Raw genomic sequence first — 57,671 nt, 5'->3', positions numbered from 1 at the left:
TCGAGTAATAAGATCGAGCCTACTGCAAAACTCAAAAAAATCAGCTTAAGTCGTCAATTTTCAAACGCTAATGAGAAAGCAAGAGATGCGCAAATAACACGGAGCAACGTCTTATGAGTATATTAGTCGATTTTAATAATGTCTCACAGCGTGTTTCAGACTTCGAGTCTCCCGCATACCAAGAGCGTTATTCTTCTTCCCCTCTTATTCGTGGAATTGCATATCTTTTGGTTTCTGTACAGTGGGAAGGTACCGCCAATATATTGAGCGACGCTTTTGTCCCTGATGTTGATGATGCAGTCAGCTTTCAAGCAACACTCGAACGAATTGGCTATCAATGTGAAACAATTAAATACGACTCCACCCATCATCTACTCAATCACTCAGAGATCTGTTTTGTACAAATAGAAAAGCTGTGTTCGTTATTTCTGGGCAGTAACAACGGTAAAATTGTACTATTTGACTACGTAAACAACACGACGTTTGAAATAGATGCCGATAAAACTCCTTGCACCGCGATATCGATTAGTGAGTACTCAAAGCTTTTTAGAGAGCCTCCACCTGAATCTCAAGACAAATCAAACTGGATAAAATATTCTTTCTATCGCTATAACAGTGAATTAAAAAGTCTCATTATATTAAGCTTTGTGATTAGTGTATTAGGCGCTTTACAACCCTTCTTTATAATGAGTGTCTATAACTTTGCACTCACATCAAGCTCAGAAGCGACGCTGTACTGGTTGACTTTATTTGCAATTATTGTTGCTTTTTCTGAATACACATTCAAAAAGCTAAGAGTCAAAATAATAAGTACCTCAGGTAAAGATCTAGCAATACACATATCTAAAAATGTAGTATCAAAACTACTTTGGTTACCCTACTCAATGACTTCAACTGCTGGAGTTTCGAGCCAGTTAGCACGACTTAAAGACATTGATAATTTTAGAAGACTTGTCACTGCTGAATCGACGTTGAGCTACTTTGATATGCCGTTTGTCATCGTATTTATTATTGCTATAGCCATTATGTCCGGCACCGCAGCTTTAGTTGTGTTTGCTGGCTTGCTGCTCATGCTCGTATTTTGCGTCTATTCGCGATATCAATACACTCAAGCAACTTCTAAGAGCTCTAGAGCAAACGCCATGGTCTCTTATCAATGGAATGAAATTCTTAGAGGTATCCGCACTATACAAGGGCTCCCACTACTTCGAGTCATTCAATCAAGATTTCGAGCCTGTCACTATCAAAGCTCTGAAGATGCAGAGCGTGTTGCGGTAACGAACAGCAAAGTACAAGCCGCCGGCGGTGGCTTGATCCAAGTAATAGGAACAGCAAGTATTGTCGTTGCGGTTATAGGTGTAATGGATGGTACGTCCGACGCGGGCGCAATGCTGGCTACAGTTATCTTAGTGTGGAAAGCACTAGGCCCGATTATGGGGATATACAATTCAATCTCGAAATTTCAATCGTTAAAAGCTTCTGCCGCGCAAATCAACAATCTAATGTCGCTCAGTGATGACAAACTCACATTACACAAAAGCCCACCAATCAGAGAGTTCGATGGGCTCATTACTGGCAGCGGGATATCTCATCGATATCAAGGAGCCACAATCGGTTTAACCAATCTGGGTTTTAAAATACAACCCGGTTCAAAAACTGTTTTATCTGGCGCTTCTGGTAGTGGCAAAACTACCCTTTTAAACATTCTATCTGGCATGGAGGAGCGCTACCAGGGTGCTGTCTACATCGATGGTTATAATATTAAACAGTTCAATAGTTTTAGATTCAGAAAATCCATTTGCCACATACCATTCGATTTGCATATTTTTGATGGCAGTATTGAGTCCAACTTTATATTCCACAATGGGCTTATGCCACAAAATATCATGCAAGAATGGCTAAGTTTTTTCGACTTAGATAGTTGGTTCCCTGAGGGATTAGCCACCACTATTTCTATAGACAGCGTTCAAAGTTTACCAAATAGTGTTCAGCAAAAACTACGACTAGCACTGGGGTTGGGGGCACTGGAACAGAAAGTATTTATCATTGATGAACCATTTTGTGGCTCAGAATCAGAAAACTCCCATTACTTCAAAAAACTATTTAGTGATAAGTTGATGACAAAGACAGTAGTATTTTCTTCAAATGACACTAGTTTAATATCAACAAGCAGTTTTAGTTTAGTTTTGGAGCCAGATGGAAATAGTAAGTACTTTGGCCTGACTGACAAATATCTTGCAAGTTTAGGTTAGTCATTAATTAAAGTATATCGCTCGCATAAATATGGCCATTTATTTGACGCTAATGGAAATAAACTATACATTGGGGGCTAGCATTAAGTCTGTGGAGGTATAATGCACAGCGATTACTATAATCAAGTAAGCAGCAGAAAATCTTGCTTGGATGACAGTTCTACTAGCAATGATGAAATTCGAGAGTTGACCAATATTTGGTTTCAGGAAGGGTTTCAGAGGCTAAAAAGACAGGAAAATAAAAATAGCATAGAGCAAAAAGTTCGCTATGAAAGCACAATACTATTTTTGTTGAAGTGCCCAGACTATCGCAAAGCCTTTTCTCAAGTAATCTCCATCTGGCCTCATTGTGATGTCAGCAAATCAGAGCTTAATCGCTTGCTGTTGCTGTCTGATCCTGAACTAGAGCGTAACTAACTCCAAATATTAAAAAGTACAGAGAAGCTAAGTTGCTTCTCTGTAACAAATATCAGTATTAACCCCAACCATTTTGAGCTAATCGATTTTGTACCTTATCAATCGCCTCTATCTGTAACTGCCTTACTCGTTCATTCGAAATACTCATCATCGAGCCGAGTTCAGCTAGAGTTTTGGACGGATGACCAAATAGACCATACCGATAAATCAAAATCATCTTTAGCTTCTCTGGTAGAGTGTCAATCACATGTTCCAATGACTGTGTAAACTCTTCATCCTGAAATGAGGCCTGTGGGTCAATACAACTCTCGCTTTCACACTCATCAAGACTGAGAGGGCGCGACAGCACATCTGCTGTTGTTGACGTTTCAATAAAGCCGCTAAGTTTTACTAAATTGCTTACTTTATCTATAGAAAGTTCAGACTGTTCGGCCAGCTCTGACATTGAGGAGGCGTGCGCGTTATCTTTAGTAATGTTGCTACTTTTAGAGGCCAAACGATTGATCTCTTTAACAACATGAACCGGAATACGTACCGTTCTGCTCGTATTCATCAATGCAGAATCTATGCTCTCTCTGATCCACCACACCGCATAAGTGGAAAAACGAAAACCCAAATCCGGGTCAAATTTGGTGATTGCTTTCATTAAACCGATGTTGCCTTCTTCAATCAAATCAAGAAGGTTCAAGTTTCCAAGATTTCTCTTGGTATAACTTTTTGCGATTTTCACAACTAAACGTAAGTTGCACTCAATTAGCTTGTTCCTAGCCTTCAGGTCACCTTCTTTATTGAGCTTGGCATAGTGAAACTCTTCTTCAGGCGACAAAAGTTCAATGCCTACAATGTCTGAAATGTAATGCGAATAAGGGTCGCTTGAGCGTGCTTCTGTTTTGCTTGATTGCCCTTCCACTGCTAATGCTCTCTCTGGTTCCGATGCTGTTTGGCATCTCAAACTTTTTTCCATGTATAACCCCCGAGCTGACGTTTCTTTTAGGTTTTAGTTTTGCTCCTGTCTCTCCATCCTATTGGAATTGACAAGGCACTGTTTTAGTACATCTAAAGGCAAAATGGGCTAGTTCATTAACTTAATAATAATTCGCATGTTTTGCATAGTCTGCCTCCCTCTAATCGGGGAATATCATCGAGTATAAACGTTGCATATGAACAAAACTTGAATCAACTTATCATTTATTTAACAATTGAATCACTAATGATTCACTGCATTGTCTCACTTTTACAACTATAGCAAACGATGACAGGATTTTAAGTTTTTTTCTAAACATTGAGATTTTCTATCCTAGACTCTCAAAGTAAGACCCCGAACAATGGACTGTAAATAGGTGTAATCTATGGCTTTTTGGCATAATTTATCAGTGCGCTACAAGCTGGTCGGACTAGTGCTTTTCCCGATCATTCTCTTAATAGGCCTAGCTTTCCAACAAGCTCTTTCACAAAATCAACGAGTATCAGACCTTAAAAGTATTGCTTCTGCCACCCACCTCATAGACCACCTATCGGCTTCTATTGTTACAAACAACGCGACTTCTTCTTTAGACGCGACCCTCTCCGCTCTTAGAGACCGCCACAAAATTAAGATCGAGTTAATGCGGCAACTTTTTGGAGACAACTCTGAATTGATGGAAAGACTACCTGAGATGGCGGAGGCGCAGTCTGCGTTATATGAATCAGAAGACCCGTTTGACAAATACGATGCTATCGAATCGCAACTCGATGTTATTAAAGAGATATTATTCTCGATTGAATCTTTGTCCTACGGCGCCGCTCCTCAAGACATCAAGGATGACTTGAATGCACTAATTAAGATTGAGTGGTTGATGTTGTGGGGAGTACAAGAGAATGCATTAAGTCATTTGATTTACGATAGCTTTCTATCCGAAGGAGAGTATGACCCTGATATCGCTGAAGAGATTCAGGCACTCGTACAAAATCAACAATTATCACTTGAGCGTTTCATCGCACTTAACGCAGATGAACAACAAATTGAAATAATGCTGGCAGTGTTTGGCAATGAAATATTTGAGAATAGCCGTAATTTTCAACAACAACTGCTCTCACTAGAGACAATAAGTGAACTTACTGAACAAGACACACAACAAGGATTTTCTGTGTTGGCGCAGCGCAGAGCATTACTCAATGCTGTAGCTGACAGTATAGAGACTCAAATTCGCGCTGAAGTAGATAGCAAAATCTCCGAAAATCTACAGCAGATCAGCGTGTTTATCTTGTTTATATCAGTGCTTGTTTTATCTGTTATTTTCATTACTATCCGTTTTTCTCGTCATATGACTAAGAACCTTCATCTAGTGTTGGATTTCCTCACTAATGAGCGAACACCTGACGGGCAAGCGCTGTCGTCTCATATCCAAGGAAAAGATGAGCTGAATACGTTTGCGACGGAAGTAGAGAGGCTGACCATAGAGCGAAAGTACGCTCAAGATAAGCTTGTTCATGCGATTGAAGAAGCTGAAACTGCAAAAGACCAAGCGATTATGGCTAGCAAGGCAAAAAGTAGTTTCTTAGCAAACATGTCGCATGAAATACGTACTCCATTAAATGGGGTCATCGGTATCTCTGAGGTGTTATCAGATACTGAGCTTACCGCAACTCAAAGAGAGTATGTCGACACGATCGAAACCTCTTCTCACCTACTCCTTACTCTAATAAATGACATTCTAGACTTTTCCAAGATTGAGTCTGGGATGTTAATCGTGAGTCCACATGCAAGTTGCGTTAGAGAGACGGTTTATGACCTCGCCTCTATCGTGATGCCAAAAGTCAAAGAGAAAGAAATCGGTCTTAACATCAATATCAGCCCTGACCTACCTTATAGTTTGATGGTTGATGATCATCGCCTAAGTCAAGTGATCATGAACTTTATGTCTAACGCCGTTAAGTTTACCTCCGATGGTGCTGTTGACCTGAATGTTATCTGTAAGCAGGTCGTTGACAACATAGTGACCGTTGAGTTTTCAGTCAAAGATTCTGGCATTGGCATTGAGCCTGAGCAACAACGCAAGATCTTCGAACCATTTTCGCAAGAAGATGATTCCACAACACGTCAGTTTGGCGGCACCGGTTTGGGCTTGACGATCAGTACACAACTCGTCGAGTTAATGGGCGGCAAGATACAGCTTGAGTCGGAAAAAGGTAAAGGCAGTCGTTTCTTCTTCACGCTCGATCTCCCTATCGAAAAACAAGATTACACTCCAAAGCGCACTATCACTGCACCAATATTACTTGTTACTCAATCTAAGCTAATACAAGAAGAGCTTATTGCTCAAGCCAACACATACAAGTTCAATATTGCGCAACATTTCCAAACCATTGGTAGCCTACCCGAAGACCTCAGTGGCCATATTGTTATGTTTGCTGAAACAGAAATGGGTGAGGCAAGCCAGTGTGTAGAACAATTCAACTCGATACAAAGGCGCCAAGGTAAAGTGTGTGTCATGCAACACTTCACGAGTGGCAACTTTGACTTCGGTAAAAGCATTTCTGCGCTGCTTACTGCACCGCTACTTGGTTTACGTCTAGTCAAAGCTCTAGACATCTGTGAAAAAGCTACTCTAGAGAGCGTTAATCAAAGCACTCCAGAACAACAAGAAGCAAGAAAAATACTCATCGTTGAAGACAATAAGGTTAACCAGAAAATTGCCACGCTTCATGTAGGCCGACTTGGTTTTGACTATGAGATAGCCAATAACGGTCAAGAAGCGGTCGATCTTGTCGTGTCTGGCAAGCAATATGACCTGCTTCTCATGGACTGTATGATGCCAGTTAAAGATGGTTTTGAAGCCGTAACTGAAATTCGACAATGGGAGCAAGCGACGAACACGCCACGCGTGCCGATCATCGCCCTGACTGCCAGTGTCGTTGATGATGATATCCAGCGTTGCTTTGACGTAGGTATGGACAGCTATGTCCAAAAACCATTCAAGGGCAACCAACTTAAAGAGAAGATCTTCGATGCTTTAGCAACACTCGTCCCACAAGCGTCGGATGTTATTCCCTCCCCTGCCATATCCGTCGATGCTGGTATAAACGGGGCTGAATTAAAACCAGATAACAATGACTCTAAGGCGGAGGAAAAATCACCTGAACCCGTCATCACTAAGAATGAACGTGTCATGCTGGTTGAGGACAATCGAGTTAACCAGATGGTAGCAAGCTTATTGCTGCAAAAAGCCGGATACCAATATCAAATAGCAAACAATGGCCAAGAAGCGATTAATACCTTCATGAATGAGGGCAACTTCGACATTATTCTCATGGATTGCATGATGCCGATTAAAGATGGTTTCGAAGCAACCAGAGAGATACGTGCTTATGAACAGGAGCAAGGCATGGACAGAACGCCAATTATCGCCCTCACTGCAAGTGTGGTCGATGATGATATACAAAAATGTTTCGACTCTGGTATGGATGCTTATGTTCCAAAGCCGATAAAGAAAGAAAACCTGCTACAGCAGATGCTCAGTGTTGTATAGGAAGGTGAAAACTAATGAAAAATAATACAGCCAAAAAACTATGTAAACAGGCCACCAGCTTTATCGCACTGTTAGTAGTGAGTTCAGTATCCTCGTCGTATGCACTATCGGCATCCGACCAGTATGCCATTATCTCTTTTAACCCAGACTTAGAGCCACTCTCTGTAAGCAAAGCAAAGAAACTCTATCGAGGGAAAACGAAAAAACTTCAAGGAAATAAAATCGAGTTATCCGATTGGCCCGAAGGTGCCGCCGTGAGGAAGGACTTTTATCAAGAGTTGCTCGGCAAAACTGTGGCGCAGATGAATGCCCACTGGGCAAGCTTATCTTTTTCTGGTAAAGCGCGTCCTCCTAAGGTGGTTGGAAACAATGCAATTAGCGTTATTGAGTGGCTAGACGATGACAAAAGTCGCATCGGCTATGTCCCGCTTGAAGAAGTGCCTTCTAATGCAAATGTAATCTACGTCGTTGGCTCGGAGAAATAATATGAATAAGAAAATCATCTCATTAGCTTTGTGCATTGCCCCATTGCAAACCTACGCCGCGATAGAAATTACAGATAATCTCTCTTTGAGTGGCTTCGGTAGCACATCATGGGCAACTTCAGACAATTCTGCACCACTGCTCGTTAATCGCTATATTGACGATAGTAATTGTTTCGACTGTGATACCACTTTTGGCGTCCAACTAGATTTTTACTATGACGCTTTTAAGGCCTCCGCACAGGTTGTTAAACGGCCTCAAGATGACTGGAGTAGTCCTGAGCTTGAGTGGGCATATTTAGGTTACGAATGGGATAATTTTGAGTTCAGAGCTGGGCGTCTCCGATTACCTTTGTTCTTAGCTTCAGAGTACTACTATGTCGGACATGCTTATACAACTGCACGTCCACCAACTGAAATATATAACAGCGTTCTCGGGATTACCGCATTCAACGGTCTCAGCTTTACGTGGAACACTGATGTTACAGACGAAACCAGTTTGTCACTGACGCCTTTCTACGGATTTAGTGACAAAAACGAAGTCGATTTTACACCTGACTTTACGTTGGAATTTGAAACGCAGAAAGTGTTCGGTTTGAACGCTGTGTTCAGCGGAGACAATTACAGAGTAAATCTAACCTATTTGGACTCTACATATGATGTGACCGCTGTCATCCGTAACTTGCCTCCTCAACCTCCATTTTTCCCAGGTGGCACTGTTAGAGACAAGCAAACAGACCAAAACGTTAAGTTATATAGTGCGGGATTTGAGTATGAATGGGAGCAAGCCACGTTTACCATGGAAGCTCAACAAAATGAAGAGAGGGCGTCTTGGTATACCGGCTTAGAGTACAACCTTAATAAATTCACACCCTACACCTTGTTTGGTCAACAGTATTACGAAGACGATAAAAAAGCGGGTAACAGCTTTACTTTAGGCGTTCGATATGACCTTCTCTACAACGTTTCGTTAAATGCAGAGTGGCAAAGTTTCAAAGCATACAATACCAGTACCGGTGCATTTTCCGGAACCGAGCAGCCGGAGGATAACTCGGCAAACATGTATACGATCATGGTTAACTTTGTATTCTAAATTGAACCAGGCTAAGGGGGACAAAGTTTCCCCCTCGGCTTTATACGTGAGGTAATACCAATGATCTGACATCAACTTTTGCATTTAACCGACTAGCAAGCAAGTAAAGCCCTCCAATTTTACGGTGTAAGAATAACGCATCCGCAGGTGGCGTATGCCAATAGTCCTCTTCCATACTCAAAACCGTTCCGGCCTCTCTCAACCTTTGAGCAAGGTTACTCTGCTCAAAATCGTAACACCCATCCTGCAGCATAGGCTCACATGCCATTGAAACGAGATTTAAGACCGATTGCCTCTGCTCAGGGTTTATCTCTTCACTGAAGAAGCCAATTTGCTCTAAAGCGTGATTTAAGCCGTCGTTGTCCTGGTTTACTACTGATGAGAAAGCGTTTCTATACCCATCGCTGATTACTGAGTTGTAGTCTCGGCAAGCACCAAAATCTAACAGACCGATCTGATTCGTTTCTGGTAAGAAGAGGTAATTTGCGAAATTGGGGTCAGTCTGCACCACACGAAACTCAAATATCTCACGAAACAAAAGGCCCAGTAACTTGGTCATCACAAAATCTCTGGTGTCTTGATCCACACTGGCTAACGTTTCAATTTCAACACCGTTTAAAAACTCCATCGTTAATACAGTGTCACAGGTCGCTTCAGTGATAATCTGAGGCACGACGAAGTCTCTATCATTCTCGAGGTAGTTTCGATATCGCACTGCATACTCAGCCTCACGCCCATAGTCCGCTTCGTCATGGAGTTGTTTCTTAGCCTCTTCTAACAGCCCGGATAAATCGATTCCTTTAGGAACCAACCCAACAACGCTGAGCAGAGTGCCTACATTGTCCACGTCACTGTCTATGCTCTTACGTATGCCAGGGTATTGAACTTTCACTGCAAGCTCATCCCCAGAATCCGAGTGCGCATGGTGTACTTGGCCAATAGATGCACTAGCAATAGGTTTGAAGTTAAAAGCGAGGTAGTGTTGCTTCCAGTTTTCCCCTAGCCCATCAACCATAGCTTTTGCTAGCTGCTTTGAGGGCATAGGATCGGCACTTGCTCTTAAACGCGCCAATATATCCGCCAGTTCAGGTTCTATAATGTCACCAGCATCCATCGATAGCATTTGACCAAGCTTCATGGCTGCACCTCTTAGGTGCGCTAACTGTTCCGTCAGTTGGCTGATATTTTTCGGTGTCAGCAACAAGTCTCTCGTTTGAGGACGTTCACCTTTGAACCACTGTTTGGACCCTTCTGCGATTACATTACCAGCAACTTTCGTTGCTAATGAAGCAAACTTGCCAAATCTCGCAGCTCGATGTGTGGGTAAGGCTCGCTCTCTCATAATAATCACCAGTATTAAACCAAAGGCCAAGATTAAATTTTAGATAAAGGTCAAAGTAAATCTGATGACCACCAGTCATTTTCAATTATTCATAGGTCAGACGAATCTCATCAGTTATCATCTACGTACTTTCCTGTTTGTAAAAAAGATCATGATTCATAAGTACAAAGGTGACCTAATCATCTTTTTCACCACAATCCTTGCGGCTGCGGGGTGGGTGTTCTCCAAAGAAGCAATACAAGGCTTGCCGCCGTTCCTATTTATCGGCTCGCGATTCATTATCGCTGCGCTGTTCCTATTGCCTTTTTGCTACAAAAACTTACGACAAACACCAAAGCAGAACATAAATTCCGCGTTAAAAGTAGGTGTGGTTCTTGCGAGTGCTATCTTCTGTTGGATCTATGCGATATCTATCAGTGATACACTAGGTGAAGGAGCCTTCATCATGAGCTTATCCATGCTTTTTGTACCAATCGTGTCATGGACAATGTTTGGAAGTCGCCCAAGCCGCTTGTTTTGGTTATCACTGCCGATTGCCGTACTTGGTCTGTTCTTAATGTCCTATGACGGCAGTTTTAACTTCGAGCCTAGCCAACTACTATTTTTGATGGCCGCGGTGTTTCTTGCAGTCCATTTCAATCTCAATAGTAAGTTTGCCTCGGCGATACCTCCACTCACTCTCACTACAATTCAGCTTTTTTCAGCTGGGGTAATTGGTGTGGTCCTATCTGCATTCGTCGAGACATGGCCAACCACTATGAGCGGTGAAACATTTAAGTGGTTTGGGTTAAGTGTTTTATTGGCAACCAGTATACGTTACGTCATGCAGACTACGGGGCAAAAGCACGCTCAGCCAACGTCTGCAGCCATTCTGATGCTTTTAGAGCCGGTGTTTACCGTTGTGTTGAGTGTCTGGCTTTATGCTGAAGAGATGCCACCGATGAAAGTCGCAGGGTGTAGCATTCTCATGTTTGCCCTGCTGCTTTATCGTCTCGGTGGTCACTGGAGAAAAGTGTTCAGAGCAAGGAGTTAATCTTTGTGAACATCGACTCTGAGTCTTGGTAATCTACCGGGATCTCAACTACCCCTTCACTCGTTTCAATAAACAGTGAAGGGAAACTGTTCCCGCCGATCCCTCGTGCGAATTTAAGCTCCTCAAGCAGCGCCTCATCAACAGTGGTAGACTCTAGATCCGATAGGAATAAATCAAAATCGAATCCGATCTCTTGTGCCAAAGTGGCTAGCACAATATGCTCACTTGGATTCTTGGCTTCTAGGTAATACGCCTCCTGAACCCTACTGAGCATCTGTTTTTCCAATCCCTTCTCTCTGGCCAGTAACATGGCACGACAAGACGGATATGTGGATCGCCTAGGTTCATTATTCTTCCAGAAATCGTGATTGAACTGAGTACCCAATAAACCTTCGATTTTATGCCAGTACGAAGCGATCTGTTCTCTCATCAGTACAGGCATTGGGTCTTGTGTGTCAGGTGCTAAACCACCTACAACATACTGTATCTCAACATGATTCTGCAGTTTTTGTTCTAGCTGTTTCCAAGTTGGTTTAAAGCCCCAACACCAAGAGCACATTGGGTCATAGACGTAATATAGTTTTCTCTTCTCACTCATCGAGACTTTACCTTTTATTGCTCTATCAGACGAATAACGCGACAAGGGTTACCGGCAGCCAGAACATTGGCAGGTACATCTTTTGTGACCACGCTACCTGCGCCAATGACCGCATTATCACCAATCGTGACACCCGGACATACAATAACGCCACCACCCAACCAAACGTTATCGCCTATGCGAATGGTGTGACCAAACTCGACACCCTCTTCGACTCTTCCCTTCACATCCAAAGGGTGACCTGCAGTATAAATTTGTACGTTCGGCGCAAACAGAACATTATCGCCAATATGCACCTCGCCCACATCTAATACAACACAGTTAAAATTGGCGTAGAAGTTTTTGCCTAGCTTAATGTTGTAGCCATAATCACATCTAAATGGGGGCTCTAGATAAGCGCCCTCTGAGCTTGGGATCAGAGTGTCTATTGCCTCTCGCCATTCTGGCGTGTCAGGAATAGAGTTGTTGAGTTTTTGAAGTATTTTACGACACGCGATTCGCTCTCCGTATAAGGTTTCATCCCACGCATCATAAGGCTCACCAGCCAGCATCTTTTGTTTTTCTGTCATCATTACAAGGTAACCATCTCTGACATTTTGATTGAGGTTGGCAGTTTGAAACGATCGCTCATACAGCACAATATGCTGAGACACTATTTTTCAGAAAATGAAAACCGATCACAATCTGAGTAAATGTTGTGAACCTTTCAAAAACTGATGTCAGCTAAACCATCCGAAAAAATTTTGACACTACTCTGTCAATTTATTGTTCTTGCTCAAACATTCACCACGTAATCTTTCTTTCAATTTTAAAGAAAAAGACGATTACGATGACTACACTATCCATTGAAGCAAACCTTGATCCTTTGACTCACCAGCAAGGGCTAAAAATGGACTCGGATAAATTTTCTCAACTGATTTCCCACATAAAGCGTCTTAGTTCCGACCAAATGTCGCAACTTAAGCGTGAAATAGCACGACACGAACAACAGAAAAAACCTCTGCTTTCAGAAGAGGAAAGAGAAGCGATTCAGTCGCTATTCTCCAACAAACATTAGATACTGAATACTTTTTTTGTGTGCCAATTTTTGACGAACTCAATGAAATGATTCAACAGTGGCGTACGATACTTCTGCTTGTGAAGGACAATAGAATACTGTCGGAGCAGCGGTTCTCTCAAATATACCTTCCCTATATTGTCCGTTACTCTGCTCGAATCAAGAGCATGATTAGACATACATGAATAGCCTAGGCCAGCACTCACCCCGTTGATAATGGCGGACGTTGAGCTAAATTGATACGCTTCCTGCCAATGGGTTAATGACGGTGCAAGATGGTTGAGGAAGTAGTCGCGACTTCCCGATCCAGTCTCTCTCAGTATCCAACGTTGACCTGACAGCTGTGCTAAGTCGATATTACGCTTCCCTGAATGCAATGATTGCTTTGGACAAATGACCAACATTTCATCTTGAGCAAATGGCAGCGTCACCAAGTCTGGATGCTTCACTTCCCCCTCAGTAAGACCTACGTCTACTTTGTACTCTAATACCTGACGACAAAGCGTCTCGTTGTTAGTGATCCGGATATCAGAATCCACAAATAACTGTGATTCCTCTTTCTGTGTACTGAAGTTTCCTGTCTGTTGTGAAAACGAAGCCAGCATATAGGGAAGTAGATGGTTACCAATCGTCTGACTGGCACCTAGCTTGATGGAGCCACTAAACGGATTACTTCTTTGCCCTAAGCTCTCTATCTCAGCGTGCCGTGCAATGATTTCATCAGCTAAGGGTAAGAGTTGGATACCTTGTTGATTGATGACTAGTCGATTATTAATTCTATCAAACACTGAATGACCCAGTTGTTTCTCCAAATCAGACAGGGCTATGCTCACTGCCGCCTTTGAAATAAAAAGACATTTTGCTGCTTCACTCAAAGTGCCGTGTTGTGAAACCTGGGTAAACACTCTCAACTGCTTAATCGTAATAGTAGAGGCCATCGTTTAAATTTCCTTAACCTTGATTCAATAAGTTTAAATATATTTAAACTTATTTTCCATGTAGTATTTATGCACATAGGCAGTCCCACACATTTTGGTGACTGTAAACGAAATGCATGACACGGAAAGGTTATTCAGAAGCAGGTTAGGACGCTTCAGTAAGTAGACACAATGAACAAGAAAATACTCTTTATTGCATCAACACTCATCTGCTTAACACCTTGGATAAGTTCGCCACTCGCTCTTATTTTGGGCTTCGCTCTTTCCTGCTTTGGGCTTGTTCCTGAAGAAATGAATCTTGGCAAGTGGACCAAAAAGCTCCTTGCCTACTCCATCGTTGGCTTAGGCTTTGGAATACACTTTCAAGAAGCGTTAACCGTGACCAGCAATGGTCTTGGACTGATCGTTACGAGCATTGTATGTACTTTCATTGTGGGCATGCTCATCGCCAAACTACTGAAACTCGACACGACACTCAGTTACCTTATCTCTGCAGGTACTGCGATCTGTGGCGGCAGCGCAATTGCTGCGGTCGCACCCGCGATTCGAGCAAAAGATGAACCTATCGGCTTGGCGTTGGCGACAATCTTTGTTCTCAACTCGGTTGCTCTCTTCGTTTTTCCAGTGATTGGGCATGCTCTCAACCTCGACCAAACGACCTTCGGTACGTGGGCCGCCATCGCTATTCATGATACATCATCGGTAGTAGGTGCTGCATCTGCTTATGGTGAAGAAGCACTCGTCACAGCGACGACTTTGAAACTCTCGCGTGCTTTGTGGATTGTGCCTGTCGCGTTTATCAGTGCACTTTTGTTTAAGAACGATAATGGAAAAATTACGATTCCTTACTTCATTCTCTTCTATTGTGCCGCAATATTGGTGAGTGATTGGTTGCCTCAGTTTGAGGTGGTGTACCAAGGGATTTTTGCTATTGCTAAGCAAACCCTAGTTGTGTGCTTATTCTTCATCGGTAGCGCTATTTCGATAGAAAAGCTTAAAGCAGCAGGCGCAAAACCTATGATCCTTGGTGTTTCACTTTGGGTATTTATTTCAACTGGCTCACTCCTTTGGTTACTCTCGTAGAGTTAAAACATAGCCTCGCATGTACAACAAATGAACAAAATCGTGCTTGAGATCATACATCTCGTGAAAGGCGGATTAATGCCCATATGCTGAAAAGCAATTTCGATTTTGTCATCTATACTCAGAGTATTAGCGCTTTTAAACCGCAGTTACCGAAAGGAGACACTATGCTAGGCGAAGTACATTCTCTTACCAACGATTTTCCAGAGCACGAAGCCGCAATCAACAAACTGAAAGAGACGGACTCAGCGTTCTTGGATAGCATGAAGGAATATGATGCCCTTGATAAAAAAATTCGTACTTTAGAACTCAATGGAGCTCCAATCGGTGATGATGAAATGCACCAATTAAAGCATGATCGTGCAGTAATGAAAGACGCGCTCTACAAACGTGTTGTCGCTGGGTAGAGCCAATTATTAACTGTGAATAGAGCCGAGCTATGTTGCTTGGCTCTATTTTTTATTGCAAGCTGATTGTGATGATTGAGAAGCCAAACACTCCAACCATTTCTGATGATAGCGTCGAATGTTTCTTGGGGTATATATCTGCGTAAACCAGGTCATGCCGCCACGCTGTGTGGCTTCCGTAATAACTTTACAGCCAGACTCAGTCTCCTTTATCAACCAAGCATGATACATCTCTGCTTCGCCTATCCTTCCTTTCCAGGCAATCCTACGATTGTGCTCATATTCGACCACTGTACACTTATAACGTAATAATCCCGCTTTCCACAAGAACACACTACCGCGTTCCAGATGCTCGGCATCTCCAGATATCATCTGAATAGACGTTCTGCTATGTCGCCAACTAGGCCAACACGCTGCGTTAACGATACTACGCCAGATTGTTTCAGGCGAGCTGTCGCTCATCATGTGGCTTTTCACATGGATTCTTGAATTCTTTGGGTGGTAGTAATCCGGCCATTGAATTTGAGTTTGCTGCACGATGCTAAAGCCTACTTAAATAACACTCTTAAAGCGTATGCCAAGAGTTATCGTTTTTCCAATTAATGAAAACGATGAACTTCTTTAGTCATTGATTAAAACAGTAAAATTTACTTTGGTTGCATGGAAGAGCACATTAGGTAGTCCTACACTGATCATTGTTCCCAACAAATAGGAGTACGCCATGCAAAAATTATTAACCCTGTGTTTAGCCCTACTCACATTCAACCTATATGCATTTGAATTGACACTGATTGACAAGGAAGGGAACAAACATTCGTTTACTCAAGAACAGCTGCTTTCAATCGAACAGCACACTTTTTCTACTGAGTTACCTTGGATAGAGGGCAGTTCTGAGTTTTCAGGAATTTATGTCACAGATTTACTTAATACCGCAAAACTGGACATGCCGGAGCAACTTACCTTTATCGCTCTCAATGACTATAAGGTCACAGTCCCTTCACAAGATTTTGTCGATTTCAAGCCCATCATCTCGATACATAAAGATGGTTCAACAATGTCAGTCCGAGATAAGGGCCCTTACTGGCTTGTCTACCCTCTTTCGGATATGCCGGAGCTCAATGAACCCGATACTCATTCAAAAATGATATGGCAAATTAAAGAAATTCATTTTTAGGCAAACTCTATGATTCAAGGTTCAACGCTCAATATAACCAAGATCGTGCTTTCCGTTTTGATTACGGCTGTGCTCGTTGTCAATTTGAAAACAGTTGACCGTATTGATCGTGTTAATACCGCTTTCACCAGCCGTCACAACGAAGCGACCTGGTTCGTTTTTCAGTTGGTGAAAGAATATTCAAACTTTTTAATGTTGGCTCGAACTGAACCGATCGACTTCCAACCACTATGGCTCTCTTATGACATTACTTGGAGTCGTTTTGACATTCTTCTAAACAGTCAAGAGTCTGCAAACTTTATCAAAGCTGCAAACTTTCAAGCCTATTTCGACCAAGAATTTTCCAACTTAAAGGCATTAGAGTCATCAATTAAGCTCGTCGAAAGTGGTCAGATTTCATCCGACCTACTTGCTAGAAAGATCCAGCTCACCTATCAAGGCCTTATTAGCTTTATTAATGAAAACTTCCGGCTCCAAAGCCCTATTATTGAACGTAAGACAAAAGAGATGGATAGACTGTTGTTGATACACCGGCTTTCATTGGTGGCTCTTTCAGTGCTGTTTATCTTTGTCATCGTTGTATTCATTTTAGAGTCTCGATTTAGACGTCAAGTTCAGGTCAGTGACACACTGACTAAACTGCTTGACCGCTCTGCTTTGATGCGATTCGCAAAGAACACAAATCATGAGGACGAAAGCTACAATCTCATGTCTCTGCAAGTTCGTAACCTAGATGAAATCAATCAGAAATATGGATTGGATTATGGGGATATTGTACTAGTGAACCTGGCTAAAAAACTCATCAAGCTTGTCCCCAAAGGTTGCCAAAGCTATAGATTCAGCGGTAGACAGTTTATTATCGTTGGGCACTGCACGGACCCAGCTCAAGAGAAACAGATAGTGCATAAAATTAGAAAGGAGATGGAGAAACCCATCGAAGTAGGCAGCTTAACCTTTATTTCAGATATAGCAATTAAAGTAGAACAAGTACCTAAACGTCTGATTCTCGACCATTTAACTTCTCTGTCTCGCGAAAGCGCCACCTCTTAGCCTATCTCGCTCACTAATTTCAGCTCAAGCAATCATACTAACCAGTTACCCCCTGAGTACTTGAGTTATTTATCCTGCCTCAGGCTGTATACCGTGGCATGGCTTGGGAGTTTGTCTAGTGTTGAACTCGGTGAATACGTTTTTACAAATTCGATGAAATCATCGGCTTCAAGTGGCATGCACAAAAAGTAGCCCTGAAGCAAATCACAGTTGTGATTAATAAGGTATTCACACTGCTCTGCCGTTTCAATGCCTTCACCAACCACCAGAGACCCGCATGAGTGCCCAAGCGCTATCATTGAATTGACCATCTCCTTGTCATTGCCTGGTTCAATGATTTTATCGACAAAGCTCTTATCTATCTTCAACTCATCAACGGGGTAATGTAATAGCTGATTAAACGCGGTATATCCTGTACCAAAGTCATCAAGAGAGACTTTAAAACCCAATTCACGCAGTTGTCCAAGTACCTCAATCGTCAATTTAGAACTCTTCACATAGCTTGTTTCCGTTATCTCAATAACGATGTTTTCTGGTGCAATTTCCAGTCGCTCAATCACACTCTTCACACTCCAAACAAACTTCCGGTTGTACAGCTCAAGTGCTGAAACGTTGATGGAGATGGATCCACGATAACTCGTTTGCTCCAGTAAGTTCTTATAGTAATTGAGTGCTTGATCAATCACCCAATAGTCTATTTGAGTTATTAGATTATTTTGCTCTGCAATCGGAATGAACTCATCCGGGCCTACTCCGAGGTCTCTGAGGGTTGGACAAAATATGAGGGTTTCAAACCCATCAATATTTAAGTGAGTACCACAAAAGATCGGCATATACCTCAATTTGAAGTCACCCTTGTCACAACAATCCACCAGTACTTTTGTTATCATGTCGCGACGCTCAAGCTTATTGACGAGATCCTGATCATAGATACATAAGCTAACATCACTGGTATCCGCTTTGGCTTCACGCATCGCCTCACTGATACCTTTGTGCCACAAGTCGTCATTCCCTACTGTTTCCAAAGGAAAGACGGCGGTTGCCATTCGCGCCCGAAAGTTAAAATAGTCAACAGAGAGATTATTGGAAAGTGACTTATTGAACTCTTTTATCTGTGCAACAAGCTGGTTGGGCTTATCGATCTCAACAATCGCTATGAACTGATTACCCCCAAAACGGGCAATCGAGTAGTCGTTACAGCCAAAACCAGACGCCATCTGGTGATCACTGATCATAGATCTAAGGTGGGAGGCAAACTTCACCAATACTCTATCGCCAACATCCGTACCATAGAGGTCATTGATTTTTCGGAATTCCTTGATATCCCAACAAACAATAAAACAGTTTTTATTGGAATAGCTGTCTAGCCTCAGGTCAAGGTAGTTAAAGAAGGATCTTCTGTTAGCCAATTTCGTAACCTGATCGAATTCCGCCTCAAACTTGAGCTCAGTGAGTGAATCAATATAAGCATTTTTCAGTTTATCAACTTCGGTTCGTCCGTTTGAGCGCTTGAAGTAACGGAGCTGCATCCCCCCCTTTGATACATCGTCAACTAACGACTTTAAGGGAGATATCAGCTGGGTTCTCACCACGACATACACGACGAGAATAATCGCACAGAATATAGTGCCAAAATATAGCGCTGTTTGGGCTGCAACGTGTGCTTCTATTTCAGTGAATTCTTGGTCCTGGATCTCCATTTCAGCATGAAAGTGGCTGCTGGTCATTGTGAGTAACATCCGCGACTCCACCTCAGTCATGCTCTTAACGACCATCTGCTGTGAAGACCCATTTTGAACATCTGAAAGAGGCTCAATCTTTAGTGAAATGGAGTCACTGTCTCTGAAGTCGCCAATGAGAGAGGATAACTGGTCCAAGGGACCATCAATGAGGAGTAAAAATCGAGCACTATTTTGTCTAGCCCTTGTGTCCCTTAACACAAGGGAAGGATCGACAGCGACAGTATACAAATAACGCAACTCACCCGTTAGTGATACATATACCTGTCCATTATCAATAAAGTCACCGTTATTGAGTAGGTTGGTATAGGTGTCAAAAGCCATGTTGTAAATCTTGTCTGGGATAATTAAGTCTTCAAAAGGGTTGGTTCGATAAGTAGACAACATGAGCCCAAAAGACGGGTCAATAATAAAGACATGTCTCACGCCAAAGCGCTCACTTTTACTTTTTGTCAAAGACTTAATGACGGAATGCTCTAGTGTAGAAAGAAGGCTTGCGCCACCAGGGTTTTGTATATAACGCAAAAACTGAGGCGAAGTAGCGATATCGTTCGCATGTGTCACTAGACTCAACTGCTCGTATTCAGAAGCCCCGAGAGCACTATTCACGCGTCCAATGAGGCCTTCTATCTTAGCTTCTTTCAGGTGGAGTACTTGATGATCGTATACCGCGACTCCTACACCTGAAAAAACCACGATTAAGGCAGGAATGAGAAATATATATAGCTTTTTGTATAAAGACATCTATTTCCTCAAGCTTTCAGTCATTCGATTTCTTATTCTTAGTGCGTCTTCTGTCATTCGTTTATAGATAAAACTACGCTCCATCACAGATTGAGGCGGAAATAACTCTCGATCTTGAGAATATTCCTCAGAAGCAAGCTCTCGAGCTTTGGTTACCGGTGTTGAGAACCAAGAGTCTTCCGCATTGACTGCAGCGTTTTCGGGCTGTGATAGAAACTCTACGAACTCGATTGCTCCTGGGTTAATCTCTTTCTTTTGTATAATCGCAAGACACTCAAGCCAAAGCGTCGTGCCTTCTTTTGGCACAGCATAGCTCCATGGTGCACCTTCTGTTACATCATTAAGAGCATAGCTATCTCCTCCATAACCAAACGCGACATCAATTTCTTCGAGCTGATTTGGTTTAGAGATGTATTCAACAACATATCTATTCGAGTAAAGGTGTTTTGCTTGGTGCTCTAGTATCGGGTACACCGACTTCAACGCTTCGATGTCATCAGTAAAGGGATCGTGCTGCGAGTATAGTAAAGCGCTTCCCACTAGGTCCGTTGGTTCATAATACATAGATACGCGACCTGATAAACTCTCCTTAGGTTCGTAGAGCGTGGCCCACGATGTTGGCTTTTCAAGTCGATCAGTTCGATACAAAATTCCTGTCGTGCCCCAAGCATAAGGAATACCGTAGTCCCCACATGCATTAAGCCAGCGTTTGTCAAAGTTGCCTTTTAGCTTGTCTCGTAAATCGCTAATATTATGAAACAGCCCTTGCTCGGCCAAAATAGATAAGCGCACACTCTCAATCACCACGATGTCGAATGCCGAACCACGCTCACTTAATATCACTTCGTCACGAATGGACTCATCTGAGAAAAACTGCTGAAAGATAACAACGTCATTCGCTGCCTGAAAACGTTCAATCACACCTTGTGACATGAACTCCTCCCAGTTGTAGAGATGTATACCCTCTGCAGAGGCACTAACTTGTACACTAGACAACCATACTCCGCCAATCAATAAACTCATCGTCCTAGTCATCCATCTGCCTCTTGAGCAAAATCATACTTTTAGCCTAGTTAAAGAACTTACCATTGTGCAACTAAATGAGCAGATCCAACAGGATATCTCTGCGTACTATATTCGTGAAGCCGATGCTATTAAGAAGATAAAGATGAAAGAGCTCACGTTATACTTTGACGGTCTGTGCCCACTTTGTAGCAAAGAAATGGCGCACCTAGCTAAACACGACGTTAATTCTCTTCTAGAGCTAGTAGATGTGCATACAGAACGATTTAGTGAACAAACTTTAGTGACTAAAGACAAAGCGATGGATTTGCTCCACGCCGTAGATGCAGAGGGAAATATGTACGTTGGCCTCGATGCCGCGTATCAAGCTTGGAGATTGGTAGGAAAAGGTTGGTTATACCGCCCACTGCGCTCGCCGCTTATCAAGCCTATCGCTGACAGGGCCTACTATTGGTTTGTCCGAAACCGCTACAGTATCTCCGCCAAATTGCTTGGCACTTCGGCTTGCAAAGATGGGCAATGTAAACGTTAAAGATGTGAAAAAGGGCTCCACCCGGAGCCCTTTTTTTGACGTGAAATATACTAACTCGGAAAGGTCGAGAATTGGTTAGGTACGGTATCCACTTAAAACATCACCGAGCTCAGAAGAAGCTCTAGATACCTCTTGAACGTCTTGGTTGTTCCTCTCGGCCACCATTTTGATTTCGTTTGCTTGAGTACGAACATCACTCAACTGCGTTGCAATATCGTTAGCCACTGCACTCTGCTCTTGCGCCGAGCCCGATATTTGGACACTCATCGAAATTAAAGAGCGCGCTGATTGTGCAATACGGTCAACATCAGAGCCAATTTCTGTGACCAATTCACTGCTTGATTGTGCTTGTTGTACGGTCTGCTCGGTAATTGTTGTGATACTTTGGCTTTCTGTCTGTAGCTTTTCAATCATTGCCTGAATTTCAACGGTCGCTTGTTGAGTGCGGCCTGCCAACGTTCTCACTTCGTCAGCAACAACAGCAAATCCGCGACCTTGTTCTCCCGCGCGAGCCGCCTCGATAGCAGCGTTAAGTGCCAGTAGGTTGGTCTGTTCAGAAATTGCATTGATTGTTGTAATCACTTCATTGATCTGAGTCGTGCCATCGTTCAAGCTTTCTACTGAAACAGACGTTTGCTCAATAAGTTGAGTAAGGTGCGCAATCTCTTGTACTGCTGATTCAACGCGGCGGTGACTGCTCTCAACATAATCTGCATCACTCTCAGTTTGCGCTGTTGCTTGGTTTGCAACTGTCGACACTTCTTGTGCTGAGGCTGTCATCTCTTCCATGGCTGTCGCTACAGAGTCTAGTGAAGCGTATTGCTGGTTGATTTGTGATTCGCTGTGCTTAAGCTCTTCACCAAAACTTTGTGAAATTGTTCCAAGCTTCTCTGAGTTGCCTTTGACCACATTCACTAAGGTCGCGAGTTTATCCATTGCTGCGTCTAACGCACATCCAATCGTACCAAACTCATCACGGCCAGCATGAAAACCAAGGCGTGACGTCAAATCGCCTTCCGCAATTTTTTGGGTCGTCGTGTAAAGAACCCAAAGTGCGCCCCCAATAAAAGTAGCCACCCAGTAGCTGAAGATGCCAAACGGAACTATCCATAGCAGGCTCAGCAAGAGTGTCTTAAGCGCAGCCGATTTAACTTGCGCATAATCGGATGTCAGATTGTTCGATAACTGTAGGTACTCACCCGATGCAGAACGTGCTGAAGCGACAGCAACACCGTCTTTAAAAGATGCATCATTTAACGTGCGGACTTGCTGCACATTGCTCACTCTTACGCCATTCGCATCCTGTGTTACTGCGGCTATACCCTCAATTTTCGCTTGGGTGATGGCAATAGCTTGATGCTCAAACTGCTTTATAGAGTCATTGTATCGTCCTACCGATACGGTTAGCAGCGCGGCTAGAAACAGGCCAAGAATGACCCACATCTTATCGTTGATTGACATTTTGATGAATAAGGCATCAATTTTTCGAAACTGAACTTCTTTCATAGTTTGTTTTTTCCTTCGGCTCCATCCGGATAAATAGACAAAATTCCGATGTACATTCATTTATTAATGATTCGAAACACGACTGTTATTTTGTATCGGCGTATTCAATCAAATATTTAGAGGAACAACACTATTTGTTATGAGTATTTTCAAACAATTACATAACTATGTGACTTAGATCTACAAAAAAGAGACATCAATTCAGTCACATAGTTAAGTCTTAGCAATTATTTTTGGTGCGAGCGGGATCATGCAGATCCTCTAACCATCAACTATAGTTTCAAGGTTAAGTACCTCTATGGTTGGAAGAATATGAGTAAATTTGACATCAGCAACATTGAATATCGTGGTGAAAGTAATGGCGTACATAGCTGGAGCTCACCACATGGGCAGCCCTACTACTGGCATCCGGACTGGTTACACATAGCAGAAGATGCAACAGGTTCACATCCGAAACAAAAGATTGAGATAGAAGAAGGTTTAAAGCCGACAAAGGAGCACGCAATCTCAGCAATATTGTCACACTTAAACAGCTGGGCTAGCGAAAAGTTATCTGAACACCCCGATATCGAAACAGAAGCTCACGAACAGGAATTCAACTTAAAAAAATAACGACGATATAAAGAGAACAACTAACCATAATCCAATAAAAAATATCCCGCTGCTCAGCGGGATATTTTTTTACTTTTTAATAAGCGGTTGTGACGAGAACTCAACGCCTTTCCAACCGGTAATCATGAAATTACGGATGTTTGCGTGGTCGGTGCCCTGAGGGTTTTCTAATACATCACTGCGATAGAATGCGCCGAAACACGCGAGAGTCTCTTCCACCGTGAACCCTTGATCTTGACCAAAGGCAAAAATCTTACAAGAGCCATTGTTTGTACCCGCTTCATTCACCGTATCACCATTCGTGAACTTAGACGGTGTGAAGTCATACAATGCGTCAATCACCGCCATTGTGTCAGTAAACTCGATAGTAGTTGGCTCACTTGTTAGTTGCTTAAGAAATTGATTTAATTCCACTTGATCATCCATTGAATTGAAAACTGAGTACTAGATACTGCAAAGTTTGTCATCCAGAGTCAAACCCATGATCTAAAATAGTTACAGTTCACTTTTGCTAGAGAGCCCGATGAGCGACCAATTCATCATTCAAGATGTATTTAAAAAACTAGAAGAACACTATGGCTATTTTGATTGGTGGCCAAGCCATAATCCTTTCGAAGTCATGGTGGGTGCGATTTTAGTGCAAAATACGAACTGGAAAAATGTTGACAAGGCACTTGGTAACTTGCCTCAGCCGCTCAACGCGGAAGCCATTGAATCCATCGACCAAGAACAGCTTGCTGCGCTTATCCGGCCTAGCGGCTATTACAACCAAAAAGCCATCAAGCTCAAAGCGCTACTCGCTTGGTTCAAACAATACGATTATGACGATTCTCGACTCATTCCTTTTTCAGTCGACGCCCTAAGAAAAGAGTTGCTTGAAATTAAGGGAGTTGGAAATGAAACTGCCGATGTCATTCTGACTTATTCATTGAATAAACCCTCTTTTGTGATTGATGCCTATGCACGCCGAATATTTGAACGCTATGGATTGGATGTTCCCAAAAGCTACGATCAATTTAGAATGCTTGCAGATAATGCAATGAAGCATGAAAAGCACAAGTATGACTACTTTCACGGTGTTCTGGTGGAGCATGGTCAGCAGTTTTGCAACAAGAAGCCAAAGTGCGACGGTTGCCCTTTGTCCGATAGATGCCGACGAATTGGTGTGTAAGAGAGGATATAGGGCTACCGCAACAAAAAATGCGATAGCCCATATAGGGTTTGATCAGTAACCTTTCCAAGGAACGAGTTTTTTCTCTAGATAACGCATAAACAAATCAAAAGCGTACGCAATCACGCCAATAATGATGATACCTGCGATAACAACATCGGTAACTAAGAACTCAGCGGCATTGAGCACCATGAAACCGATCCCTGCCTCAGCTGCCACCATTTCACTTGCCACTAAGGTTGTCCAACCAAAACCGATCCCTATTCTCAGACCTGTTAAAATCTCTGGCAACGCACTCTTTATAATGACGTGATAAAGCACCTGTGATTTTGTCGCTCCCATCGAGTAAGCCGCTTGAATTTGCTCACTACGTGCAGAAGTTACTCCCGCTCTCGCACTCAGCGCAATCGGCGCAAACATGGCAAGGTAAATCAGTGTTACTTTACTCGTTTCGTCAATACCCAACCAAATAATCACCAATGGTAGATAAGCGAGTGGTGGTAAAGGGCGATAGAACTCGATAAGAGGGTCAAATACACCACGCACCCAAACATTCGAACCAATGAGAATTCCGATTGGCACCGCAGTGACTACCGCTAAAAAGAACGCGCCAAATACTCGCCCTAAACTTGCGGCTAAGTGTTCGGTTAAAGAGACACCAGAGAAACCGTGAACAACTAGGTCACCAAATCTCTCGATGACTGCGCTTGGCGTAGGCAAAAATAGCGGTTTTACCCAACCCATCTCGGTCACTAGTGCCCACAGCGCAATGAAGAAGATACTTGCAATAACTGAGATAATTCTTGAATCACCCTGCCCTGGTTCCCCGTAGTAGTTTGCGGGTGTCAAAGTGCGGCGTTTAATACCTTGAATAAGCAGATAGAATGGTGGTGTTTTATGGACAACACTGTCTTGCTTCTCAGGACTCACCTTTTCGTCATTTGACGGCATGACTTCTTGAGGTTCAAATTCTTGCTCTTGTGCAATTACAGCTTGGTTCATTATGCTACCTCCGGTACTTCATCTTGGTGTATGATGGATAGGATTTTCTCTCGCATCTCGATGAAATCAGGCATGGACTTGACGGCTCGGGCGTCACGACACTCTAAGAATCGCTTATTGAAATCGAGTTCGAAGCTATGTGTAATTCTCCCGGGTCTTGGTGACATAACGATAAGTCGTGATGCCATAAATAACGCTTCTTCAACACTGTGGGTAATAAAGAACATCATTTTGTTGGTCGTTTGCCACGCATCCAGCAATAACTCTTGAAGTGTTTCTCGCGTTAATGCGTCCAATGCTCCCAGAGGTTCATCGAGCAGTAAGATACTTGGGTCGTTGGTCAGTGCTCGCGCAATACCGACACGTTGCTGCATACCTCCAGATAGTTGGTAGATTTTGTGTTGGTGAAAGTCTTCTAATCCAACCAGCTTCAAGTACTTGGCTGCTCTTTCCAAACGCTCTTGCTTATCCACGCCCTGTAGCTTTAAGCCAAAGGCCGTGTTTTCTATCACGTTTAGCCAAGGAAACAACGCATGCTTTTGAAACACTACACCACGATCAGCACTTGGCCCTGTAATTTCATCACCGATGTCTTTGCCCATTGCTACCCTAGGAAACCCCTCGATTTCAGAGTCCCCTAACGTTAAGTAACCTTCTGTCGGTGTAATAAAGCCCGCCATTAGATTAAGCAATGTGGTCTTTCCGCAACCTGAAGCCCCAAGCGCAACAACGAGATCACCTTGTGAGATTTCTAGATTCACACCTGACAGTGCACGAACGGGTTCCCCACCTTGACGGTCTTCATAGATTACAGAGACATCTTCAATTTTTAGTGTTTTTTCTGTCGACATACGTCACTTCCTTGTCTTGTTCTTGAGTTAACCTGCGAATCTACTGTGCTTGCAATGCTTCAGCGTAGCTAGGGTTAACGAACACACTGTAGTCAGGCTGCAGAGCAGAGATCTTTTTCTCCTTTAACAAGAACTCTGAAGTCGCTTGCAGTGCTTGTGTTGCACCGCCCTCGACACCACAACCGAGCCACTGACAAGACAGTTGTGTATCCACATCTAAGAACTCGTACAAGCTCATTGCTTCTACAACACCTTCTGCTTCTCCACCAGCAAGCTTCGCTACGGATACTGCCATTGGGTCTGTCGGAGAGAATGTCTCTTTGTTATCTCGATACTGTGCATCAACATCGGCAATAACAGAGATAAACTCCGTCACAAACGCTGAATTTTCGCTAGCAAACGTTTTGCTTGAAATCAGCCCATCGAATGTTGGCTTACCCCAAGCACTCAGCTGTTTAGAAGTAATTAGGACACTACCATCTTGTTTAATACTTCCCAGAGCCGGATCCCAAATGAATGCACCATCTATATCACCACGCTGCCACGCTGCCATTATTGCATTTGGCTGCATATTGATGAGTTTGACGTCTTTTTCTCCTAGCCCAAACTGTTCCAACGCAAAGAGCATATGAAAGTGAGTTGTCGAAACAAAAGGTACCGCGATACGTTTTCCTTTCAAGTCCGCCGGTGAGCTAATTCCACTACCATTTTTGACGACCAGAGCTTCAGCGTCAGCAATGTTTTCCATTACCCACACCAACTCCATATCAACACCGTTACTCGCAGCACTGGCGATTGGACTTGAACCCGCAACCGTCATATCAACAGCGCCGGCTGCCATTGCTGTAATCGCTCTCGCTCCTGAATCAAACTTACGCCACTTAATTTCGTAACCCGTTTTCTCTTCCACCATTTTCTGGTCAATCGCGTATTTCATCGGGTTAAACATTCCTTGATAACCGATAGTGACTTCTTTAGCTGCCAACACATTTGTCGAGCAAAGCAGTGTACTCAATACTGCTGCAGTGGTGGCTAACTTGTTTTTCAGTAACTTATTCATGCCTAAATCCTTTTATGATGAGAGACAGTACCAAATTAAGGTCTATAGGTCTTTTTAGGTAGTACCAGACTATTTCTTTATTGGTCCAGATCTGCACCAAACTGACGCACCAAGACAGTGCAATTAGATCCGTTTGGCTCACAAACGAAAACGCCCTGGCGGTGATTGCCAGGGCGTAAAAATGAGAGCGCTTAGTTGGCCATTATACTGTCGTACTCACGGGCTCTTCTACTTGCATATCAGCAAATACTTCACTCAACGTATCGATTAACTGATCGGCCTGCTCTACAGATAGAGTGAGAGGCGGGCTTAAACAAAGGGTATTGTTAAACCGCTCAAATGAGCGATTAGTACGACCAATAATCACGCCTCGCTGCATACATTTTGCGACAACTTCAGCCGCAACTTGCTCAGATACTGGTTGCTTTGATTCTTTATCTACAACCAACTCAATACCCAACAGAAGCCCTTTACCACGCACATCCCCAATCATTGGTGTGGTTGCCATCATTGCTTCGAGTTTTTTCTTGAGGTAGCTACCCACACTCGCAGCATTTGCTACTAGCCCCTCTTCTTCAATAATTCTGAAGTTTTCTAACGCCGCAGCAGGTCCGATGGTGCATGCACCAAACGTACTAATGTCTCTAAAGTAGTCAAAAGGATCATCTGGGTTTTCTTGAAATAGCTTGAAGACTTCTTCTGTGGTCACGGTGCAAGAAATAGCAGCGTAAGCAGACGCAACACCCTTGGCCATTGTCACGATGTCTGGCTTAAGGCCATACTGCTGATATCCAAACCACTCCCCTGTTCGACCCACACCGCACACCACTTCATCAACATGAATCAAAATATCGTACTTGTCACAAATACGTTGGACTTCTTGATAGTAGCCCTCCGGTGGAGTAATGACGCCTCCTCCTGCCGTAATGGGCTCAACAACAATTGCTCCCACTGTCTCTGGTCCTTCACGTAATATGACTTTTTCCAATTCTTGAGCCGATTTAAGACCATAATCCGCGGAATCATCGAACTGACTGCGATATTCACAACAGTGTGGAAACTCTACAAAACCTGGGGTAAACGGTCCGTACTGCTCTCTGCGTTGCTCTTGCCCCGTAGAGCTTAGACAACTAATCGTTGTGCCGTGATAATCTCTTTCACGATAAAGAATCTTGTACTTCTTGCCACCATACTTTTTGTGAGCGATTTGACGCACCATCTTATAGGCTTTTTCATTGGCCTCTGAACCAGAGTTTGAGAAGTAGACACGTTTCATTCCCGGCATTTTCTCAATCAGCTTGTTGGCAAACTCTGCCATGACAGGCGATCCCGCCGTTCCAGCAAAATAATTGAGTTTTAAGGCTTGCTGTTTAATCACTTCAGCCATCGATTCACGACCATAGCCAATGTTGACGCACCAGACACCGCCAGAACTGGCATCCAAATAGCGGTTTCCTTTGATATCCCAAACGTACTCACCTTTACCATGCGACATAATTAAAGGCGCTTTATCGACAAATCCAGCATGTTGGGTAATGTGATGCCAAACATGCTCTTTGTCCCAAGATTCCACTTCCTGTACGTTTTTAGGTTCTATTAATCTTGATTGTCCGTAATCCATAAGCCCTCCTGCTGTTTACAACAACAATAGGCAAAGCCACCGAGCAAGCTATAGAACCAGATGCAGTTATTTATGGGGACAGACTCTTTGTCGCGACCTTCCAACTCCTTTGTTAGCGGTTGGCACACTTGCTGCTTAATCACACATAAAAACAAAGGTTAAGGCTAGGTGATGAAAAGCGACTATTTGATGCATATTCAGTTTACGCCCGAGAGAAGTTTGCAAGAACAGATTCGAGAGCACTTGTTAGAAGCAATGAAAAAGGGCGTATTTCAAGACAAAGCCTTACCCTCTTGCCGTAAGCTGGCGTCAATGCTTAGGGTATCACGCAATACTGTTGTTTTAGTCTATGACAAACTGGTGGATGAAGGTTATTTAAAAGCACAAGAGCGAAGCGGGTATTACCCAAACATTGAGGCGCTTAATGACACGTTATCCACTCATATTGAGTCGGAGAAAGCCTCAACAATGGGTAATTATGGTGCAAAACCTGCCCATTTTTGGTCCAAAAGGATCAATGATAAGCTCAGTCACCAACGAAACATCACCAAAGCAAAGAACTGGCAAGACTATCCCTATCCATTTCTTTTTGGACAGCCAGACCACTCACTTTTTCCTCTAAACCACTGGCGAGAATGCTGTCGACTTTCTCAACGCGCGGGTGTGGTAAAAGACTGGATATCAGACTCCATTGATAGTGACGACCCTGCACTCATCAAACAATTACAGACCAACGTGCTCACTAAGCGAGGTATTCAAGTACAAAGTGAGCAAATTCTAATCACCATCGGCACGCAAAATTCGTTATTTATTCTCGCACAGCTGCTAGGCGGCTCAGGTACGACATTGGGCGTTGAGGAGCCTGGCTACCCTGATGTTAGAAACATATTTGCCTCTCAAGACACCAATATTGTTCCCTTGTCCATTGACCCACAAGGCGTCGAGATTTCAGATAATCTGCAAAAGTGCGACTATGTCTATGTCACCCCAAGCCATCAAGTCCCATCGAACGTCACGATGTCTATGGATAGAAGACGAGCATTATTAGCAGCTGCTGAAAAGTATGACTTTGTCATCATTGAAGACGATTATGAGAGTGAAGTGAATGTATTACACCAAGCTAGCCCATCTTTAAAAAGCTTGGATACCAATGGACGGGTCATTTATATAGGCAGTTTATCAAAATCGCTTTCACCAGGATTACGGCTCGGCTACATGGTGGCGGAAGTCCCCCTTATCACTGCAGCCCGGGGACTCAGACGCCTGATGTATCGTCACCCACCAGCGAATAACCAACGCACCTGTGCGCTGTTTATTTCACTTGGGCATTACGACACTTACCTCAGAAAACTGAAGAACTGCTATCAAGAACGGTGGTCCGCAATGAGAGAAGCCTTAGAAAAACATCTACCCGAGTGTATGACAACCGAAACGATGGGCGGAAGCGCCTTTTGGCTAAAACTACCGGCACATATTGATTGTGAGTATTTTTCACAGCAAGCCAAGCAAATTGGCGTACTTGTTGAGCCTGGCACTGTGCATTTTGCACGTTTTAATTTGGATAGCCGTCGATATGTCAGGCTCGGGTTCTCTGCGATCGATATCGATAAGATAGAGCCCGGTATTAGAAAACTATCTACGCTTCTTTAATATTGTGCCAACCCATACTGGGTTGGCTCTTTTCGCTCTTTCGTTGTACTTGTCACCATAAATAACGCTAACTGGTACTAACTCTATCTATTACTCCAACGTACATTGGCCTCATACACTCAATCAAAGCCAATGTTGGAGGCTGACATGACTGAATTATTCATTGCCTTCTCGCTGTTACTGGCTGGCTTTGTTCGCGGTTATACTGGGTTTGGCTTTTCAGCGATTGTGATTCTGGTTTTATCCGCTTTCTACCCAGTGGCAGAGATGGTGCCCGCAGTACTGCTTCTTGACCTTATTATTTCTGTACCGCTCGTCGTTCAAAGCTGGAATAGAACCGACTTTACCCTACTCTCTCCAATATTATGGGCAACAATAGCAGGTGTTCCATTTGGCTATGTGATGTTGATATATCTTCCCGATCAACTACTGAAAGTCATCGTACCGGCCACCATCTTATCGCTCGCGTTAATCAATAACACTCGATCTCGTGTGCTGACCCAGCTTTCACGCTCACCACTGCTATGTGGTTTTATGTCAGGTTGGACAACCAGTGCTGTTTCCGCCGGCGGAGCACCGATGGTTATCTATATGCGCTACAGTAACTACTCCATCCAACAACAACGTGACAGTTTAATTAGTTACTTTTTCATTACTTCCTGTTTTGTTGTCGGTATCAGCTATGTACTGAACAAACAGTGGTACCTCATGCCAGAGTACCCTATTGGGTACCCCGTTATTGCAATTCTCGGATTGTTAACAGGCAAGTTAGCCTTCCACAAAAAAAACATCCAAGCGATTCACCAAGGCGCGTTCTATCTCATGCTCAGCTTATCAGGCATCACATTAAGCTTCGCCTTATGGGCACTCTAGTGAAAAGGATAATCAAAAGGAAATCGATTATGAGTCATCAAAAGTTACCAACCGTTTTTATTACTGGCGCCACATCAGGTTTCGGCCAAGCAGCAGCGAGAAAATTTGGTCAAGCGGGATACCAATTGGTTTTGACTGGTCGTCGCATAGAAAGGCTCAACGCTTTAGCTGATGAACTCAGCCCACGCTGTGAGGTTCATGTAGCGCAATTAGATGTCAGAGATGCAACACAAGTCAGCAATGTCGTAGATATACTACCGGAGCAGTTTCAAAACGTCGAAGTGTTGGTGAACAATGCAGGTCTAGCTTTAGGTGCAAGCCCCGCAGACCAAGCCTCTTTGGATGACTGGCATACAATGATTGACACCAATGTGACTGGGCTAGTTAATGTCACACACGCATTGATTCCACTGTTGTTGGCTCAACCTAAAGCTAGCATCATCAACCTAGCGAGTATCGCTTCCAACTGGTGCTATCCAGGCGCTCATGTATACGGCGCGAGTAAAGCCTTTGTCGCTCAATTCTCACGCAACTTACGCTCAGATTTTGCAGGAACTGGCGTGCGCGTTACCAGCTTAGAGCCTGGGCTTTCAGAGAGTGAGTTTAGCCTTGTACGCTTTAACGGTGACCAAGATAAGTACAACCAGATCTACGACAACACCAACCCATTGCAGCCTGAAGATATCGCAGACATCATGTTTTGGATCGCGGAGCAGCCAAGTCATATCAATATCAACAGCTTAGAAGTCATGCCAACGAGCCAAGCATGGGACAACTTTAAAGTCGTTAAACGTAAATAGAAACACTGTCGTATTTATATCAAGTGAAATACAAAAGGCTCCAACAGGAGCCCTTTGTATCTAAAAAGATGCAGTATCAGTTAGTCTCTCAGATAAATAACCCAATACCAGATGCCAACAAAGAGCCCACCGCCAATGATGTTGCCTAACGTAACTGGAATTAGGTTGTTCATAATAAAGTTGCTCACTGTCAAATCTGCAAAATCCGCGATATTAGCTCCCGACATTAGCCAAAATGCTTCAGGTGCAAAGGTCTTAATAGCAATCGCCATTGGCACTTGGAACATATTGGCAATGCAGTGTTCAAACCCAGCAGAGACAAACATCGCGACAGGAAGAATCATTACCGCAATCTTATCTGTCAGCGTGCGTCCACTAAACGTCATCCATACGGCTACACAGACAAGGACATTACACATAATCCCCAGCGCAACCGCTTGGAAAAAATTATGATGTAATTTATGTTGGGCAATCGCCATTGTATTCAGGCCTACAGCACCATTGTCGAGCATGAACTGCTGAGTCATAAGCATACAACCCACTAAAGAAATAGCTCCGACTAAGTTGCCTAGATACACTATGCCCCAGTTTCTTAGAAGCGTAGTCCATCGGATTTTACCACTTGCGCGAGCAACCAGAGTTAACACCGAACTTGTGAATAGTTCACCGCCTGTCACCACGACAAGAATCAAGCCCAAGCTAAACGCTAAACCGCCAATAAGACGCATTAAACCCCAAGGCATGTCACCGGCCCCAGTAGTCACCGTCGTATAAAAAACAAACGCTATACCAATGTGTAGACCTGCTGAAATCGCAAGTAAAAAAGATTTAACCGGATCTTTAGTTGCTTTGCCAACCCCAACTTCAGCCGCACGTTCTGCCGCTTGAGGTGGTAAAAGAGAGTCAAATTGATTGAAATCCATCGCCATAGTTACAATTGCTAACAATTAAGAAGTGGTCGAATTTTGCGCCTATTTTTTGGCGTTAGCAAGCACTAAATATTGTCACTTTCGAGGTGATTTTAACGTATTACAACAAATCTATGTTTTTTTAGTATCAAAACCGTCATAGGGTACTGATTAATAGCAATATACTGTCACCTGTACGCTGAATTTATTTGGTAGTTTCTCATTGAAATTAACTATTTTTCTTTTAAATTTATACAGTTAAAAGCTGATTGGTAATGATATTGGATTGACAAAGTTTTTTAAGGCAAATCTGACAAGTGTTGCCTCTCAACGGGCTTTAAAAAGGATATATCACTCGCCCTCCTCAGCCCCTACACAGGAGTAAACTTACAGTAACCGTCCAGAAATATTTCATTAACTCGCCCTAAAATTGGCTATCTCGACAAACCACTCGTCACAGATACTTAATGATATATCTCATTTACCACGCTTATACTTCTCGCCCACGAATCCCAATACCTATGAATGACTCCATGTTTTCTCTATTTAAAAAGCCCCAGCAAGCAGACTATGAGCCCACAGAAAATGATTTAATTGTCTCTACGTTAAAACAAACAACTGGATGGGCACAGCTTTCTCCTGATGGGTACTTTCTTGATGCTAACCACATTTTTCTCAATTCTTTTGGCTATCAATTAGACGAACTCATCAGTAAGCACTATTCCCATATCCTATGTATGTCCGAAAAGAAGTTAGATCAACTTTGGCGTGCCTTAGAGACAGAAATGTTTACCGGGGGCAACTTTGAATGTAAAAACGCCCATGGTGAACGCGTCGTATTGGGTGCAACTATATCCATAATTAAACATGCCGACGATTCGGTACATTCGGTATTGATTAATTGCTTAGACATAACTCAATTTACAATTGAGCAAGAACTCGCGAGTCACAAGTTGCAAGCCGTAGATCTCACCCTATGCCGAGGCGAATTTGATACCGATGGCTCTCTCACCGCTTGCAATGACAAACTAGCCTCTATGCTTAACGTATCTACACATAGAATTTCTCAAGCCAACTTCAGTCTATACTTCGAGAATGAGCAAGCAGTTGAAATGCAGAACTTTTGGCAAGATCTACGTAACGGGTTATATAAGCAAGGACGTTATAGACTGGAGAGCCCATTAACCCCTCATTACTATATCGAAGCGACATTTAGCCCGATCAAAAACCAGCAAGGAGAAGTCATCGGCACCACACTCTTTGCCACAGACATCTCTGAACAAGTATTAAATGACAAACAGATTTACGACGCTGCAACTGTTGCATTAGATACGTCTATCTCCACGGCTTCTATTACCAAACAGAGCTTTGTTGAGCTCGAAACAAGTTCTAATCTTGCCGAGAATGTATCCGACAACCTAGAGAAGATATCTGAGCTTGTCGAATGTCTTAACGAACAATCAGAAAGTATTCAATCTATCGTCAAAATGATCAATGACGTCGCCGATCAGACCAACCTTTTAGCGCTAAATGCGGCTATTGAAGCAGCGCGCGCTGGTAATGCAGGCAGAGGGTTTGCTGTCGTTGCCGATGAAGTACGTGCTTTAGCGAAAAAGACAACAGAGTCGACAACAAGCATACAAAGTGTTGTATCAAGTAATAAACAGTTGACTGACTCTGTTACTCAGCTAATTGGCGATACGTCTGAAACAGCAAAAGACTCTGCACAGAAGGTAAACCTAGTAGCTACTTTAATGAACGAAATTGAGAAAAGCGCTGAAGCGGTCACGCACAGTATTAGCAGCCTTCAAGCCGCTTCTGATCACTGATTAACTACTTCTATCGTCCACTATAAAGAAACAAAGGGCCTCATTTGAGGCCCTTTGTTTTCAATTTCTTTATGCGATTACTTCTTTGAACGGAAGAAATCGACCAAAGAATTTGAGCTCTGTTTCTTTGAGTCTTGAAAAGCCCCAAAAAGATCATCCTCGCGCCCTGCAGCACTAAGGCCACCATGAACAACAGCAAAGAAGAGGAAGAACACCGCACCTAGCATGGCCAATAACGCCAAAATGTCGAGTTTCACCAACACTAGACACACGATACAACCGACAATCGAAACTAATGTAATTTTTTTGCTTTTCATAACTGAGCCTTATACTCACTTAAGTGCATAAAATTATACTGTATTACAAGTTACACATACTTTGAGCTAGGTCATGTTTAGCGTGAACACGGTGCCGTAGTTTCATACAGCCTTGACTAGCACTCTAGTTTCTATCTTCTATGCTAAATGTAGTAAATGCAGCATGGGTAATGGCAATGAAAACGACTTTAGCAGCTCTATTAGTCACTCTTATGACATCGGGTACCACTATTGCGTCTGACGAAGCGCCCTCAGACAAAGTAAATTCGCTTGTTGACTACAACTGGAAGAACCGTATTTTCTTGATTCAAGAGCCTGCATCTAGTGCCAAAGTCATACAAGCACTAACAGATGATAGTAAAGCCGTAAATGAAAGGGATGTGATTTGGTTTGTCGTTGGTAAAGACTCGATTGCGTCCAACCAAGCGGGTCCACTCTCAGACTCATTAAAGAGCCAAGTTAAAAGCTCTTTTACGAACCGAAGTCGCCAAACCATATTAATCGGCAAAGATGGTGGTATTAAATCTAGAACCGATGAATTCGATTTAGATCAGCTTTATAAGCAAATCGATGCCATGCCGATGAGAAAACGGGAAATTGAAAAAGAGAGACGCCATTAGATAAGCTTGCGCCCCATGACGGATCTTGGGGCGCTCTAAGGTGTTATTTTCTAAGAGAATTCAATTTCGCCTGGGCAATACCAAATACCGTATCAATCGGGTAACTTCCCATCTCAGAAGCTTCACCAGCCTCTTTCCCGGTGAAGATCTTAATCGCTTCGGTCACATGTTCAATGGCCCAAATATGGAACTCTCCTTTCTCTACCGCTTTAACAACATCAGGCCTTAGCATCAAGTTGTGAACATTTGAGCGAGGGATAATAACCCCTTGCTCTGGTGTTCTGCCTTTAATGCCACAAACATCGAAGAAACCTTCAATTTTCTCGTTTACACCGCCAATCGGCTGAGACTCTCCAAATTGGTTCATGGAACCCGTTATTGCAATATCTTGCCTGACTGGTTGACGCGAGAACGCTGAAACCACGGCACAGAATTCCGCCATACTTGCACTATCACCATCGACGCCACCGTAGGATTGCTCAAACGTAATAGTTGTCGTCAGTGGCACTTTAGCCGTTTTACCAAAAACCGATGACATGTAAGCCGACAAGATCATGACACCTTTCGAGTGAATACTGCCACCTAAGTCAACGCTTCGCTCAATATCAATCACTTCTCCTTCACCGTAACTGGTCGTGGCTGTGATTCGATTAGGCGCTCCAAACATATGGTCGGAGGTGGACAAGACGGAAAGTGCATTGACCTGCCCAACCGCTTCACCGTCAGTTTTAATCAAGGTTGTTCCATTGATAAAGCTTTCCATCACATTCTGTTGAAGGCGATTCACCCGCAACTCTTGGTTATTCAGTGCTTCTTCAACGTGACTAGAGCGAATCATGTTGGAATTGGCTTGTCGCGCTACGTAATTTGACTCTCTTAGCAAGTTAGCAATCTTAGCTGAATGGAGAGAGAGCTTAGTTTGATCTCCAGCCATACGTGAACTGTACTCGACGATACGCCCTATTGCCTTTCTGTCACAGTGTAACATCTTGTTGTCATGAACGATGCTTGAGATAAACCTTGCGTAGTGCAATTCAGAAGAGTCATTGCGAGGCATCTCATCTTCAAAGTCTGCTGTCACACGGAACAGCTCACTAAACTCCGGATCATAATGTTGCAGCAGTTGATAGGTTCGGTAGTCACCAAATAGAATGATTTTAACATCAAGTGGGATTGGCTCCGGGTCAAGTGAGACAGCACCCGTCAATGTCACCTCTTTTTCTAGCGAAGTCAGGCTTAACTGACGTGAACGCAGCGCTCTCTTCAAACCATCCCATACATAAGGTTGTTCCAATACCTTTTGTGCATCGATTAACAACACTCCGCCATTGGCTTTGTGGAGACTACCTGCTCGAATTAGCGAGAAGTCAGTGAATACCGTTCCTTTGAACGTCGCGGTTTCTGTGTAACCAAACAAACGGTGATAGTTTGGGTTTTCTTCAACCACGATAGGGAACTCACATCCTTCACGGCTTACCAGAACGTTAACTTTATATCTTCTTGGTAGTTTCTTATCCAGCGACGCTGTCGCTATTTCACCTTGCTCGTTGGTTTCCTCTAGGAATATCTCTGCGTTTTCAACAATGTCTTTTTGTAGAGCGGTTAGGAATGTCTTAATTTCGCTATAGTCTGCATAGTCGACTTTCAACTGCTTGATAAAGTGTGCAATGACATCAAGGGTCACTTCATCATTGAGTTTCTTAATTTTATCGCTGTAGTTTTCTTCCCAGTCAGTCAGCTGGCGAACCATATCACGCAGCGTCACTTCGAGCTCATCAATGCTCGTTCCAAACTCCTCTTGCTCTTTAAGTGACAACGCATCGAATGTCTCTTCGGTATGAAGCTCTTCACCATCCATCGCAATGAACTGGTAATCACCCTGCTGAGTTAACGTCAGGCTAATTCCCTTCTCTTTTGCCGCTTTGCTTATCTTTTCTAGTTCCAATTGTTGCTTTTGCGCTAGTTGGTTTTTAAGACGCTCAGCACGCGATATATACATCTCATTGTCGAAAGCCAGTGGCATCGCTTTGACCAGTTTGGTCATCAAGATTTCGATGTCTTGTCTGAAGCGCTGTCCAACGCCACATGGAAGCTTCAATACTTTAGGGATACGCACATCATCGAAATTTGCCACGTAACACCAGTCAAACAAGGTACTGCTGTCATATTGATGGCGATTGAGGTATCGCAAAATCATCGTACGCTTACCGAGGCCGTTATGGCCTATTGCGTAGATGTTGTAACCCTTCTCTTTGATGTTCATTGCAAATTCAACCGCTTTCTGGGCTCGCTCTTGTCCGACAATCTCATCAAGCGGTGCCAGTTCTTTGGTCGATTTGCATGGCAGTTGTTCTAATTGTGCCGTGTTATATAAATGCTCGGCTTTTAATTGCTGTATTGCCATTGTTCTCTCCTCTTTGGTATGCGTGGCATACCTAAACAATCCTTGGTTTTTATACCTGGTTATAGTTTAGTTTGAAAAGAGTTAAATTTTAGTGACTTAGCGCGTATTTGGTGTTGAGTGGTGGAAATGTGAACGATTGAGGGCTGATTTTGTTTTAAGTCCTTGGGCAGCATAAGGTATAGGAGCTAATATAAATACGGCACTTTCCCCATCATGTGTCATCCTGAGCTTTACTCAGGATCTACTCAACGCGCGAGCTAAAACCAAAGTGATAATCTTGACTAGATACTGAGACCAGCTCAGCATGACGGTGTTGTTAGGTTAGGCAAATAGAAAGAAAGGTGAAAGGTGAAAGGTGAAAGGTGAAAGGTGAAAGGTGAAAGGTGAAAGGTGAAAGGTGAAAGGTGAAAGGTGAAAAAGACTACTATGTTTTGAAAACTGCGGAAAGACGTAATCGACTTAGTTAGAGTAACGAACCTACCCCACCGCCGGTCATCCTGAGCTTGGCTCAGGATCTACTCAAAGCGCACGCTATAGCCAACGTGATAATATTAGCTAGATACGGAGACGGGCTCAGCATGACAGTGTTGTTGGGCTTGAGACTTTTAAAATGTTCGGAACGTTTCAATATTCGCTAATCTGAAAGTCAAACAAAAACGCCAATTCAATTTACAATGTAAATCAAACTGGCGATATCTTTCAACCTGCGGCTGATTAAACCGTCTCACGCTCCACGTAACGCACTGGAACCATCAGCTTAACCAAGCTCATATCTTTATCTTGGATTTGATTGACGATGATTTTAACTGACTCTCTGGCAAGCCTTGCGAAGTCTTGGCTGAATGTACTTAGTTGGTAGCTAATCCACTTAGCTTGTGGAATATCATCAAAACCAATGATCTTGAGATCTTGTGGCACTGCCAAATTAAACTCATGTCTCGCGACGTCCATCAAAGCCATGGCTAGGTTGTCAGTTGCGCAGAAAATCGCTTCTGGTCTTTCAGAATGAGAGAGTAGCTCTCTGATTGCCTCGACTGACTCTTGATAATCGTAGTTTGCTTCAACGACTTTCGCCTCTCGCCCTGTGAGTGCTTCGAACTCGGTACAAAAACCGGTTTGACGTTCACCGTTGGTAAATGTCGGAACTTCACCAGTTAAGTAGACCGCGGATTTCACACCAGCATCGTGAAACACTTCAGCTGCTTTTTGGCCGGCCGAGTAGTTGTCACTCACTACATAACTACTCTTGGTTCCTTCCACTACACGCGCGTACTGAACGATAGGGATGTTTAACTCAGCACATTCCTCATAGAGAGCAGTATTCATCGTTGCAGACGCTGCAATCACCGCGTCAACACGATACTGGAAAATGTTTGGAATCGTGTGAGTATCTTTTGCATCCATCTGCCAAGGAATCAACACGGCTGAATAGCCCTGCTTCTGTAACTCAGAACTGATTAGCTGAAGCGTTTTCATGTGGATTGGGTAATCCGCATCGGGGAAAACGAGACCAATCAGTTTCGATTCATTAGTAGTAAGACTGCGTGCAAACGCGTTAGGACGATAATTTAACGCCTTAGCCGCCTCATACACTTTCTGTTTGGTTTTTTCTGCAACCGAACTTCCTGGTACAAAAACACGCGATACCGTGGACTGCGAAACGCCTGCAAGTTTCGCTACATCTTTAGAAGTTACGGGTAATTTATGATCACTCATTTTTCTTATTTTAGCCATCTAACACCCGAGAATAATAACACATTTAGTTACGTATTCATAAATGAAAAAAGCCTTATCCCATACGGAATAAGGCTTTACTTACGTTCCCCAAACGCACTTGGGTACTACCCAAGTGCTTTTCCCGAATTATGGGGAGCGATAAACTTAGAAGTAGTAACGAATACCCGCAGCGAACTGGTCTTCGCGGTTTTCGAATTTACCAGCTACTTCTTTATCCTTACCTAGATCAAACTGGTACTCAGTCCAAACAAGGAATTTGTTCTTCTGGAAGTGGTATTCAACACCCGGTACGATCAGCTGACGCTCGTAGCCGTTTGTTTCATTGTTACGATCTTCCATGTAGTTGTAGATGAACGTTGGACGTAGGCCATTTTCGAAGTGGTAGTATGTGTAGATTTCACCACCAAGCGTGTCCATCATAACGTCTTCACCACCTTGAGACACTGCTTCCCAGTTTTCACCAACGTGGAATGTTGCACCTGCGTAGAAACCACCGTTAGTGTAGTTCGCGCCCAATAGCATAATACGCATGTGGTCGCCATTGTTAACACCTGCTACAGGGCCATCAATATCAGAAATTTCGTTTTGTAGGTAAGAAGCACCTAGAGTAACGCCTTCAATGCCTTTGTAAGTAATCGAAGCGCTAATACCGTTTTTAAGAGTTACTTCAGCGTTAGAAGCGAGAGCGACGTCTTCACGTGTCGTTTGGTAAGTCAAACCGTAGCTGATGTCGTCATTGATGCTGTTACGGTAAGTAATAGAGTTTTCAGCACGACCTGCACCTGATGCGATACCCCAGTCAGCTAGGTTATATACACCTGAGCCACGAGTACCGAACACACGACCAAGGTCAGTGTACCAAGCTACGTCGTAAAAAGTTGACCACTGCTTAGTACCCGCAGCGATTTTACCGTATTTGTCGTGTTCTACACCTGCGTACAGAAGACGATCGTAAATGTTGTTGCCGTTAGCGCCAGAGTTGTAGCCCCATTCAGCGTGGCCGAAACCTGTCCAGCCATTGTCTAGGCCCATTACGCCTTTTAGGCCGAAACGTGAACTACCACTGTTCCACTCACCGTTGTGATCTTCACCTTTGTCTTGGTAACGAACGTCGAAACGACCGTCCATCGTTAGGCTATCACCTGCCTCGTTTACCCAGGTGTGTGCTGCTAAAGCTGAACCAGAAGTCAGAGTAGCTAAGATCACTGCAGAAAGAGTCGATTTTTTCATTTTGATTCTCGTTATTTTCAGGCGTAAAAAGCTACCGTGCAGTTTTGCCCGTTATAAAAATAATCATTTGGAGTGTACCCCTTCCGTGAGGTACTTGTTGAGAGCCCGCCAGAGCCGAGAGGGGTCTCTGGCGGATTTGACTATGGTTGTTACAGTGCCAGTGTCATGCGATTGGCACTGCGACTAAGTCTTAGTAAGAAGGGTTAAGGATTGTTGAAGTGCGGTCAAACACGTCAAGGCCTTGCTGCTTCAACCAGTATGGTAGGTCGATCAGTACCCAGTTCTCAGATAGCTTGTCGCCGTCACGATAGTAAACGTCTACTACTTGCATGTCAGCGCGAACTTCACCGCCAGGTAGACCTAGGAAACCACCGATTGGCGTGTTAGATAGGTTTGGCCAGCCGAAGAAACAAGAGAAGCTACCTTCAGCGAAACGACAAACGTGGCCGTTAAACTTCTTGTCTTTTAGGTTGTTACGGAACGGCAGCTGGTGCTGCTGTTGGTAACGTGGGATAGTGTATGAAGCACCGATACCACATGGGCCGTACCAGATCATGTCTTCAGACCAGCTCTTAGCTAGTACTTCTGGTGGGCAACCCATTGCGCCGCTGTCGTTAAGAGCAGATAGGTCAGCAACCATCTTGTTCACTAGATCTAGAGTAGCTTGACCTTCTTCAGGAGCTGCATCTTCGAACAATAGACCATCATGGTTACGTGGACCAGGGTAAGTGAAGTGACGACCTGTTGATGGTGGTAGTGGGTAACAACCCGCTTGATCCATCATACCTAGTAGGTCAACGAATAGACCTGTCTTAGTGATCTTGCCGTTTTCAACACAGTTGAATTCAGCGTAACGAAGGTTCATGATTTTGCCAGTTGGGCGCATGCCTAGGTATTCTGCGTCGAATAGACCCATGAAATGACCCATGCTCATTACCCAGATTTCACCTTCAGTTACTTCGTTTTCACCGCCGATAAATACATCTTGACGACGCTGCATGCGTGTCATTGACTTCATTAGAGGAGCCCAGAATACTTCTGCTGCTGCTTCTGCACCTTCTTGCTCACGGAATGGGTAAACACCGCGGAATAGGTAGTCTTCTGAAGTGTGTGCTTTTAGTACTTCTGCAACGTTTTCGTGTGTTGCGTTTTCCATTGCATCGAAGTATTCACGTACGATGCGTTTAGCTTCCTGATATTTAGACATAATTATCTCTCTATTTAGTCGTCGAGACCAAGTGTTTGGAACAGGACTCGATTAGTTTTTTGTTTGTCGATGGCTTGAATAAACTTTGAAAAGTTAATGCGCTCAAACCATCGATTTTCAAATTCTATTTCTGTAATAGCTTAATTAAGCGGTTGCAGTTTTCTTCTCTTTGTGGAAAACGCCGCCTTTTAGAGTCTCTGGCAGTGTTAGCCACAGAAGACCTGCGATGATCCATACGATTGGAGAACCCCACATTGCAGTTTGTAGATCAGTACGCTCTTGGATAAAGATAAGTACCATTGGAGCCCACATACCGATAATACGACCACCGTGGAACAGTGCTGCACCGTAGCTACGTAGGTGTGCTGGGAATAGCTCTGAGAAGTAACCACCCCAAACTGCAGAAGAAGACAGGCCGAAGTTGTAAATCAGGCCAAGGATAGCAAGCATGTTAAGGCCACCAATCACCATGTCACCAGGAGCAACAAAGAAGATAGAAACCATGATACCTGCAAGGATGAAACCGAATGCGTTTACTTTACGACCGAATTTATCTGCCGCCCAACCCCAGAACCAAGCACCGAATAGTGAACCGAATGCTGAGATAGAGAAGATTAGACCGATTGTAGCGCCGTCGAACATACGAATTTCACGTAGGTACGTTGTTACGAAACCGCCAAAGAATTGGAAACCGTAAAAGTTAAGGCCTGACAATAGCAAACAAGTAATTGTGATTGTGCGGTAAGGCTTGCTTAGCATTTCGCCCCAAGAACCTTTCTTCGCTTCAACTTCACCGTTGTTACCGTCTTTTGCTTGGTTTTGCTCTTCTTCACCGTAAGCGATAACTTTCTTGTCGCTTGGTAGAACAAAAATCATTGCTGCAGCGGCAACTAGAGGCGGAACACCACCAACCCACATTAGGCTTTCCCATGGCGCATCAATGCTTGTAATGAATGCTGCATACGCACCCATTGCAACTAGAGCAACAGAGAACATGGAAGATGCAAACGCTGTCAATTTACCACGTACTGTTGGTGTAAATAGACCGATCATCAGACTTACTGCAACTGTGAAGTAACCACCTAGTGAAACACCAATGATGAAACGCATTGCAGCCCATGTTGCGTAGTCGGTGAACATCATGTTGATGATAGTTGCACCACCGTTCAGTGCTGTAATGGTAATTAGTGTGTTCTTTTTACCAAATTTGGTAGCGAACCAAGCACAGCTCAATGCACCAATGAGTGCACCTACTGATTGCCAAGTGTAGAACTGGGCAGTGTCAGAAAGGCTGATGCCATCGTATGCTTCAACAATGTATGGGCGTACGTAGTCAATGATTACAAAGTTATAACAATAGAAAAAGTAGCCAACTAGAATTGCTAAGTAAGCGGCTACCCTTTGAATCATAGGAACTTCGCTCATGTGTTTTTTGGCAGTCATGACCGATAAACCTCTATTTATCTGATAGTTAGTTATATTTAATAGAACACTACTTAGTAAGTAGTCTTTTGAGTAGTGCCCTCTGCTTCGGGACGAATAATAAATTCTTTTAGCACATAAAAACCGTGATCGAAGTCAATTTCACAATGAATACGCACCCAAAAAGCATGGTTTTAGTGTTTTTTGGTGATCTACATCACACAAATGTCGAGTTTAGGCTAAGATCATAGAGAATTCGCATTCAAATTTGATTATCATCACAACAAACAGGGAAGATAATACATAATTAGAACGTTAGGGATTAACATTTAAACACTGAATTTTCATTCTAAAACGAGAAACCCAGTCAAATGGTTACGTATTCAAGCATGCTAGTGGTTGCCCTGTATCTCGCTGTCACTATTGTTATTAGTTATCTAGTCAACGTTCGACATAAGAACGGTGGTGATTACTCGACAGGTGGTCAACAATTTGGTTGGTTTACCGCGGGTGTTTCAATCTTAGCAACCTACATTAGTGCAATGACCTTTGTTGGTATGCCCGGTTGGGTATACAGTTCAGGCATGGAAGCAATGAGCATCCATCTGAACTACCCTATCGTGATTTTCTTTGCCACGATTTTTTTTGTTCCTGTGTTTTACAAACTAGGCCTAACATCCATCTATGAATACCTTGAGCTACGCTTTGGTGTTGTCGCTCGAACGATCAACTCTCTGGTATTCATTTTGGTTCAATGTATTTCGTCCGGTGTGATTTTGTATGCTATTGCATTGATACTGGTACAAGTACTCCCAGTATCGATAGCGGAAGCGATTATCTGTATCAGTATTTTTACCGCCATCTATACGTATGCGGGTGGTATTTCGACCGTTATCTGGACTGACATGTTGCAATCTGCGGTCCTTGTCATCGGTACAATTTGTATCATCGCGATTCTAGTTTTCAACATTTCTAGTGGCGATTATGCAACGCCATCGCCGGACTTATTGAACATTGTTAACAGCTCGTTTGATTTGGGTATCGACACGACTATTTGGGCGGGTGTATTCGCGGTGACCTTCTTACACTTGAGTGTTTATGGAACTAACCAACTGATTATCCAGCGTACGCTCGCGACACGCTCAGTTGACCACGCTAAAAAATCTATGCTGCTTTGCGGTTACGGTGCCTTCTTTATCTATCTGATTTTTGCTGTACTTGGCGTGTTGTTGTCGATCTATTACCAAGGCCACCCATTTGAGAACAGCAATGAAGTGATTCTAGACTTTGTCTTCAATCATACCAATCCGATCGTTATCGGTTTGATTATTTCAGCACTCGCAGCTGCTGCCATGTCGACACTAGATTCTACTTATAACTCAATGGCAACGGTTGCAACGTTCGATATCTATAAGCGTTTCATCAATAAAGATGGTACGGGCAAACACTACGAATCCGTTGCACGTAAACTCAGCTTAATCGCGGCAGCATCTGTGGTGCTCCCAGCCCTATTTGCGATATCGAACGAATCCGTACTCAAGACTATCGCAAGCTTGACCTCGATTTTTGTTGGTATCCGCTTGGGTTCATTTGTTCTCGGCTTGTTTTTCGATAAAGCGAACGAAAAAGGGGTTATCGCCGGCAGTATTATCAGCATCATCGCGGTATTTGCAGCACAAAGCAGTGCTATTTCATGGCCGTGGTTTGCTCCGATTGGTACTGCTGTATTTCTCGTTTTTGGTGTCTTAGCAAGTGCTAAATGGGGTGAAAACTCCAAAGCGAATGAGCGCTTTATTCACTCACAAAAAGATTTAATCACAAGACCAAGCATGAGCCAGTACGGCCTGCTTGTGTTTGCAGTAATTTCTATTGCTGCATGTTTCGTTATTCCTAAATGGCTGCTTGCAGCTTTTGCCTAAACTCACCGTTCAGGCTTATGTCGTAAAGGTTTATTTATATGCTGTCTATCTTTGATATCTACAAAATCGGTGTTGGTCCTTCTAGCTCACACACTAATGGTCCAATGATCGCGGGTTACAACTTCACTCAACTTCTTGGTGATAACGTTGCTAAAGTAACCCGAGTACAGGTAGATCTGTACGGTTCTCTGTCACTGACTGGTATTGGTCACCACACGGATCGCGCTACAATCCTTGGTCTACTAGGTAACCGCCCAGACACCATTCATATCACGTCAGCAAACCTAGCGATGCGTCATGCTATCGACAACGGTGAGCTTTCAATTGCCGGCGATCACCAGATCGCGTTCAATTACGAAACAGACATGCTGTTCCATGAAGACAATCTGCCTCTTCACGAAAACGGTATGACCATCACAGCGTTTGATGCGCAAGGCAACCAGCTTGGTTTTGAAACATACTACTCTATCGGCGGTGGCTTTATTGCCACTGCGGATGAGCTAATGAACGGCACAGGCACAACGGAAAAAGACGTAGAGTTCCCATTCAACAGTGCTGACAGCATGCTTGCACAAGCGGAAAAGAACGGTTTAAGCCTAGGCGGTATGATTCTGCGCAACGAGCTGGCTTTCCAAGACCAAGATGCTATCGACCAAAAAGCCGAGCAAATCTGGACTGTAATGACCAAATGTATGGAACGCGGCTTTGGTACGGAAGGCATTCTAGATGGTGGCCTGAACGTCACTCGTCGTGCTCCCAACCTACTTAAGAAACTAGAAGCGAACGCGGTAATCGAAAACGATCCAATGGAAATCATGGATTGGATTAACCTATTTGCTTTCGCGGTGAGTGAAGAAAACGCAGCAGGTGGTCAGGTAGTCACATCACCAACAAACGGCGCAGCTGGCGTGATTCCAGCAGTCCTAACGTACTACCACCGTTTCATCAAAGAGCTTGATGTTAAGCAACTTAAAGACTTTATCGCGGTTTCTGGTGCAATCGGCATCCTGTACAAAACCAATGCTTCTATCTCTGGCGCTGAAGTAGGTTGTCAGGGTGAAATCGGCGTTTCATCTTCGATGGCAGCAGCAGGTCTTACAGCGCTTCGCGGTGGCAGCAACGAACAGATCTGCATTGCAGCTGAAATTGCCATGGAGCACTCACTAGGTATGACATGTGATCCAATCGGTGGTCTCGTACAAGTGCCTTGTATCGAACGTAATGCGATGGGTGCGATGAAAGCGATTAACGCATCACGTATGGCTCTAAAGCGTACCAGCAAATGCCTCATCTCTTTGGACAAAGTTATCGAGACGATGTACCAAACAGGTAAAGACATGAACAAGAAATACCGTGAGACTTCACTGGGTGGCTTGGCGCTTATCCACCTTGCTCCACCGTGTGAATAAAACACACCACTAGTTTAAAGACTCCACAACGAAAAAGACCCTTGGTTATTCCGGAACCTTGGGTCTTTTTTTCGTCACGATCACTATGACTTTCTTTATGAGTCAACGTAATACCTAGTAGTACCTTCGGATGACTTCTGGTTAATTCCGTGTAGACTTAAATCAGTATCAATCATTGAGGAAACGATAATGAAAACACTGGGCAACATCATCTGGTTTTTATTTGGTGGTGTATTCATGGGCTTGATGTGGTGGTTCTTTGGGTTACTTGCGTTCATAACGATCGTTGGTATCCCTTGGGGACGCGCTTGCTTTGTTCTTGGCAATTTTTCATTTTTCCCTTTCGGTTATGAGGCGATCTCTCGCGATGAGTTGAGCCAAGAAACCGATATCGGTACGGGTCCTCTGGGAATTATTGGCAATATAATTTGGTTTTTGTTCGCTGGTATCTGGTTGGCTATCGGACATATCACCTCTGCCGTAGCTTGCTTTATTACCATCATTGGTATTCCCTTCGCCCTACAACACCTTAAACTCGCACTGATTTCTTTAGCGCCTATTGGGAAGACTGTCGTTCCTAAAGAGGTAGCAGCGAGAGCCATGTATGGCCGTGAAAACCGCTATTAATTTACTGCTTCGTCTTTTATTGGGAGCAAGTGCTCCCTTTTTAGTATTTAGTCAATATCCTGCACCAACTTAGAACACCCCACTGCACCTTAGATGTGCAGAAGCACACAAAACCAATGATTTTATTATCATATTTTTGCCACAATTCACGCCCAATTCTGCAACAGATCACACCAATCCCATATTTGGCTAGGATTTAACCACCTAGATCGCATAACCTTGACGCTGGTATGGTTTATGGAATGCAAAATGCATTTATGCCAAGGAAATCATCATTTTAATCTAGCTGTAGGGAAACAGAATGGAATTACTCAATCAATTAGTCGGCACGATCAACGGAATCGTGTGGGGCGTACCCATGTTGGTACTTATCCTCGGTGTCGGTATATTCTTGAGCATCGGGCTCAAGTTCATGCCACTGTTCAATATTCCAAACGCATTTAGATTGCTTTGGAGTGGACGTGAGAAGTTTAAGGAAAAAGGCGAAATCCCCCCTTTCCAAGCATTAATGACCGCGATGTCTGCGACGGTTGGTACTGGTAATATTGCCGGTGTTGCCACGGCGGTATTCATCGGTGGCCCGGGTGCACTCTTTTGGATGTGGATTACTGCTCTGTTTGGTCTCGCAACAAAATACGCAGAAGCTGTTCTCGCCGTTAAGTATCGTGAAAAAGACAGTAAAGGTCGTTACCTAGGCGGCCCGATGTACTACATCAAGAACGGTATGGGCGAAAAGTGGGCTTGGTTGGGTACTCTATTCGCTATTTTCGGCACCTTCGCTTGTTTTGGTATTGGTAACGGCGTTCAATCGAACTCTATCGCTCAAGTATTAGAGTCTAACTTTGAGTTTTCTCCGTTAATTGTCGGTATCATTACCATGGTATTGGCTGGCGCTGTCATCATTGGTGGATTGAAGCGTATCGGTGCGTTCGCTGGTGCACTTGTTCCTGTGATGGCCATTGCTTATGTCATATGTGGTGTGATCATCTTAGGAGCAAACGCCTCAGCACTACCAGGCGCTTTCGCTTTGGTTATTGAACAAGCCTTCTCTCCAACATCAGCACAAGGTGGCTTTGCAGGTGCAACGGTTTGGATGGCCATCCGATTCGGTGTCGCTCGTGGTGTCTTCTCAAACGAAGCAGGCTTGGGTTCAGCGCCTATTGCTCACGCAAGCGCTCAAACCAATGATCCTGTTCGCCAGGGCCTTATCGCGATGCTAGGCACGTTCCTAGACACTCTCGTGATTTGTACTATTACAGGTATGGTAATCATCGTATCAGGCCAGTGGACTTCTGGAGCTGACGGCGCTGCTCTGACTTCTGCTGCATTCGGTCAAGTTATCCCGGGTGTAGGCAACTACATCGTAGCTATCAGCTTGAGTGTATTTGCATTCACAACCATCGTAGGTTGGTCTGTTTATGGTGAGCGTTGCGCTAGTTACCTATTTGGTAATAAAGCCATTTTACCGTTCCGTGTCATCTTCGTACTCGCATTGCCAGTTGGGGCGACCATGGAACTAAGCTTCGTATGGCTACTTAGTGATACGCTTAATGCAATGATGGCGATTCCTAACTTGATCGCCCTTGCGGTATTAAGCCCTGTTGTATTTGCCCTGACTAAATCGTACTTTTCAAAAGACGATAAAGGCGAGACAGCAACCGAAGCCAAATCATAACTAACGAACAAATCTAAAGTTACACCAGATAAAGGTCTGTTTAAAAGCAGGCCTTTCCTTTTTTATCAATCTATTAACCTTCTATTTGCAACCTACCCAACCACTTAATCACCATGTAACATGGGTGCATTAGTTTACTGTTTAAAAAGCGAATATCATGGAAGATATGAAGACATCCTTTAAGCATGACTTTGGGTTCGACCCAACTTATGGTTACGACCTCAACCAACTAATGCACGTTGGAAAGTCTGAGGAGCCGAAAGACTTCGGCTCTTTTTGGCAAAAGAAGTACCGTAAAGCCGTTAGCGTAAAGCCACACATCAATATTCAAGATACTGGTAAAACTGAAAATAATTGGCGTATTTTCGATTGCTATTATGACTCTACCAATGGCATTCGAATCGGTGGCTGGTTACTCATGCCTCATAATCAAGAAATTAACGGTGCAGTGATCTATGCGCATGGCTATGGGGGGATTGACTATCCTGATACAAGCTGGAACCTAAATAATACAGCGATACTAATGCCCTGTGTTAGGGGGATAGGTAGAAGCCCAGAACATGACGTATCTCCAGATCCGTATTGGCATGTACTACATCATATCCAAGACAAGAATCAGTACATTATTGCAGGGTGCATTCAAGATCTCTGGTGCGGTATAAACGCCCTAGTATCCTTGTTTCCTCAAATCATTAATAACATTGGCTTTGTCGGTGATAGTCTCGGCGGTGGGCTGGGTGTTTTCACCAGTGCGTTCGACCCAAGAGTTCAACTTAGCCATTTTCATGTACCTACATTTGGAAATAGTGCATTGCGACTTACAATGCCTTGCCTGGGTAGCACTCAAGCTTTGATAGATTTTGATGATCGCTCTGTTATCAACCAGACCCTGCCTTACTTTGACACATCGATAGCAGCAAAATACCTAAAAACCCCAACCTATTGGGGGCTTGCCAAATTCGATCCTTTCGTTGCCCCTCCCGGACAATTTAGTGCCTATAACGCTTGCCTTAGCGATAAAGAGCTGTATGTGTTAGATGCGGGACACTTTGAGTACCCTAACGAGACGAGACAAAAGAATGCCATGCGTAAAGAAGTGGAGCTCTTCTTACAGGCGTTAGGAGATAAACATGCATCGTGAGTACCACCGATGGTGGAGTCCGAACTTGAATCGCGACATGGAATTGCTTGTTTTTGGACATTCAGGCGCTAAAGTTCTTGTTTTCCCTACTCGCGGAGGACGTTTTTTTGAATATGAAAACCTTGGTCTCGTAAACTCGATTGCAGACAAAATAAATGCTGGGCAATTACAGCTTTATTGTGTTGATAGTATTGATAGTGAGAGCATGTATTGCTTTTGGGCTCACCCTAATGGTCGTATTCAGCGACATAAGCAGTATGAAGAGTACATACTACAAGAAGTCTTTCCATTGATGGCTAGTAAAAATTGGCATCCGTGCACCATTGCACATGGTTGTTCTCTTGGGGCGTATCATGCAGCCAATATCTTCTTTCGCCATCCTCACTTGTTTAAGAAACTTGCCGCATTTTCTGGTCGATATGACTTAACATGGGGCGTTGAATCATTCAACGATCTCTTCGACGGGTACTATGACCAAGATATCTATTTCAATACCCCAACCCATTTCTTACAAAGCTTGGCTAACCCTGAGCAATTGAACGATATTCGAAATAGCGACATTGTATTTACAATCGGTAAAGAAGACCCTTTTTTACAAAACAACCACGTCCTGAGTAATCTTCTCAACCAAATAGGCGTTTCACATCGAATGTATGAGTGGAATGGGCGAGCTCATCGAGGACGTTACTGGCGTCAAATGGCTCCATTGTATTTATGACATTGTTTACAACCTAAAAGGGCCTGACATAGTCAGTCCCTTTGCTATTAACTTTATACTTCAGTAATTAAGCCGCAATTTTCTTACGCTTCTTAAACACCACGCAGAAATTGCCTCTTTTGGTACGGCATTTTGAGCAGCGCTCACAATCAACCGGAGCAAAGTCTCCATCTTTCCAGCGCTTAATCAACTTGGGCTCAGCGAGCAAAGGACGAGAAAATGCGAAAAACTGAATGTTCGTACGATTAGCGATATCCTCGGCAGCGTGATAGTCGTTCAATCCACCAACGGTGATGACTGGAATCTCAATATCTCGGCTAATAACATCGCCGTATTCGTGGAAATACCCTTCTTCTTGCAAGGTATAGCCATCAAACTTATCACCCACCATTTTGCTGGCATTTCCGTGAATATTTCCCGAGACGATAATCGCATCAACGCCCACAGCCTCTAGTACTTTGCAGATTTCACGAGTTTCTTCAAACGTTAACCCCCCCTCAAAGAACTCGGTTGCTGTTAGCTTAACTAAAATCGGAAAATCTCGACCCACCAGCTCGCGTGTTTTATTGTAGATCTCCATCAAAAAACGCATACGGTTCTCTAGGCTACCACCGTACTCATCATCACGACGGTTGTAATATGGGCTCAAGAACTGGTTGATCAGATAGGTATGTGCCGCATGAATTTCAACTCCATCAAAACCTGACTTTTTAGCGCGCAAACAAGCATGAGCAAACGCATCGACGATATATTCTATATCGCCTTTGCTCATCGCCTGACCTTGTGTTTGTGTGCCTCGCTCCGGAATATCACTCGGGGCAAAAATGACACGCTCACCGACATTGTAGGTGGTCTTAGTGCCACCATAAGCGATTTGCATGACGATCTTTGAGTCGTGATGATGAACCAATTCAGTCAGTTTTTTGTATTCAGGGATAAACGAATCATCGTAAATCCCCATCATGCCCGCATTCGGCTTCTCTTCAGGCACAATGTTAGCGTAACCAGTCACAATCAGGCCCACATCACCCTCAGCCAGCTCTTGATATATATCGTAAAGTTTATCCGTCATATGACCGGTTTCAGTGGCCATGTTTTCCCATGTTGCACTGCGAACAAAGCGGTTTTTCAGTGTCATATTGCCGATACGAGCGGGGGAGAATAAGATGCTCAAGATACTTCCTCTAATTTTCTTGCTGTGATTCGCTAAAAAAAAAGAACAGCCACCACAAAGGATTGCTGTTCCCACTTCATTACTGATTCTTCAATGTACGTGCGCACTCTACGCCTAACATCAGTAGAAAACCTTAATCTAGATTAATAAATTAAGAGTAAGGGTTTGATGTCCATATCTGCATGAACCTTTCCGTGTGTGTGAGAGGCTCAAAACCAAACTGGCTATATAAACCATGAGCATCGTGAGTTGCCAGCACGAGCCTCCGTAGCCCCTGCAAGTCAGGGTGTGCCAATATTGTCTTAACCAAGTATTTACTTAGTCCTTTCCCGCGATGTTTTTGAAGAATAAACACGTCTGACAAATAAGCAAATGTAGCAAGGTCAGTGATCAACCGCGCAAAACCCACTTGGTTGTTGTGCTCGTCATACACCCCAAAACATAAAGAGTGCTGAATGGATTTTTCAACCCGCTCTCGGGGAATACCCTTCGCCCAGTAACTATTGCTGATAAACTCAAACACCACATCTAAATCTAACTCGCTTGAATCAGTCGAGACCCTGTACCCATCCATAGTGTTAGCTCCCCGCATCAAATATCTGCATTATCACAACTGTTGAACGAGTACATTCGCACCTCATCACGAGGAAACCATCCCAGCTTTGAATACAGCTCTTGTGCGCCGATATTGTCATGCGCGACAAAAAGGTGGGTCTTATCAATCCCAATGTCAGATAGAGCGTCAACCGCACGTTGTATTAACTGGCTTCCAATACCTAAGCCTCGCTTCGACTCATCAACAGCAAGGTGCTGAACATAACCTCGACGACCATCGGTGCCAACAAGAATGGCACCGACAGTCTGTCCATTCTGAACGGCCACAAAGCTCAGGTCTAGGTTCCTTTTCAAATAACGCTCAATGTTAACTTGCGAGTCTGCATCTCTAAGAAGCATCGCTTCGGTGTTCATCCACAACTGAATAACCTGAGGGTAATCAGAAATCGTCATCTCCCTTAACTTGACCATCTCACCTCCTTGAAATGATTAACTTTCAGTCAATTTATTATCTACCACAACAGTAAGTCAATGAGTTGGCGAGCTTTAAATACAAAAAAGCCTTCATTTCAAAAAATGAAGGCTACTGTTCATTAGATTTTTAAAGCTATTAACGACCTGCGACTTCTAGCACAATCTTACCCACGTGAGATTTTTGCTGGAATGATTCTTGTGCCTTACCAATCTCTTCTAGCGGATAGGTTTCTGCCACTAATGGCTTGATGTCACCTGATTCGATACGTTTTACTAGGTTACCAAACACTTCTGGCTCGAGGAATGTACAACCAAAGAAGCTCAAATCTTTTAGGTAAAGTGTGCGCACGTCTAGCTCAACCATTGGACCTGCTATTGCACCCGACACTGCGTAGCGACCTTTGCGTTTCAAGATATTGAGTAGATCCGGCCAAGCTGGCCCCGCAACTAAGTCAACAACGACCGTTACGCTGTTATGACCAAGTGCTTCAACCACATTTTGCGAGCGCTCAAGCACCACATCTGCGCCTAAATCGAGGAGCTGCTGTTTCTTGCTCGCACTTGTCACTGCGATAACTTTAGCACCACGCGCTTTTGCTAGCTGAACGGCAGCAGATCCTACACCACCAGATGCACCCGTCACCAATACCGTGTCTTGCTCATTAACTTCAGCTCGAGTCAGCATGTTTTCTGCGGTTGAGTAAGAACAAGGAAAAGAAGCCAGCTCAACATCGGTCATACTCGTATCAACACGGTATGCGTTCTTGGATTGTGCTTTGGTGTACTCGGCAAACCCCCCATCACACTCGGAGCCAAAATACCAAGGCATCTCTAGCTCTTTACCTTCCAATTCAAAAATACACGGTTCAACAATTACGCGCTCGCCGATACGAGACTCAGCAACACCTTCACCAACGGCAACAATATGACCACACACATCTGCGCCTTGAATTCGAGGAAGCTGAAGAGCAGTGCCCGACCAGCCAGCATCCTCACTGCTATTGTCATTCTTAGAATACCAACCATTACGCGTGTTGATGTCGGTATTGTTCACGCCAGCTGCTGATACTTTAATCAACACTTCACCTGCCGCAGACTGAGGCACCTCAATATCACTATTGATTTGAAGCATTTCAGGGCCACCATGGCCAATCAGTTGAACACCAACCATCTTTGATGGAATAGAAGTCATTTTATTCTCACTTAATCATCAATTTGAGAGCATTTTTTGCAGAAATAACCGCGTCTTTGCCTAACAAAGGCCAAGCGCTCGATACGCCTTCATGCAATAGAAATACCGCTGTACCCAACTCATCAGACCCACAAAAGCGTGAAAGAAGCGCCCGCACGTCTTTTTTGTGTTGATCCACAGCCGATACAATGTGTTCATTTTCAGGAAATGCGGATATCGCATTCATCGACATACATCCTGTTGGGGCATACTCCAGCATCCAGCGTTCAAGCTTATCCATCACGGATAACAACGCAGCTTGCTGGCCACTCGGCACATCTTGCTCAAGCAAAGCGATGTAACGCTGATGGCGATGTTCGAGTGCCCCGACAATCATCTCTTCCTTTGATGGGAAGTATTTGTATAAGGTGCGCAAACTCACGCTACACGCCTTTTTTAGCTGTGCAACGCTCGGTTCAGCGAATCCTAATTGACTGAACGCCACTTCAAGCTCTGCTGCAATTTGTTGTTTTAGCATAAGTCCACACCTGGGTAGAATGATTGTTCTACTTGCAGGGTAGAACAATCATTCTACCTTCGCAACTTATTTCTACAGCGATCAAAAAAGCCTGCGAGAAATGCAGGCTTTGATTTGGGTGGATTGTCTTGCTACCACTCTAACTGATAAACGGTGGTATGACGGTAGCTCTCGCCTGCCTTCAATACTGGATTACGTGATTCCCATTGAGGCTGGTTTGGTGCATCTGGAAAGTACTGGGTTTCCAACGCAACACCGTCATTGTTTTGATATTGCTTATCATACCCCTGAATGCCCGCTAGGAAATTACCTGTGTAGCACTGCATTCCCGGTTTCGTTGTTTTGACATGCATTTTAATATCGTGCTCAGGTGAAATGAGCGTCGCAACACGCGTCGCACCGTCACAATGCCGCTCATTAAATACAAAACAGTGGTCATAGCCACTCGCTATCGCTTGATCGTTATCGGACATGAAGTCTTGTTCGATAAGCTTTGGCTGGAGGAAATCGAAACTGGTTCCAGCGACTGGTTTTAACTCACCTGTAGGAATTAAATTTTCGCTTACCGGCAGATAGTGCTGCGCCAATACTTGCATCGTATGTTTTCGCGCGATACCGCTCTCACCACTCTGACTCAAGTTAAAGTATGCGTGGTTGGTGAGGTTAATCGGGCAATCTTTGTCACAAGAAGCGAAGTAACTGATGACCAGTGCATTATCATCGGTGAGCTCATAACACACTTCAACGTTCATATTCCCGGGATAACCTTGCTCACCGTCTACTGAGTGCAACCCAAACACCACTGAAGAGTCACTTTGACTGACTACCGCCCAGCGCTTTTTATCAAACCCGACTTCACCGCCATGAAGACTATTCGCACCATTGTTAACTGGCAACGTATAGTCGATACCATTCAGTGAGAACTTACCCTTCGCTATTCGGTTGGCAAAACGTCCCACTGTTGCCCCCAGATAAGCCTGCTGCTCTAGATAAGCCTGCATATCTTTCGCGCGAATCAGTAGTTCCCGATTCTCATCGTTGACCGGTGCAGAAAAGCTCAGCCATGTCGCGCCTATATCCATCAAAGAGGCCGTTACACCATGACTATTCACGAGATGAACAATATTTGCTTTCTGTCCATCCAGGTAAGGTGCTTCCGTCATCGCACGTTCAATGCTCTCCAGACGCTCCGCTATTTGTTGTTTATCCATCACCAACTCACTCATCACTAAACCTTATTTCATAAAGAACTGTTTTTACCGAAGTTTAGCAGCGTTAGAAGTCACTAACCGTGATCTAACACCAATAGTGTAAACGTTACCACTAGTGATCTACTGTTTCGTCAACCAACACAAATTTTCCTGATTCCCCGAAGTAACCACATAACTTTTCTACAAAAATCGCCCCTTCATTCCTATACTAGTGGTAATCCCAATACCGTCCCGATAGAAGGAAGTAACTCAATGAAGTTACCGTCTGTTTCTGCAGCCGTACTAGCGACCACATTGACATGTAGCCTAGATGCTAAAGAGGTAGAAATCACACTCGCCAACAATCTTGATGGATATTTAGATGCGTATTGTCTCGATGTCGTGGGAAACGGCCGTAATATTGATGTCACGAAAGGTCTTCAGGTTCATACATGCTATCGTTACCAAGGTTCAATGGGTCAAGACCAAACTTTTGACGATACGTTTTTCAGCCAGAATAAGCTCTATCTCTCGGAGCTAGATGTATGCATTGCAGCTACAGAAATTGATAATGGCGAGGCTCTTATTCTTGCAACATGCGATGATACAGAGCTTCAGTCATTTAGCTTTAATCCAGATGGTACTATTCGGCCACTCCTAAACGAGCAACTCTGCTTTACCGCTGGACTAGAGACGAAACGCGGCAGAGGCGGGACGTCTGATCATCAAATCAAACCACTCACTTTGCATAAATGCAGTGAAGCCAAGGCGAAGTTCCAAATTTGGAA

Annotated in this window: 54 protein-coding genes (2 of these 54 running past the window's edge); 27 read left to right on the top strand and 27 right to left on the bottom strand. The window is 43.7% G+C overall.

Translation table 11 applies throughout. The annotated features are described in order from the left end of the window. The 3 genes from GT360_RS16565 to GT360_RS16555 form a co-directional block, all read left to right on the top strand. Positions 1 to 117, top strand: the end of a protein-coding gene (locus GT360_RS16565; RefSeq protein WP_164650072.1) for an ATP-binding cassette domain-containing protein. It extends 1,518 nt beyond the left edge of the window; 117 of the gene's 1,635 nt are visible here — the last part of the coding sequence; the start codon falls outside the window, past its left edge; the stop codon is at positions 115 to 117. After that, positions 114 to 2,252 carry an ATP-binding cassette domain-containing protein gene (locus tag GT360_RS16560; protein ID WP_164650071.1) on the top strand — a complete coding sequence of 713 codons (2,139 nt, stop codon included), beginning with the start codon at positions 114 to 116 and terminating at the stop codon, positions 2,250 to 2,252. The genes GT360_RS16565 and GT360_RS16560 overlap by 4 nt, the downstream gene beginning before the upstream one ends. Positions 2,253 to 2,354: 102 nt before the next feature. Then, positions 2,355 to 2,669, top strand: coding sequence for a hypothetical protein (locus tag GT360_RS16555; protein WP_164650070.1), 315 nt, complete (start codon positions 2,355 to 2,357; stop codon positions 2,667 to 2,669). 58 nt (positions 2,670 to 2,727) lie between these two features. Here the strand turns inward: GT360_RS16555 and GT360_RS16550 are convergent, their stop codons facing one another. Further along, entirely contained in the window at positions 2,728 to 3,633 is a 906-nt protein-coding gene (locus GT360_RS16550) for a sigma-70 family RNA polymerase sigma factor (protein ID WP_164650069.1), read from the bottom strand. Between the two features lie 385 nt (positions 3,634 to 4,018). On the opposite strand from GT360_RS16550, the gene GT360_RS16545 reads away from it, so the two are divergent. Genes GT360_RS16545 through GT360_RS16535 form a run of 3 tightly spaced genes read left to right on the top strand, consistent with a single transcriptional unit; the run spans position 4,019 to position 8,752 of the window. Further along, positions 4,019 to 7,177: a response regulator gene (locus GT360_RS16545; RefSeq protein ID WP_164650068.1), complete on the top strand. Its 3,159-nt coding sequence runs from the start codon at positions 4,019 to 4,021 to the stop codon at positions 7,175 to 7,177. Between the two features lie 14 nt (positions 7,178 to 7,191). After that, on the top strand, positions 7,192 to 7,662 hold the full coding sequence (locus GT360_RS16540; RefSeq protein ID WP_164650067.1) for a hypothetical protein: 471 nt from the start codon (positions 7,192 to 7,194) through the stop codon (positions 7,660 to 7,662). 1 nt (position 7,663) lies between these two features. Next, positions 7,664 to 8,752: a porin gene (locus GT360_RS16535; RefSeq protein ID WP_164650066.1), complete on the top strand. Its 1,089-nt coding sequence runs from the start codon at positions 7,664 to 7,666 to the stop codon at positions 8,750 to 8,752. A gap of 40 nt (positions 8,753 to 8,792) precedes the next feature. Here GT360_RS16535 and GT360_RS16530 read toward each other — a convergent pair whose 3' ends face one another. Next, on the bottom strand, positions 8,793 to 10,094 hold the full coding sequence (locus GT360_RS16530) for an ABC1 kinase family protein (RefSeq protein WP_420825460.1): 1,302 nt from the start codon (positions 10,092 to 10,094) through the stop codon (positions 8,793 to 8,795). Positions 10,095 to 10,245: 151 nt separating this feature from the next. Here GT360_RS16530 and GT360_RS16525 point away from each other — a divergent pair, with 151 nt between their 5' ends. Then, positions 10,246 to 11,127 (top strand): DMT family transporter, encoded by an 882-nt coding sequence (locus tag GT360_RS16525; RefSeq protein ID WP_164650065.1) that lies wholly within the window; start codon positions 10,246 to 10,248, stop codon positions 11,125 to 11,127. On the opposite strand, the gene GT360_RS16520 is transcribed toward GT360_RS16525, so the two are convergent. Further along, a complete protein-coding gene (locus GT360_RS16520; protein WP_164650064.1) occupies positions 11,111 to 11,725 on the bottom strand; it encodes a DsbA family protein in 615 nt (204 codons plus the stop codon). The genes GT360_RS16525 and GT360_RS16520 overlap by 17 nt on opposite strands. A gap of 14 nt (positions 11,726 to 11,739) precedes the next feature. Continuing rightward, on the bottom strand, positions 11,740 to 12,297 hold the full coding sequence (locus GT360_RS16515) for a sugar O-acetyltransferase (protein WP_164650063.1): 558 nt from the start codon (positions 12,295 to 12,297) through the stop codon (positions 11,740 to 11,742). 257 nt (positions 12,298 to 12,554) lie between these two features. Here GT360_RS16515 and GT360_RS16510 point away from each other — a divergent pair, with 257 nt between their 5' ends. Next, entirely contained in the window at positions 12,555 to 12,782 is a 228-nt protein-coding gene (locus GT360_RS16510) for a hypothetical protein (protein WP_164650062.1), read from the top strand. Here GT360_RS16510 and GT360_RS16505 read toward each other — a convergent pair. Beyond that, positions 12,779 to 13,720 carry a LysR substrate-binding domain-containing protein gene (locus tag GT360_RS16505; protein ID WP_164650061.1) on the bottom strand — a complete coding sequence of 314 codons (942 nt, stop codon included), beginning with the start codon at positions 13,718 to 13,720 and terminating at the stop codon, positions 12,779 to 12,781. The two genes, GT360_RS16510 and GT360_RS16505, sit on opposite strands and share 4 nt — an antisense overlap. A 171-nt stretch (positions 13,721 to 13,891) precedes the next feature. On the opposite strand from GT360_RS16505, the gene GT360_RS16500 reads away from it, so the two are divergent. Next, positions 13,892 to 14,803, top strand: coding sequence for a YeiH family protein (locus GT360_RS16500; RefSeq protein ID WP_164650060.1), 912 nt, complete (start codon positions 13,892 to 13,894; stop codon positions 14,801 to 14,803). Positions 14,804 to 14,970: 167 nt separating this feature from the next. After that, a complete protein-coding gene (locus GT360_RS16495) occupies positions 14,971 to 15,210 on the top strand; it encodes an HP1242/YdcH family protein (protein WP_164650059.1) in 240 nt (79 codons plus the stop codon). A 45-nt stretch (positions 15,211 to 15,255) separates the two neighbouring features. Here GT360_RS16495 and GT360_RS22080 read toward each other — a convergent pair whose 3' ends face one another. Next, a complete protein-coding gene (locus GT360_RS22080; RefSeq protein ID WP_420825466.1) occupies positions 15,256 to 15,687 on the bottom strand; it encodes an SRPBCC family protein in 432 nt (143 codons plus the stop codon). Between the two features lie 244 nt (positions 15,688 to 15,931). Here GT360_RS22080 and GT360_RS16485 point away from each other — a divergent pair, with 244 nt between their 5' ends. Together GT360_RS16485 and GT360_RS16480 are read left to right on the top strand one after the other, a co-directional pair. Continuing rightward, positions 15,932 to 16,384 carry a putative pterin-binding protein gene (locus GT360_RS16485; RefSeq protein WP_164650057.1) on the top strand — a complete coding sequence of 151 codons (453 nt, stop codon included), beginning with the start codon at positions 15,932 to 15,934 and terminating at the stop codon, positions 16,382 to 16,384. A 9-nt stretch (positions 16,385 to 16,393) separates the two neighbouring features. Next, the gene (locus tag GT360_RS16480) at positions 16,394 to 17,434 is read left to right on the top strand and encodes a GGDEF domain-containing protein (RefSeq protein ID WP_164650056.1); all 1,041 of its coding nucleotides are present in this window, start codon (positions 16,394 to 16,396) and stop codon (positions 17,432 to 17,434) included. Between the two features lie 65 nt (positions 17,435 to 17,499). On the opposite strand, the gene GT360_RS16475 is transcribed toward GT360_RS16480, so the two are convergent. Both GT360_RS16475 and GT360_RS16470 read right to left on the bottom strand, forming a co-directional pair. Beyond that, positions 17,500 to 19,917, bottom strand: coding sequence for a putative bifunctional diguanylate cyclase/phosphodiesterase (locus GT360_RS16475; protein WP_164650055.1), 2,418 nt, complete (start codon positions 19,915 to 19,917; stop codon positions 17,500 to 17,502). Beyond that, positions 19,918 to 20,940, bottom strand: a complete 1,023-nt coding sequence (locus GT360_RS16470) for an ABC transporter substrate-binding protein (protein WP_164650054.1) — start codon at positions 20,938 to 20,940, stop codon at positions 19,918 to 19,920. Positions 20,941 to 21,007: 67 nt separating this feature from the next. Here GT360_RS16470 and GT360_RS16465 point away from each other — a divergent pair, with 67 nt between their 5' ends. After that, positions 21,008 to 21,472, top strand: coding sequence for a thiol-disulfide oxidoreductase DCC family protein (locus GT360_RS16465; protein WP_420825459.1), 465 nt, complete (start codon positions 21,008 to 21,010; stop codon positions 21,470 to 21,472). A 75-nt stretch (positions 21,473 to 21,547) separates the two neighbouring features. Here the strand turns inward: GT360_RS16465 and GT360_RS16460 are convergent, their stop codons facing one another. Continuing rightward, positions 21,548 to 22,978 carry a methyl-accepting chemotaxis protein gene (locus tag GT360_RS16460; RefSeq protein WP_164650053.1) on the bottom strand — a complete coding sequence of 477 codons (1,431 nt, stop codon included), beginning with the start codon at positions 22,976 to 22,978 and terminating at the stop codon, positions 21,548 to 21,550. Between the two features lie 312 nt (positions 22,979 to 23,290). Between GT360_RS16460 and GT360_RS16455 the strand changes: the two genes are divergently transcribed. Then, positions 23,291 to 23,590 carry a hypothetical protein gene (locus GT360_RS16455; protein WP_164650052.1) on the top strand — a complete coding sequence of 100 codons (300 nt, stop codon included), beginning with the start codon at positions 23,291 to 23,293 and terminating at the stop codon, positions 23,588 to 23,590. A 69-nt stretch (positions 23,591 to 23,659) separates the two neighbouring features. Here GT360_RS16455 and GT360_RS16450 read toward each other — a convergent pair whose 3' ends face one another. Next, the gene (locus GT360_RS16450; protein WP_204274596.1) at positions 23,660 to 24,004 is read right to left on the bottom strand and encodes a HopJ type III effector protein; all 345 of its coding nucleotides are present in this window, start codon (positions 24,002 to 24,004) and stop codon (positions 23,660 to 23,662) included. Between the two features lie 109 nt (positions 24,005 to 24,113). On the opposite strand from GT360_RS16450, the gene GT360_RS16445 reads away from it, so the two are divergent. Next, positions 24,114 to 24,761, top strand: a complete 648-nt coding sequence (locus tag GT360_RS16445; RefSeq protein ID WP_164650050.1) for an endonuclease III domain-containing protein — start codon at positions 24,114 to 24,116, stop codon at positions 24,759 to 24,761. Between the two features lie 54 nt (positions 24,762 to 24,815). Here GT360_RS16445 and GT360_RS16440 read toward each other — a convergent pair whose 3' ends face one another. The 4 genes from GT360_RS16440 to GT360_RS16425 form a co-directional block, all read right to left on the bottom strand. Further along, the gene (locus GT360_RS16440) at positions 24,816 to 25,763 is read right to left on the bottom strand and encodes an ABC transporter permease subunit (protein ID WP_239502682.1); all 948 of its coding nucleotides are present in this window, start codon (positions 25,761 to 25,763) and stop codon (positions 24,816 to 24,818) included. After that, on the bottom strand, positions 25,763 to 26,614 hold the full coding sequence (locus GT360_RS16435; protein WP_164650049.1) for a taurine ABC transporter ATP-binding protein: 852 nt from the start codon (positions 26,612 to 26,614) through the stop codon (positions 25,763 to 25,765). The genes GT360_RS16440 and GT360_RS16435 overlap by 1 nt, the downstream gene beginning before the upstream one ends. Positions 26,615 to 26,654: 40 nt before the next feature. Continuing rightward, entirely contained in the window at positions 26,655 to 27,674 is a 1,020-nt protein-coding gene (gene tauA / locus GT360_RS16430; RefSeq protein ID WP_164650048.1) for a taurine ABC transporter substrate-binding protein, read from the bottom strand. A 202-nt stretch (positions 27,675 to 27,876) separates the two neighbouring features. After that, on the bottom strand, positions 27,877 to 29,295 hold the full coding sequence (locus GT360_RS16425) for an aminotransferase family protein (protein WP_164650047.1): 1,419 nt from the start codon (positions 29,293 to 29,295) through the stop codon (positions 27,877 to 27,879). 171 nt (positions 29,296 to 29,466) lie between these two features. Here GT360_RS16425 and pdxR point away from each other — a divergent pair, with 171 nt between their 5' ends. From pdxR to GT360_RS16410, 3 genes are all read left to right on the top strand, one after another. Further along, on the top strand, positions 29,467 to 30,945 hold the full coding sequence (gene pdxR, locus GT360_RS16420; protein ID WP_164650046.1) for a MocR-like pyridoxine biosynthesis transcription factor PdxR: 1,479 nt from the start codon (positions 29,467 to 29,469) through the stop codon (positions 30,943 to 30,945). Between the two features lie 147 nt (positions 30,946 to 31,092). Then, a complete protein-coding gene (locus GT360_RS16415) occupies positions 31,093 to 31,818 on the top strand; it encodes a sulfite exporter TauE/SafE family protein (protein WP_164650045.1) in 726 nt (241 codons plus the stop codon). 29 nt (positions 31,819 to 31,847) lie between these two features. Beyond that, complete coding sequence (locus GT360_RS16410; protein ID WP_164650044.1) at positions 31,848 to 32,618, top strand: SDR family NAD(P)-dependent oxidoreductase; 771 nt, start codon at positions 31,848 to 31,850, stop codon at positions 32,616 to 32,618. Positions 32,619 to 32,698: 80 nt separating this feature from the next. Here GT360_RS16410 and focA read toward each other — a convergent pair whose 3' ends face one another. Continuing rightward, positions 32,699 to 33,541: a formate transporter FocA gene (gene focA / locus GT360_RS16405; RefSeq protein WP_164651132.1), complete on the bottom strand. Its 843-nt coding sequence runs from the start codon at positions 33,539 to 33,541 to the stop codon at positions 32,699 to 32,701. A gap of 518 nt (positions 33,542 to 34,059) precedes the next feature. Here focA and GT360_RS22015 point away from each other — a divergent pair. After that, on the top strand, positions 34,060 to 35,355 hold the full coding sequence (locus GT360_RS22015; protein ID WP_164650043.1) for a methyl-accepting chemotaxis protein: 1,296 nt from the start codon (positions 34,060 to 34,062) through the stop codon (positions 35,353 to 35,355). A gap of 77 nt (positions 35,356 to 35,432) precedes the next feature. Here the strand turns inward: GT360_RS22015 and GT360_RS16395 are convergent, their stop codons facing one another. Then, complete coding sequence (locus GT360_RS16395; RefSeq protein ID WP_164650042.1) at positions 35,433 to 35,672, bottom strand: hypothetical protein; 240 nt, start codon at positions 35,670 to 35,672, stop codon at positions 35,433 to 35,435. Between the two features lie 176 nt (positions 35,673 to 35,848). On the opposite strand from GT360_RS16395, the gene GT360_RS16390 reads away from it, so the two are divergent. Beyond that, the gene (locus tag GT360_RS16390) at positions 35,849 to 36,292 is read left to right on the top strand and encodes a DUF4174 domain-containing protein (RefSeq protein ID WP_164650041.1); all 444 of its coding nucleotides are present in this window, start codon (positions 35,849 to 35,851) and stop codon (positions 36,290 to 36,292) included. Positions 36,293 to 36,335: 43 nt separating this feature from the next. Here the strand turns inward: GT360_RS16390 and GT360_RS16385 are convergent, their stop codons facing one another. The 5 genes from GT360_RS16385 to GT360_RS16365 all read right to left on the bottom strand — a co-directional run bounded on the left by GT360_RS16385 (position 36,336) and on the right by GT360_RS16365 (position 44,313). Next, a complete protein-coding gene (locus GT360_RS16385) occupies positions 36,336 to 38,696 on the bottom strand; it encodes a Lon protease family protein (protein WP_164650040.1) in 2,361 nt (786 codons plus the stop codon). A 714-nt stretch (positions 38,697 to 39,410) separates the two neighbouring features. Then, positions 39,411 to 40,430, bottom strand: coding sequence for a LacI family DNA-binding transcriptional regulator (locus tag GT360_RS16380; RefSeq protein WP_164650039.1), 1,020 nt, complete (start codon positions 40,428 to 40,430; stop codon positions 39,411 to 39,413). 147 nt (positions 40,431 to 40,577) lie between these two features. Beyond that, positions 40,578 to 41,663, bottom strand: coding sequence for a porin (locus GT360_RS16375; protein WP_164650038.1), 1,086 nt, complete (start codon positions 41,661 to 41,663; stop codon positions 40,578 to 40,580). A gap of 190 nt (positions 41,664 to 41,853) precedes the next feature. Continuing rightward, positions 41,854 to 42,870, bottom strand: a complete 1,017-nt coding sequence (locus GT360_RS16370; RefSeq protein WP_164650037.1) for an ester cyclase — start codon at positions 42,868 to 42,870, stop codon at positions 41,854 to 41,856. A 144-nt stretch (positions 42,871 to 43,014) separates the two neighbouring features. Next, positions 43,015 to 44,313, bottom strand: a complete 1,299-nt coding sequence (locus tag GT360_RS16365; RefSeq protein ID WP_164650036.1) for an MFS transporter — start codon at positions 44,311 to 44,313, stop codon at positions 43,015 to 43,017. Between the two features lie 350 nt (positions 44,314 to 44,663). Between GT360_RS16365 and GT360_RS16360 the strand changes: the two genes are divergently transcribed. The 6 genes from GT360_RS16360 (at position 44,664) to GT360_RS16335 (ending at position 51,781) form a co-directional block, all read left to right on the top strand. Then, a complete protein-coding gene (locus GT360_RS16360; protein WP_164650035.1) occupies positions 44,664 to 46,211 on the top strand; it encodes a sodium:solute symporter family transporter in 1,548 nt (515 codons plus the stop codon). Positions 46,212 to 46,249: 38 nt separating this feature from the next. Then, positions 46,250 to 47,620 (top strand): L-serine ammonia-lyase, encoded by a 1,371-nt coding sequence (locus GT360_RS16355; protein ID WP_164650034.1) that lies wholly within the window; start codon positions 46,250 to 46,252, stop codon positions 47,618 to 47,620. A gap of 189 nt (positions 47,621 to 47,809) precedes the next feature. After that, positions 47,810 to 48,247: a YccF domain-containing protein gene (locus GT360_RS16350; RefSeq protein WP_164650033.1), complete on the top strand. Its 438-nt coding sequence runs from the start codon at positions 47,810 to 47,812 to the stop codon at positions 48,245 to 48,247. A 301-nt stretch (positions 48,248 to 48,548) separates the two neighbouring features. Then, on the top strand, positions 48,549 to 49,922 hold the full coding sequence (locus GT360_RS16345; protein WP_164650032.1) for an alanine/glycine:cation symporter family protein: 1,374 nt from the start codon (positions 48,549 to 48,551) through the stop codon (positions 49,920 to 49,922). A 157-nt stretch (positions 49,923 to 50,079) separates the two neighbouring features. Beyond that, positions 50,080 to 51,063 (top strand): acetylxylan esterase, encoded by a 984-nt coding sequence (locus GT360_RS16340; protein WP_164650031.1) that lies wholly within the window; start codon positions 50,080 to 50,082, stop codon positions 51,061 to 51,063. After that, positions 51,053 to 51,781: an esterase family protein gene (locus tag GT360_RS16335; protein WP_164650030.1), complete on the top strand. Its 729-nt coding sequence runs from the start codon at positions 51,053 to 51,055 to the stop codon at positions 51,779 to 51,781. Before GT360_RS16340 ends, GT360_RS16335 begins: the two co-directional genes overlap by 11 nt. 67 nt (positions 51,782 to 51,848) lie before the next feature. Here GT360_RS16335 and GT360_RS16330 read toward each other — a convergent pair whose 3' ends face one another. The 6 genes from GT360_RS16330 to galM form a co-directional block, all read right to left on the bottom strand. Continuing rightward, positions 51,849 to 52,955: an NADH:flavin oxidoreductase gene (locus GT360_RS16330; RefSeq protein WP_164650029.1), complete on the bottom strand. Its 1,107-nt coding sequence runs from the start codon at positions 52,953 to 52,955 to the stop codon at positions 51,849 to 51,851. A gap of 151 nt (positions 52,956 to 53,106) precedes the next feature. Then, complete coding sequence (locus GT360_RS16325; RefSeq protein ID WP_164650028.1) at positions 53,107 to 53,529, bottom strand: GNAT family N-acetyltransferase; 423 nt, start codon at positions 53,527 to 53,529, stop codon at positions 53,107 to 53,109. A 17-nt stretch (positions 53,530 to 53,546) separates the two neighbouring features. Next, the gene (locus GT360_RS16320) at positions 53,547 to 53,981 is read right to left on the bottom strand and encodes a GNAT family N-acetyltransferase (RefSeq protein WP_164650027.1); all 435 of its coding nucleotides are present in this window, start codon (positions 53,979 to 53,981) and stop codon (positions 53,547 to 53,549) included. A gap of 139 nt (positions 53,982 to 54,120) precedes the next feature. Further along, a complete protein-coding gene (locus tag GT360_RS16315; protein WP_164650026.1) occupies positions 54,121 to 55,176 on the bottom strand; it encodes an alcohol dehydrogenase family protein in 1,056 nt (351 codons plus the stop codon). A gap of 7 nt (positions 55,177 to 55,183) precedes the next feature. After that, on the bottom strand, positions 55,184 to 55,693 hold the full coding sequence (locus GT360_RS16310) for a TetR/AcrR family transcriptional regulator (RefSeq protein WP_164650025.1): 510 nt from the start codon (positions 55,691 to 55,693) through the stop codon (positions 55,184 to 55,186). 131 nt (positions 55,694 to 55,824) lie between these two features. Then, positions 55,825 to 56,889 (bottom strand): galactose-1-epimerase, encoded by a 1,065-nt coding sequence (gene galM, locus GT360_RS16305; RefSeq protein WP_420825464.1) that lies wholly within the window; start codon positions 56,887 to 56,889, stop codon positions 55,825 to 55,827. Positions 56,890 to 57,156: 267 nt separating this feature from the next. On the opposite strand from galM, the gene GT360_RS16300 reads away from it, so the two are divergent. After that, on the top strand, positions 57,157 to 57,671 hold the 5' portion of the coding sequence (locus tag GT360_RS16300; protein ID WP_164650024.1) for a ricin-type beta-trefoil lectin domain protein. 10 nt of this gene lie beyond the right edge of the window; 515 of the gene's 525 nt are visible here — the first part of the coding sequence; its start codon is at positions 57,157 to 57,159; its stop codon lies off the right edge, out of view.

This window comes from Vibrio astriarenae, from assembly GCF_010587385.1.
GTDB lineage: Bacteria > Pseudomonadota > Gammaproteobacteria > Enterobacterales > Vibrionaceae > Vibrio > Vibrio astriarenae.
This window is presented reverse-complemented; position numbering and strand designations above follow the sequence as displayed.

Bases quoted from the DNA above. Each gene is read 5' to 3' on its own strand.
- GT360_RS16475 (WP_164650055.1), bottom strand. From the start codon at position 19,917: ATGTCTTTATACAAAAAGCTATATATATTTCTCATTCCTGCCTTAATC.
- GT360_RS16395 (WP_164650042.1), bottom strand. From the start codon at position 35,672: ATGAAAAGCAAAAAAATTACATTAGTTTCGATTGTCGGTTGTATCGTG.
- GT360_RS16410 (WP_164650044.1), top strand. From the start codon at position 31,848: ATGAGTCATCAAAAGTTACCAACCGTTTTTATTACTGGCGCCACATCA.
- GT360_RS16505 (WP_164650061.1), bottom strand. From the start codon at position 13,720: ATGGCCTCTACTATTACGATTAAGCAGTTGAGAGTGTTTACCCAGGTT.
- GT360_RS16340 (WP_164650031.1), top strand. From the start codon at position 50,080: ATGGAAGATATGAAGACATCCTTTAAGCATGACTTTGGGTTCGACCCA.
- GT360_RS16380 (WP_164650039.1), bottom strand. From the start codon at position 40,430: ATGGCTAAAATAAGAAAAATGAGTGATCATAAATTACCCGTAACTTCT.
- GT360_RS16325 (WP_164650028.1), bottom strand. From the start codon at position 53,529: ATGGATGGGTACAGGGTCTCGACTGATTCAAGCGAGTTAGATTTAGAT.
- GT360_RS16310 (WP_164650025.1), bottom strand. From the start codon at position 55,693: ATGCTAAAACAACAAATTGCAGCAGAGCTTGAAGTGGCGTTCAGTCAA.
- GT360_RS16520 (WP_164650064.1), bottom strand. From the start codon at position 11,725: ATGAGTGAGAAGAGAAAACTATATTACGTCTATGACCCAATGTGCTCT.
- GT360_RS16440 (WP_239502682.1), bottom strand. From the start codon at position 25,763: ATGAACCAAGCTGTAATTGCACAAGAGCAAGAATTTGAACCTCAAGAA.
- GT360_RS16375 (WP_164650038.1), bottom strand. From the start codon at position 41,663: ATGAAAAAATCGACTCTTTCTGCAGTGATCTTAGCTACTCTGACTTCT.
- GT360_RS16390 (WP_164650041.1), top strand. From the start codon at position 35,849: ATGAAAACGACTTTAGCAGCTCTATTAGTCACTCTTATGACATCGGGT.
- GT360_RS16355 (WP_164650034.1), top strand. From the start codon at position 46,250: ATGCTGTCTATCTTTGATATCTACAAAATCGGTGTTGGTCCTTCTAGC.
- tauA (WP_164650048.1), bottom strand. From the start codon at position 27,674: ATGAATAAGTTACTGAAAAACAAGTTAGCCACCACTGCAGCAGTATTG.
- GT360_RS16515 (WP_164650063.1), bottom strand. From the start codon at position 12,297: ATGATGACAGAAAAACAAAAGATGCTGGCTGGTGAGCCTTATGATGCG.
- GT360_RS16425 (WP_164650047.1), bottom strand. From the start codon at position 29,295: ATGGATTACGGACAATCAAGATTAATAGAACCTAAAAACGTACAGGAA.
- GT360_RS16370 (WP_164650037.1), bottom strand. From the start codon at position 42,870: ATGTCTAAATATCAGGAAGCTAAACGCATCGTACGTGAATACTTCGAT.
- GT360_RS16560 (WP_164650071.1), top strand. From the start codon at position 114: ATGAGTATATTAGTCGATTTTAATAATGTCTCACAGCGTGTTTCAGAC.
- GT360_RS16525 (WP_164650065.1), top strand. From the start codon at position 10,246: ATGATTCATAAGTACAAAGGTGACCTAATCATCTTTTTCACCACAATC.
- GT360_RS16535 (WP_164650066.1), top strand. From the start codon at position 7,664: ATGAATAAGAAAATCATCTCATTAGCTTTGTGCATTGCCCCATTGCAA.
- GT360_RS16345 (WP_164650032.1), top strand. From the start codon at position 48,549: ATGGAATTACTCAATCAATTAGTCGGCACGATCAACGGAATCGTGTGG.
- GT360_RS16360 (WP_164650035.1), top strand. From the start codon at position 44,664: ATGGTTACGTATTCAAGCATGCTAGTGGTTGCCCTGTATCTCGCTGTC.
- GT360_RS16510 (WP_164650062.1), top strand. From the start codon at position 12,555: ATGACTACACTATCCATTGAAGCAAACCTTGATCCTTTGACTCACCAG.
- GT360_RS16385 (WP_164650040.1), bottom strand. From the start codon at position 38,696: ATGGCAATACAGCAATTAAAAGCCGAGCATTTATATAACACGGCACAA.
- GT360_RS16415 (WP_164650045.1), top strand. From the start codon at position 31,093: ATGACTGAATTATTCATTGCCTTCTCGCTGTTACTGGCTGGCTTTGTT.
- pdxR (WP_164650046.1), top strand. From the start codon at position 29,467: ATGAAAAGCGACTATTTGATGCATATTCAGTTTACGCCCGAGAGAAGT.
- GT360_RS16335 (WP_164650030.1), top strand. From the start codon at position 51,053: ATGCATCGTGAGTACCACCGATGGTGGAGTCCGAACTTGAATCGCGAC.
- GT360_RS16495 (WP_164650059.1), top strand. From the start codon at position 14,971: ATGCTAGGCGAAGTACATTCTCTTACCAACGATTTTCCAGAGCACGAA.
- GT360_RS16550 (WP_164650069.1), bottom strand. From the start codon at position 3,633: ATGGAAAAAAGTTTGAGATGCCAAACAGCATCGGAACCAGAGAGAGCA.
- GT360_RS16530 (WP_420825460.1), bottom strand. From the start codon at position 10,094: ATGAGAGAGCGAGCCTTACCCACACATCGAGCTGCGAGATTTGGCAAG.
- GT360_RS16470 (WP_164650054.1), bottom strand. From the start codon at position 20,940: ATGAGTTTATTGATTGGCGGAGTATGGTTGTCTAGTGTACAAGTTAGT.
- GT360_RS16320 (WP_164650027.1), bottom strand. From the start codon at position 53,981: ATGGTCAAGTTAAGGGAGATGACGATTTCTGATTACCCTCAGGTTATT.
- GT360_RS16460 (WP_164650053.1), bottom strand. From the start codon at position 22,978: ATGAAAGAAGTTCAGTTTCGAAAAATTGATGCCTTATTCATCAAAATG.
- GT360_RS16485 (WP_164650057.1), top strand. From the start codon at position 15,932: ATGCAAAAATTATTAACCCTGTGTTTAGCCCTACTCACATTCAACCTA.
- GT360_RS16350 (WP_164650033.1), top strand. From the start codon at position 47,810: ATGAAAACACTGGGCAACATCATCTGGTTTTTATTTGGTGGTGTATTC.
- focA (WP_164651132.1), bottom strand. From the start codon at position 33,541: ATGGATTTCAATCAATTTGACTCTCTTTTACCACCTCAAGCGGCAGAA.
- GT360_RS16435 (WP_164650049.1), bottom strand. From the start codon at position 26,614: ATGTCGACAGAAAAAACACTAAAAATTGAAGATGTCTCTGTAATCTAT.
- GT360_RS16555 (WP_164650070.1), top strand. From the start codon at position 2,355: ATGCACAGCGATTACTATAATCAAGTAAGCAGCAGAAAATCTTGCTTG.
- GT360_RS16500 (WP_164650060.1), top strand. From the start codon at position 13,892: ATGAACAAGAAAATACTCTTTATTGCATCAACACTCATCTGCTTAACA.
- GT360_RS16365 (WP_164650036.1), bottom strand. From the start codon at position 44,313: ATGACTGCCAAAAAACACATGAGCGAAGTTCCTATGATTCAAAGGGTA.
- GT360_RS16545 (WP_164650068.1), top strand. From the start codon at position 4,019: ATGGCTTTTTGGCATAATTTATCAGTGCGCTACAAGCTGGTCGGACTA.
- GT360_RS16540 (WP_164650067.1), top strand. From the start codon at position 7,192: ATGAAAAATAATACAGCCAAAAAACTATGTAAACAGGCCACCAGCTTT.
- GT360_RS16315 (WP_164650026.1), bottom strand. From the start codon at position 55,176: ATGACTTCTATTCCATCAAAGATGGTTGGTGTTCAACTGATTGGCCAT.
- GT360_RS16445 (WP_164650050.1), top strand. From the start codon at position 24,114: ATGAGCGACCAATTCATCATTCAAGATGTATTTAAAAAACTAGAAGAA.
- GT360_RS16480 (WP_164650056.1), top strand. From the start codon at position 16,394: ATGATTCAAGGTTCAACGCTCAATATAACCAAGATCGTGCTTTCCGTT.
- GT360_RS22015 (WP_164650043.1), top strand. From the start codon at position 34,060: ATGTTTTCTCTATTTAAAAAGCCCCAGCAAGCAGACTATGAGCCCACA.
- GT360_RS16455 (WP_164650052.1), top strand. From the start codon at position 23,291: ATGAGTAAATTTGACATCAGCAACATTGAATATCGTGGTGAAAGTAAT.